The sequence below is a fragment of the Candidatus Ornithobacterium hominis genome (assembly GCF_900538215.1).
Classification (GTDB): Bacteria; Bacteroidota; Bacteroidia; order Flavobacteriales; family Weeksellaceae; genus Ornithobacterium; species Ornithobacterium hominis.
In genome coordinates, this window is sequence record NZ_UNSD01000005.1 from 1 (window position 1) to 57671 (window position 57671).

43 protein-coding genes and 1 tRNA gene (1 of these 44 running past the window's edge) are annotated in these 57671 nt (G+C 36.4%); 28 read left to right on the forward strand and 16 right to left on the reverse strand.

Going from position 1 to position 57671, the window contains the following annotated elements; translation table 11 throughout:
• The 4 genes from D5J18_RS05120 to D5J18_RS05135 form a co-directional block, all read left to right on the forward strand.
• Positions 1 to 196, forward strand: a 196-nt coding sequence (locus tag D5J18_RS05120) for an FKBP-type peptidyl-prolyl cis-trans isomerase (RefSeq protein WP_133298105.1), incomplete at its 5' end; no start/stop codon positions are given.
• 496 nt (positions 197 to 692) lie between these two features.
• On the forward strand, positions 693 to 1661 hold the full coding sequence (locus tag D5J18_RS05125; protein WP_119057948.1) for a hypothetical protein: 969 nt from the start codon (positions 693 to 695) through the stop codon (positions 1659 to 1661).
• 534 nt (positions 1662 to 2195) lie between these two features.
• Positions 2196 to 3254 (forward strand): FISUMP domain-containing protein, encoded by a 1059-nt coding sequence (locus tag D5J18_RS05130; RefSeq protein WP_119057949.1) that lies wholly within the window; start codon positions 2196 to 2198, stop codon positions 3252 to 3254.
• Between the two features lie 304 nt (positions 3255 to 3558).
• A complete protein-coding gene (locus tag D5J18_RS05135; protein WP_133298106.1) occupies positions 3559 to 6237 on the forward strand; it encodes a 4-alpha-glucanotransferase in 2679 nt (892 codons plus the stop codon).
• Positions 6238 to 6333: 96 nt separating this feature from the next.
• On the opposite strand, the gene fabG is transcribed toward D5J18_RS05135, so the two are convergent.
• On the reverse strand, positions 6334 to 7071 hold the full coding sequence (fabG, locus tag D5J18_RS05140; protein WP_119057951.1) for a 3-oxoacyl-[acyl-carrier-protein] reductase: 738 nt from the start codon (positions 7069 to 7071) through the stop codon (positions 6334 to 6336).
• 106 nt (positions 7072 to 7177) lie between these two features.
• Between fabG and D5J18_RS05145 the strand changes: the two genes are divergently transcribed.
• The 10 genes from D5J18_RS05145 (at position 7178) to dnaB (ending at position 21349) form a co-directional block, all read left to right on the forward strand.
• The gene (locus D5J18_RS05145; protein ID WP_119057952.1) at positions 7178 to 7825 is read left to right on the forward strand and encodes a nitroreductase family protein; all 648 of its coding nucleotides are present in this window, start codon (positions 7178 to 7180) and stop codon (positions 7823 to 7825) included.
• The gene (locus D5J18_RS05150; RefSeq protein ID WP_119057953.1) at positions 7826 to 9142 is read left to right on the forward strand and encodes a dicarboxylate/amino acid:cation symporter; all 1317 of its coding nucleotides are present in this window, start codon (positions 7826 to 7828) and stop codon (positions 9140 to 9142) included.
• Positions 9143 to 9475: 333 nt separating this feature from the next.
• A tRNA-Pro gene (locus D5J18_RS05155) sits at positions 9476 to 9550 on the forward strand.
• 174 nt (positions 9551 to 9724) lie between these two features.
• Complete coding sequence (locus tag D5J18_RS08810) at positions 9725 to 9877, forward strand: glycoside hydrolase family 125 protein (RefSeq protein WP_165844964.1); 153 nt, start codon at positions 9725 to 9727, stop codon at positions 9875 to 9877.
• Between the two features lie 19 nt (positions 9878 to 9896).
• Positions 9897 to 12347 carry a glycoside hydrolase family 95 protein gene (locus tag D5J18_RS05160; protein ID WP_260377541.1) on the forward strand — a complete coding sequence of 817 codons (2451 nt, stop codon included), beginning with the start codon at positions 9897 to 9899 and terminating at the stop codon, positions 12345 to 12347.
• A gap of 423 nt (positions 12348 to 12770) precedes the next feature.
• Positions 12771 to 14531 (forward strand): FISUMP domain-containing protein, encoded by a 1761-nt coding sequence (locus D5J18_RS05165; RefSeq protein ID WP_119057954.1) that lies wholly within the window; start codon positions 12771 to 12773, stop codon positions 14529 to 14531.
• Between the two features lie 363 nt (positions 14532 to 14894).
• Positions 14895 to 15989, forward strand: a complete 1095-nt coding sequence (locus tag D5J18_RS05170) for a DUF6263 family protein (RefSeq protein ID WP_133298107.1) — start codon at positions 14895 to 14897, stop codon at positions 15987 to 15989.
• Positions 15990 to 16169: 180 nt separating this feature from the next.
• On the forward strand, positions 16170 to 18734 hold the full coding sequence (locus D5J18_RS05180) for a YfhO family protein (protein ID WP_119057957.1): 2565 nt from the start codon (positions 16170 to 16172) through the stop codon (positions 18732 to 18734).
• A 29-nt stretch (positions 18735 to 18763) separates the two neighbouring features.
• Complete coding sequence (locus tag D5J18_RS05185) at positions 18764 to 19717, forward strand: acetyl-CoA carboxylase carboxyltransferase subunit alpha (RefSeq protein WP_119057958.1); 954 nt, start codon at positions 18764 to 18766, stop codon at positions 19715 to 19717.
• An 87-nt stretch (positions 19718 to 19804) separates the two neighbouring features.
• Positions 19805 to 21349, forward strand: a complete 1545-nt coding sequence (dnaB, locus tag D5J18_RS05190) for a replicative DNA helicase (RefSeq protein ID WP_119057959.1) — start codon at positions 19805 to 19807, stop codon at positions 21347 to 21349.
• A gap of 35 nt (positions 21350 to 21384) precedes the next feature.
• Here dnaB and D5J18_RS05195 read toward each other — a convergent pair whose 3' ends face one another.
• Positions 21385 to 21957, reverse strand: coding sequence for a sugar transferase (locus tag D5J18_RS05195; RefSeq protein ID WP_119057960.1), 573 nt, complete (start codon positions 21955 to 21957; stop codon positions 21385 to 21387).
• 168 nt (positions 21958 to 22125) lie between these two features.
• On the opposite strand from D5J18_RS05195, the gene D5J18_RS05200 reads away from it, so the two are divergent.
• Positions 22126 to 23718, forward strand: a complete 1593-nt coding sequence (locus D5J18_RS05200; protein WP_119057961.1) for a peptide chain release factor 3 — start codon at positions 22126 to 22128, stop codon at positions 23716 to 23718.
• A gap of 53 nt (positions 23719 to 23771) precedes the next feature.
• Here D5J18_RS05200 and D5J18_RS05205 read toward each other — a convergent pair whose 3' ends face one another.
• Positions 23772 to 24806, reverse strand: a complete 1035-nt coding sequence (locus D5J18_RS05205; RefSeq protein WP_119058136.1) for a GDP-mannose 4,6-dehydratase — start codon at positions 24804 to 24806, stop codon at positions 23772 to 23774.
• Position 24807: 1 nt separating this feature from the next.
• Positions 24808 to 25698, reverse strand: coding sequence for a diacylglycerol/lipid kinase family protein (locus tag D5J18_RS05210; protein ID WP_119057962.1), 891 nt, complete (start codon positions 25696 to 25698; stop codon positions 24808 to 24810).
• 55 nt (positions 25699 to 25753) lie between these two features.
• On the opposite strand from D5J18_RS05210, the gene D5J18_RS05215 reads away from it, so the two are divergent.
• Together D5J18_RS05215 and upp are read left to right on the forward strand one after the other, a co-directional pair.
• Entirely contained in the window at positions 25754 to 26740 is a 987-nt protein-coding gene (locus D5J18_RS05215) for a phosphatase domain-containing protein (RefSeq protein ID WP_119057963.1), read from the forward strand.
• 12 nt (positions 26741 to 26752) lie between these two features.
• Positions 26753 to 27406, forward strand: a complete 654-nt coding sequence (upp, locus tag D5J18_RS05220) for a uracil phosphoribosyltransferase (protein WP_119057964.1) — start codon at positions 26753 to 26755, stop codon at positions 27404 to 27406.
• Positions 27407 to 27425: 19 nt separating this feature from the next.
• Here upp and D5J18_RS05225 read toward each other — a convergent pair whose 3' ends face one another.
• The 10 genes from D5J18_RS05225 to D5J18_RS05270 all read right to left on the reverse strand — a co-directional run bounded on the left by D5J18_RS05225 (position 27426) and on the right by D5J18_RS05270 (position 39882).
• A complete protein-coding gene (locus D5J18_RS05225; protein WP_119057965.1) occupies positions 27426 to 28274 on the reverse strand; it encodes a nucleoside phosphorylase in 849 nt (282 codons plus the stop codon).
• On the reverse strand, positions 28271 to 28600 hold the full coding sequence (locus D5J18_RS05230) for a translation initiation factor (RefSeq protein ID WP_119057966.1): 330 nt from the start codon (positions 28598 to 28600) through the stop codon (positions 28271 to 28273). Before D5J18_RS05230 ends, D5J18_RS05225 begins: the two co-directional genes overlap by 4 nt.
• Before the next feature lie 2 nt (positions 28601 to 28602).
• On the reverse strand, positions 28603 to 30759 hold the full coding sequence (locus tag D5J18_RS05235; RefSeq protein WP_119057967.1) for a TonB-dependent receptor plug domain-containing protein: 2157 nt from the start codon (positions 30757 to 30759) through the stop codon (positions 28603 to 28605).
• Position 30760: 1 nt separating this feature from the next.
• Positions 30761 to 32428, reverse strand: coding sequence for a M23 family metallopeptidase (locus D5J18_RS05240; RefSeq protein WP_119057968.1), 1668 nt, complete (start codon positions 32426 to 32428; stop codon positions 30761 to 30763).
• A gap of 4 nt (positions 32429 to 32432) precedes the next feature.
• The gene (gene holA / locus D5J18_RS05245; RefSeq protein ID WP_119057969.1) at positions 32433 to 33440 is read right to left on the reverse strand and encodes a DNA polymerase III subunit delta; all 1008 of its coding nucleotides are present in this window, start codon (positions 33438 to 33440) and stop codon (positions 32433 to 32435) included.
• A gap of 233 nt (positions 33441 to 33673) precedes the next feature.
• Entirely contained in the window at positions 33674 to 34558 is an 885-nt protein-coding gene (locus tag D5J18_RS05250; protein ID WP_119057970.1) for a hypothetical protein, read from the reverse strand.
• Between the two features lie 29 nt (positions 34559 to 34587).
• Positions 34588 to 36657 carry a TonB-dependent receptor gene (locus tag D5J18_RS05255; RefSeq protein ID WP_119057971.1) on the reverse strand — a complete coding sequence of 690 codons (2070 nt, stop codon included), beginning with the start codon at positions 36655 to 36657 and terminating at the stop codon, positions 34588 to 34590.
• Between the two features lie 77 nt (positions 36658 to 36734).
• Positions 36735 to 37097: a hypothetical protein gene (locus tag D5J18_RS05260; protein ID WP_119057972.1), complete on the reverse strand. Its 363-nt coding sequence runs from the start codon at positions 37095 to 37097 to the stop codon at positions 36735 to 36737.
• A gap of 97 nt (positions 37098 to 37194) precedes the next feature.
• Positions 37195 to 38814, reverse strand: coding sequence for an acyl-CoA carboxylase subunit beta (locus tag D5J18_RS05265; protein ID WP_119057973.1), 1620 nt, complete (start codon positions 38812 to 38814; stop codon positions 37195 to 37197).
• A 3-nt stretch (positions 38815 to 38817) separates the two neighbouring features.
• Positions 38818 to 39882, reverse strand: a complete 1065-nt coding sequence (locus D5J18_RS05270; RefSeq protein WP_119057974.1) for an AI-2E family transporter — start codon at positions 39880 to 39882, stop codon at positions 38818 to 38820.
• A 162-nt stretch (positions 39883 to 40044) separates the two neighbouring features.
• On the opposite strand from D5J18_RS05270, the gene dnaK reads away from it, so the two are divergent.
• The 10 genes from dnaK (at position 40045) to D5J18_RS05320 (ending at position 53885) form a co-directional block, all read left to right on the forward strand.
• Entirely contained in the window at positions 40045 to 41946 is a 1902-nt protein-coding gene (gene dnaK / locus D5J18_RS05275) for a molecular chaperone DnaK (protein ID WP_119057975.1), read from the forward strand.
• A gap of 220 nt (positions 41947 to 42166) precedes the next feature.
• On the forward strand, positions 42167 to 42871 hold the full coding sequence (locus tag D5J18_RS05280; RefSeq protein WP_119057976.1) for a hypothetical protein: 705 nt from the start codon (positions 42167 to 42169) through the stop codon (positions 42869 to 42871).
• A 96-nt stretch (positions 42872 to 42967) separates the two neighbouring features.
• Positions 42968 to 43273, forward strand: coding sequence for a hypothetical protein (locus D5J18_RS05285; RefSeq protein ID WP_119057977.1), 306 nt, complete (start codon positions 42968 to 42970; stop codon positions 43271 to 43273).
• Positions 43274 to 43525: 252 nt separating this feature from the next.
• Positions 43526 to 45085, forward strand: coding sequence for a type I restriction-modification system subunit M (locus tag D5J18_RS05290; protein ID WP_119057978.1), 1560 nt, complete (start codon positions 43526 to 43528; stop codon positions 45083 to 45085).
• On the forward strand, positions 45075 to 46145 hold the full coding sequence (locus tag D5J18_RS05295) for a restriction endonuclease subunit S (protein WP_119057979.1): 1071 nt from the start codon (positions 45075 to 45077) through the stop codon (positions 46143 to 46145). Before D5J18_RS05290 ends, D5J18_RS05295 begins: the two co-directional genes overlap by 11 nt.
• A gap of 25 nt (positions 46146 to 46170) precedes the next feature.
• Entirely contained in the window at positions 46171 to 46923 is a 753-nt protein-coding gene (locus tag D5J18_RS05300) for an abortive infection family protein (RefSeq protein ID WP_119057980.1), read from the forward strand.
• A 22-nt stretch (positions 46924 to 46945) separates the two neighbouring features.
• The gene (locus D5J18_RS05305) at positions 46946 to 47899 is read left to right on the forward strand and encodes an SIR2 family protein (RefSeq protein ID WP_119057981.1); all 954 of its coding nucleotides are present in this window, start codon (positions 46946 to 46948) and stop codon (positions 47897 to 47899) included.
• A 9-nt stretch (positions 47900 to 47908) separates the two neighbouring features.
• The gene (locus D5J18_RS05310; RefSeq protein ID WP_119057982.1) at positions 47909 to 49585 is read left to right on the forward strand and encodes an ATP-binding protein; all 1677 of its coding nucleotides are present in this window, start codon (positions 47909 to 47911) and stop codon (positions 49583 to 49585) included.
• A 110-nt stretch (positions 49586 to 49695) separates the two neighbouring features.
• Positions 49696 to 50733, forward strand: coding sequence for a virulence RhuM family protein (locus D5J18_RS05315; protein ID WP_119057983.1), 1038 nt, complete (start codon positions 49696 to 49698; stop codon positions 50731 to 50733).
• 14 nt (positions 50734 to 50747) lie between these two features.
• A complete protein-coding gene (locus D5J18_RS05320; protein ID WP_119057984.1) occupies positions 50748 to 53885 on the forward strand; it encodes a type I restriction endonuclease subunit R in 3138 nt (1045 codons plus the stop codon).
• 505 nt (positions 53886 to 54390) lie between these two features.
• Here D5J18_RS05320 and D5J18_RS05325 read toward each other — a convergent pair.
• Entirely contained in the window at positions 54391 to 54735 is a 345-nt protein-coding gene (locus D5J18_RS05325) for a MerR family transcriptional regulator (RefSeq protein WP_119057985.1), read from the reverse strand.
• The gene (locus tag D5J18_RS05330) at positions 54735 to 55706 is read right to left on the reverse strand and encodes a M23 family metallopeptidase (RefSeq protein ID WP_119057986.1); all 972 of its coding nucleotides are present in this window, start codon (positions 55704 to 55706) and stop codon (positions 54735 to 54737) included. The genes D5J18_RS05325 and D5J18_RS05330 overlap by 1 nt, the downstream gene beginning before the upstream one ends.
• Positions 55707 to 55830: 124 nt before the next feature.
• Between D5J18_RS05330 and alaS the strand changes: the two genes are divergently transcribed.
• A protein-coding gene (gene alaS, locus D5J18_RS05335; protein WP_119057987.1) for an alanine--tRNA ligase crosses the window boundary here: on the forward strand, positions 55831 to 57671 show its 5' portion. The gene runs 772 nt beyond the window's last position; only the first 1841 of its 2613 coding nucleotides appear in the window; its start codon is at positions 55831 to 55833; its stop codon lies off the right edge, out of view.

The following is a 57671-nucleotide window of genomic DNA, read 5'->3' on the forward strand; positions in this document are numbered from 1 at the left end:
TCAGCGAAATTCACCATTGAATGTAAAAGTAGGGCAGACTTCCCTGATTCAAGGTTGGATGGAAGCACTAACGATGTTTGAGAAAGGCTCAAAAGTTTTTCTCATCGTTCCGTCAACATTGGGCTATGGGACACAGGGTGCTGGGCCAATTCCAGCGAATTCTACGCTTTACTTTGAATACGAGCCATTGAAATAGATGATAAAAAATCCCGAAAATTTTCGGGATTTTTTTTAGCCTTTAAAAAAAATCCTCTGCCTCAAAAAAAACAAATTTGCATAATTCAAAAACGTAAAATACATTTGCGGGCAGATTGAGAGAAGAGGAAAATCTCAACGAAAATTTTTAACAAAAAAATAACAAAATTTTAACAAATGAAATTTGTGAGTTTCAAAATAAAGTGTAAACACACACACACACACACACAAATAATGATCTAAACAACTCATTATCAGTAACTTATAATAATTTTTTGCTTCCCCGCGGGAGCGAACCGCAAAACCGTGCAAGAAAATCTTGTGCGGTTTTTCTATTTTCACCTGTGTGGAAGTAGTAATTTCTTCAAAAAAAGAAGAGCCTCACGGGTTGGGGCTCTTTCTAAAAGAAGAAGCAAAAACAAAGTTGAAAAAACAGCAAAAATTTAATTAAGAAAAGTATTAAATCAATAAAATATTAACCAAAAAAATTAAAACAAATGAAGAAATTATTACTTTCTTTCGTTGTATTGCCAGGGGCTTTAGCCACTGCCCAAGTAGGCATTAACACAGATGCTCCAAGTGCTACCCTTAATGTAAAAACGAAGGATGATGCCCAATCTCCTAAAAACTTGGAATTAGAGAACCAAGCAGGAACCAAGTTAGTCACAGTGTTGAATAATGGAAATGTAGGGATAGGCATTACTACACCTGTAACTCCCTTAGTTGTTAAAGGTGAAATATGGGGTTATTCTAACAATTTTGCTAATTTCACAGCATCAGGAAGAGAAGGGACTTCCTTTCCTGGTACAGCTTATGGTGGTGACATAGAACATTTTTTGGAACAATGGTCAAAAGGAATTAATGACCATAGCAAATTAGATTATATTAAAAAAGACCAATATATAGTAGGTTATATGGGGTATGACTACAAGGGCACAAGAGATCATTTACTTCCAGGAGAGTGGTCTGCTCCTCTTGGCGGAACAGGAATGCGTATCTGTGCAGATGGAGACCACTCCCTAAATAGCAAGCCTGGGCGTATAGAGCTTCTGACCACGCCTACGGATGGTATTTATACCCAGACCAGAATGATTATTAATAACGCAGGTAATGTAGGGGTGGGTACAGCAGAGCCTTCCCATAGAGTTCATATCAAAGCAGATGCAGACCCACTTAAATTAGAAGGCTTACAAGCTGGTACAGGAGAGACTTTGGTAGTAGATGCTAATGGTGTTATTAAGAAAGGAGTAGCAGCATCTACAGAAGCAAGTAAAGTAGCTTCTACTACCGCTATGGAATGTAACGCAGACAACAGAGGTAAGATGAACTTTATCCAAGGAGCGGATGGTAAGAGTGATGTCTTCGGTATTTGTATGAAGAATGCAAATGGTAGCTACTATTGGGGCTATATGGTAGGCGGCAATACCCCTACTAACGGAACTGGAGCTTTCGGTAGCGGATTATAATCAATTATCCTTGTCAAAGTGAGAGCTTTGGCAAGGATTTTAATTTTTTAATTATTCAACCCGTAGTGCATTATAAAAAAGGTTGCCCATGAGCCTCAAAAAAAACAAATTTGCATAATTCAAAAACGTAAAATACATTTGCGGGCAGGTTGAGAAGAGAAAAATCTCAACGAAAATTTTTAATAAAAAAAAAATAACGAAATTTTAACAAATGAAATTTGTGAGTTTCAAAATAAAGTGTAAACACACACACACACACACACACACACAAACAATGAGCTAAACAACTCATTATCAGTAACTTATAATAATTTATCGCTTCCCCGCGGGAGCGAACCGCAAAGCCGTGCAAGAAGATCTTGTGCGGTTTTTCTATTTTCACCTGTGTGAGAGTAGTAATTTCTTCAAAAAGAAGAGCCTCACGGGTTGGGGCTCTTTCTAAATGAAGAAGCAAAAAAAGTTGAATAAAAAACAGCAAAAATTTAATTAAGAAAAGAATAAATCAATAAAATATTAACCAAAAAAATGAAATAAATGAAGAAATTATTACTTTCTTTAGCCGTATTATCAGCGGTTGCGGTCACCGCTCAGGTGGGCATTAACACAGATGAGCCAAAAGCCATGCTAGACATCAGCGCAAAAGACGACCAAAAAGGTGACTTGCGCATACAAGATGTTGATAGATTATACGGAGTTGATTGGATTCTGACTTGGGATGAAAAAGACAAAAAGGTAAGAAAAATGTCGATTAAAGACATAGAGTGGGATATAAAAAATAAAGAGATAATTGATTACATTAAGGGTGCGGTAAAAAATCCAAATGAGGTCATAGAAAAGATAAGAAAATGCCCTGAAGATAGATTAGTATATGATAAATTATTTAGGAAAGATAATGGCAAGCATGATTTTGTGTATTGCGCTACAACTGCAACTGGTGTAACTGGTGTAACTGGTACTAGTTACATATGGCTCAACCTCAACCTTGGAGCAGAATACGCCAACATCCATAGTCCTCATTTTGAACCTACCGTTAGTAAAACAGGCACAGATGCCCATGAAGATGCTAAAACCTACGGTTCATTATACCAATGGCAGCGAGCGAGTGATGGGCATGAGTTTAGGGGTTCAGAAACTACCATAGATAAAGCCGATACTTGGACAGACACAGGCAAAGCAGCAGAGAAGTTTATTCTTTCTGACGATGGTCATTGGGTAAGTAATCCTTCACCAGACCTTAACTTGTGGCAAGGAGGAGCAGACAGAGTTAATAACCCTTGCCCGTCAGGTTACCATGTTCCGACTATAGAGGAGTGGCAGGAATTTCATCAGGCTGTAACGGGTAACTCTGATGATTCTAGTGGTCAAATGTGGAGTCAGACTAAGTTATCAAACCTTGCAGCTGCTGGCTACCATCCCTATGGCTATGATTCACTGATAGAAGTGGATTCTTACGGGGGCTACTGGACTAGCTCTGCTAAAGACGACCACGCTTATGGCTACTACTTCAACAGTGGCAACAACGGTACGTTCGCCGGAGTCCCATCTGACGGGTACAGCGTGCGTTGCCTCAAGGGTAGTAAAGTGGGAGATTAATGGCTTGAGACATGGGATGGTTTAATCTTAAAAAAAAACATAAGCATGAAAGTAAATCGTGCTTATGTTTTTTCATTTTATAGTGTTTTTTTTATTTCTTTCGCTTCGGAGTAAAAGTAAGAAGATTAACATTTAAAACTTGCCCCAGTAAGACTTTATTTGTATTTTTATAAGGCTAGAACGAAGCCATATTTTGAAGAAATTAGTTGATTTTTCTATATAAGCAATTGCTTAGGTAATTTCATTGACTGAAGATTCAGGGAGTTGTGAAAATAACTATATTGCCAATTCAAAAATTAGCCTTATGAAGATTAAATTTCATCTAAAATATTCAACGCATTTGGGCGAAAATATATTTGTCGTAGGAGATATACCAGAGCTTGGTAATGGTGATAAAAGTAAGGCTTTGCCCATGCAATTCTTTAACGAATCGGAATGGTATGTGGAGTTTGAAACGAAAAAGAAAAAATTTGAATACACTTATTTTGTCAGGAATTTAAAAGATTCAAGCATAAGAGAAGAATGGGCGCCGCATCATTTTGAGCGTCATATTCTGAGTAAAAACCTGATTGTGCGTGATTTTTGGAATATCCCCGTTTTGCCACAGTATAATTTAGGCACTACACTTTTTGATGAAATTTCATCACAATTTAAATCTCAGAATCTTAGAGCTTTAAAAAAGAATACGCATCGGTTTAAAATTCACTTCCCTGTTTTTAACCCACATCAAGTTTTATTGCTTACGGGCAATACACCAAAATTAGGTGAATGGAATCCCGAAAGAGGCATTGAAATGAAACCCGCAGGCAAAAATTTTTGGTATATTGATGTAGCAATGCCTGCGCTTCTTTGTGATTTTGAGTACAAATATGCTCTTTATGACAAAAGGGAGAAGAGCGTGAAATTTTTTGAGACGGGCGCCAATCGAATTGGGCACCCTGTGGGGGCGGAGGATGTGCAAATTTATAATGATGTTTGTTTTCGAGTCCCGGAATTAGACCGATGGCGACTCAGCGGGTTAGCAATACCAGTTTTTTCTATCCGAACGAAAGAAAGCTGTGGTGTAGGAGAGTTTTCTGACTTAAAAGCTTTAGGAAAATGGGCGAAAAATGCAGGTTTCTCATTAATTCAAATTTTACCAATCAATGACACCACGGCGCATTATTCTTGGCTAGATTGCTATCCGTATGCAGCGATTTCTGTTTTCGCATTGCATCCTATGTATTTGAGTTTAAAGGAATTACCTTATTCGCTCAACAAAAAAGAAATTTTAAGCCTTGAGAAAAAATCTAAAATTCTAAATCAATCTTCTGGAGTTGAATATGAAGCGGTCAATCAGTATAAACGAGATTTCACACAAAAATATTTCAAAAGAAATTGGCGAAAAATAGCACGTGATAAAGATTTTTTAAGCTTTAAAAAAAATAATAAAAACTGGTTGATACCTTACGCTGTTTTTTCTTCTCTGAGAGATGAATACGGAACGACTAATTTTGAGCAATGGCCAGCGTACCAGCAACCGAGCGAGGAGCTAATGAATTGCATCAATGATGAGCAACATTTGCTGCATGCAGCGGTGAATTATTACTGTTTTATTCAATGGATTTTGGATATGCAGTTGAGAGATGCGGTAGACTTTTTGCACCGAGAAGGTGTCGGGCTGAAAGGAGATTTGCCCATCGGGATTAGTCGCCATAGTGTTGATGCGTGGGAGCATCGGGAACTATTTCATATGAATCAACAGGCTGGCGCTCCGCCTGATGACTTTGCAGTTTTGGGGCAAAATTGGGAATTCCCAACCTATAACTGGGAGAAAATGAAAGATGATGACTACACGTGGTGGAAGAGCCGATTTCAGTTCATGGCAAGGTATTTTGATGCTTTCAGGATAGACCACATTCTTGGATTTTTTAGAATTTGGCAAATCCCGATGCATGCCACACAAGGGATTTTAGGTTATTTTGAGCCAGCTCTAGCATTCAGTGATGAAGAGTTGAGAGAAAGAGGAGTTAGCCTCAGTATCAAGCGTTTGACTCAACCTTTCGTCACTAAAGAAATTTTGAAACAAATTTTTGATAAAGAATTTGAAACAGCTGAAAATAAATATTTTAAAACTCTTGAAGATGAAATTTCTTTGAAAGAAGAATTCTCTACCCAAAGAAAAATTCAGCAAAATCTGGATTCCAATCATCCTCATTTTGAAATTTTAATGAATTTGGTAGCGAATGTTTTGTTCATAGAAGATGAAAATCGGGCAGAGCATTTCCACCCAAGATTTAATTTGATAGAAACTCTATCGTATCAAGATTTAGACGAGCATCACAAGCACGTTTTATATCTTTTGTACACCGATTATTTTTATCACCGCAATGAGAACTTCTGGAAAATAAAAGGTTTGGAGAAATTACCGATGCTGAAAAAAGCAACAAATATGCTCACGTGTGGCGAAGATTTAGGCATGATACCAAAAGTTGTTCCCGAGGTGATGCAAGAATTAGCCGTTTTAAATCTTGAAATTCAGCGGATGCCTGGGCGTGTTGATAAACTTTTTACACACCCAGCAGATTCGCCTTATCTTTGCGTGGTGTCTCCTTCTTCGCACGATACCAGTACGTTACGGCAATGGTGGAAAGAAAATCGAGCGGGGATAAAGTTTTTTTATAACCAATGGATGGGGCATGAAGGCGAGCCACCACAGGAGCTTAGCGAGCCGCTGCAAGAGGAGATTCTGCACCAGCATTTATTTTCACCAGCGATGCTAAGCATTATTCCGATACAGGAATTTTTAGGAATTGACTCAAGTACTAGAAATCTAAAAGAAGATGATGAGCGGATAAACATCCCGTCAGTTTTTCCGCATAAATGGGATTACCGAATGCACATCAGCGTAGAAGATTTAATTGAAAATAAAAAATTTACACAAAAACTAAATGCACTGAATCAGAAATGTGGTAGAATAAAAGGAGATATAATACAGTTTTGAAAATGATATTTTTTTTAAGGCTTAAAAAATATTTAAAAAAAAAGCCGTTTCTTGGTAGATGAGACGGCTTTTCTATTTCATTAAACTCAAAGGAAATTAAGTATGCATACCTCCGTCCACGCTTAGCACTTGGCCAGTGACGTAAGATGAAAGGTCAGAGGCTAAAAACAAACAAGCATTAGCGATGTCTTGTGGTTCCCCTCCTCGTTTCAGAGGGATATTTTGCACCCATTCCTCCACTATTTTTTCATCTAACTTTTCAGTCATTTCTGTTTTTATAAACCCAGGAGCAATGGCATTGCAGCGGATATTTCTAGAGCCTAATTCCAAAGCAACCGATTTTGTAAACCCAATCAGTCCCGCTTTGGACGCTGCATAATTAGCCTGCCCAGCATTTCCTTGAACGCCAACCACAGAACTTATGTTGATGATAGAACCACTCTTTTGTTTCAGCATTGGGCGAATTAAAGCTTTCGTTAAATTAAAAGCGCTGTCTAAATTCACCTGAATTACTTTTTGCCAATCCTCAAAACTCATGCGCATCAATAAATTATCTTTAGTAATTCCAGCATTGTTAATTAAAATATCGACTTGCCCGAAAACTCCTAAAACTTCCTCAATCAACTTTTGTGCAGCATCAAAATCCGATGCATCTGATTGGAAACCTTTGACTTTGTCGCCATATTTTTCTTCAATTTCGTCTGCCGCTTTTTTAGATGAAGCATACGTAAAAGCTACGCGGCAGCCATTTTCTACAAAAACTTCTAAAATTCCCTTCCCGATTCCGCGGGTAGCACCAGTAATGACGGCTGTTTTTCCTTCCAATAATTTCATTTTCTTGTTTTTATTTTTAAATTTTAAAATAGATGAATAAAGTTAAAAATTAAAAGTATAAATTTTTCACTTTTTTTAAAGCTTCAAAAATATTAATTTTACACTTATGCTAAATCACGAATGTATAAAAAATGCTTTGCACTGGCGTTACGCTGCAAAACAATTTGATTCGGAGCAAAAGATTGCTGAAGAAAAAATTTATCAATTGATGGAAATGGCTAATCTCACGGCCACATCTATGGGCTTGCAGCCGTTTCGTGTATTATGGATTAAAAATCCAAGAAATTTAAAAGATTTGGGAAATGCTACGTTTTATCAAAAGCAAATTTCAACCTGTAGTGATTTGATTGTTTTAGCTGCTAGGACTGATTTGGATGAAGATTTTGTGAAAGAAATGATTCAATTGATGGAGGAGGAGCGAGGTTTGCAAAAAGGTGATTTGCAGGATTATGAGCAGACGTGTATAAAATTTTTTAAAGGCTTAAAAAATTCAAATGAATTGCAACATTGGGTTGATAAGCAAATTTATATCGTTTTGGGGACTTTGCTTACAGCATGTGCTTTGATGCAAATTGATTCGTGCCCGATGGAGGGTTTTAAAAAACATGATTTAGATGAAATTTTAAATTTAGAAAAGAAAAATTTACGCTCTGTATTGTTGCTTCCTGTGGGAATTCGGACAGAAAAGGATTTTCTTTTGCATGAGAAAAAAGTACGAATCCCTTTAGATGAAATGTTAATTGAATTAAATTAAATGAGAAAATTAGAATTGCACTGGCAGATATTGCTGGGAATGGCATCGGGAGTCGTTTTTGGCTATTTAGTAACTTCATGGTCTGGGGGCAAAGATTTTGTGTCTGACTGGGTAGCCCCTGTAGGGACTATTTTCATTAATTTACTAAAATTGATTGCTATTCCGCTGATTTTGGCAAGTTTAGTCAAAGGAATTTCTGATTTAAAAGACATTTCGAAGTTCAAAAACATTGGGTTCCGTACGATTGGCATGTATATTTTTACAACAATCATAGCCATATCCGTTGGTTTAGGATTGGTCAACTTGATTGAGCCAGGTAAAGGTTTACCGCAAGAAACCATAAATCAGATGGTTTCTACGTATACCGATAATAGTGAGATTTCAGGGAAGATTTCAGAAGCACATCATCAGAAAGAGTCAGGCCCGTTGGACTTTGTTGTAGATATAGTGCCTGATAATATTTTTGCTGCGATGAGTGATAATGGCTCGATGTTGCAAGTCATTTTTTTCGCAATTTTATTGGGAATTTGTCTACTTTTAATTTCAGAAGAAAAAGCCAAGCCGCTCAAGATTTTTTTTGATTCTTTGAATGAAGTGATTCTAAAGATGGTAGATGTTATTATGTTGACAGCACCTTTTGCTGTTTTTGCACTTTTGGCGAACGTAGTTGCTTCTGCAGATAATCCTGAAATTTTAGAGAAATTACTTTTTTATACGCTTACAGTCATTTTAGGCTTAATTTTGATGATAGCTGTTTATCTTTTAATTTTATACATCGTTACCAAAAGGAGTCCATTTAGTTTTATACCCAAAATTGCACCAGCACAGCTATTAGCTTTTTCCACCAGTTCTAGTGCAGCAACTTTACCCGTCACCATGGAACGTGTCAGTGAACACGTGGGCGTAGATGAAGAGGTAAGTAGTTTCGTACTACCAGTAGGAGCAACCATAAATATGGACGGGACAAGTCTTTACCAAGCAGTTGCCGCCGTTTTTATAGCACAAGCATTGAAGTTTCCATTAGATTTTACGCAGCAATTGACCATCGTTTTCACAGCACTTTTAGCGTCCATCGGTTCAGCAGCAGTGCCAGGAGCGGGAATGGTGATGCTAGTGATTGTTTTAGAATCTATAGGATTCCCCTCAGATAGGCTAGCAGTTGGCTTAGCATTGATTTTTGCCGTTGATCGCCCGTTAGATATGTGCCGCACCGTTGTGAATGTAACTGGAGATGCTGTTGTGGCGACAGTCGTAGGGAAATCAGTTGGTTTGTTGCATCCGCCGATAGAGAAAAGATTAAAAAAAACTTATCGGTAGAAAAAATCTCTCGAATTCAAAATGAAAAAAATCATTATAATCCCTTAAAATTCCATCAAGTTTTTGAAATAAGCAAAAATCATATTTTTACATTCTGATTTAAATGCAGAATCAATTTTTTATTAACTAATTTTGTCCTAAATTTTTTAAGCCTTAAAAAATTTTTAAATAACGAATACCGAGAATCGATGCAAAGCAAAATTGGAAATCAAAAAAAGCACGTAATTCATTGAATTTCAAATATTTAATTATTTTCAAGAAAGGCGATTTAGAGCTAAACGATAGATTTTTGCTAAAAAATTAAAAAAGTGTAAATTTGCCTTCACTTTCTCACGGGATGTAGCTCAGTTCGGTTAGAGTGCGCGTCTGGGGGGCGCGAGGTCGCTGGTTCGAATCCAGTCATCCCGACTTTTTGATAAATAACGAACTATTATTTAAGTTAAAAATTAGTGAAAAACACAGAATTAAACCACCTATAAAAACTCAGCAATCAAGATTCAGCAGTTATTCACAATTTATCGCTTACCAAATTAATTGGATTTCAATAAAAATTTGTAAATTGTAGTGGTTAAATACAATTTCATGAATCGTAAAAATTTCATCGAAACCAATTTGCTCAGCAAGAACAATGCTCAGGTTTTTTCAAGATCTTGGTTTGCTTGTGCATATACACTTTTTGGCGAATTAATTTATAAATTATCACAAGAGCGTTTTTCATTTATTAAATTAGATTAAATAATAAAAAGATATAAACATGAATAAGCAAAATTACATCATACTTTTTATACTTCTTTTCGGAATTTCACAAGCTCAAAACTCAAGCAGTCAAGAACTCATTTTTAAATCACCAGCAGAAAAGTTCACGCAAGCTTTACCCTTGGGTAATGGCCGAATTGGAGCCTTGGTTTTCGGTGGAACACAGCAAGATAGAATTGCCTTGAACGAAATTTCACTGTGGTCGGGATGTCCCAAAGATGCAGATTTACCAGGCGCTTCTCAGTATTTAAAACCCATTCAAAAACTGCTGTTGGAGGGCAAAAATAAAGAAGCACAGAAGCTTCTTAATAAGCATTTTGTTTCCAAAAGATCTAAATTACCCGATGGGAGAGTGGAGTTCGATGCCTACGGAAACTATCAAACCTTTGGAGACCTGAAGATTAGTTATAAAGATTCATCGGATGTAAAAAATTATCACCGCCGATTGAATTTAGATTCAGCTTTAGCCGAAACAAAATTTTCTAAAGGCTTAAATAAAATTCAACAAAAAGTTTTTACAGACTTTCAAAACGATGTCGTTTGGGTAGAGCTGCTCGGAACCCAGCCCATGAGTTTCTCTTTAGCTTTATCTCGGGAAGAGAATGCATCTTTCAGCGTGCCAAATACTACAGAGATTCAAATGACAGGCCAGCTCAGCTGTGCAGAAGAAAAATACATGAAGTTTGCGGCTGTAGCACAAATTATGGAAAACGACGGAACGGCTAAAGTGAATCAAAATCAGCTAGAAATAGAAAATGCAACACAAGTTATCTTAGCCATCGCAATGCGTACCAATTATGATTATAAAAATGGTGGAGTAGTAGCAAATTACAGCCCTTTAGCTAACGCTAAAACAGATATTTATAAGCTAAAAAACACTAAATTTTCTCAAGCCTTAAAAAATTCTGCACAGCAATTCCAGCAACTTTATCATCGGGTACAATGGAAAACAAAATCAGAAAGTAAATTGCTTGAGAAATTAAGCACACAAGAACGCCTAGAGCGGTATGCAGCTGGAGAGAACGACCCAACATTAGCGATGCTCTATTTCAACTTTGGGCGTTATCTGTTGATTAGCAGTAGTCGTCCTGGCCTATTGCCAGCAAATTTACAAGGACTTTGGGCCGTGGAATATCTTACTCCATGGAATGGCGATTATCACACCAATATCAATCTGCAAATGAATTATTGGCCAGCAGCGGTGACTAATCTAGCTGAATTGGAGCAGCCACTTTTTCAGTTGACTGAAAATTTGGTAGAAAATGGTAAAAAAACAGCTCAAAATTATTACAATGCTCGTGGTTGGGTCAATCATATGAAGACCAATCCGTGGTTTGTAACGGCACCAGGCGAGTTTGCCTCTTGGGGCAGTTCTTTGACGGGTGGCGCTTGGCTTACAACGCATATTTGGGAGAACTACCGCTTCACCCGAAACAAAGAACTTTTGGAGCAGTATTATCCCGTAATCAAAGGTGCAGCGCAGTTTTTGCAAGATATTTTGATTGAAGAACCTCAAAACCAATGGCTGGTCACAGCACCCTCTAATTCCCCAGAAAATACTTACATTCAGCCTAATGGCTACCGAGGAGAAACGGTAATGGGGCCGACGATGGATATGCAAATTGCAAGAAATGTTTTTCAAGCAGTTATAGAATCTTCTAAAATTTTGGGTAAAGATCAGGCTTACGCTGATTCTTTAACAATAGTGAGTCAGAGATTAGCTCCCAACCAAATTAGCCCAAGCGATGGAGGTGTTCAAGAATGGCTAGAAGATTGGCCCGCCGCAGACCCGCACCACAGGCACGTGAGTCATCTGTTTGGTTTACACCCGTTTGATGAAATCAATCGCCAAACGCCAGCGCTTTATAAAGCAGCAAGAAAAACCCTCGAGATGCGTGGAGATGAGGCTACGGGCTGGTCTAAAGCATGGAAGATTAACTTTTGGGCACGCATGGGCGATGGTGACCACGCCTTAGTGCTTCTAAAGAATTTACTGCACCCGATTGAATATCCTAAAAATGGAAATAAACACAGCAGTGGCAGTGGTTCTTATGCCAATTTATTTGATGCACATCCGCCATTTCAGATTGATGGGAATTTTGGTGCAACAGCAGGTATTGCAGAAATGCTATTGCAAAGCCATGGCCCGATGGAGTGTATTCGGTTTTTACCAGCTTTGCCACATTCGCCCGATTGGGAAAATGGTGAAATCATGGGTTTGAGAGCCCGTGGAAATGCTGAAACCTCTTTTGCTTGGGAGGATTTTAAATTAAAATCAGCCACTATCACAACAGGTGAAAATCAAAAATATTTTGTTGAAATTCCTGAAGGTTTGAATCTATATTTAAATGATAAAAAAGTAAAGGTTGAAAAAGTAAATGTAGATTTTGAAAGTCACCCCATTATTAGCTTTTGGGCAGAAAAAGGGAAAACATATACGATTAAGTAAAACAAATTTGCATAATTCAAAAACGTAAAATACATTTGCGGGCAGGTTGAGAAAAGAGAAAAATCTCAACGGAAAAATTTTAACAAAAAAATAACGAAATTTTAACAAATGAAATTTGTGAGTTTCAAAATAAAGTGTAAACACACACACACACACACAAGTAATGAGCTAAACAACTCATTATCAATAACTTATAATAAATTTTTGCTTCCCCGCGGGAGCGAACCGCAAAGCCGTGCAAGAAAATCTTGTGCGGTTTTTCTATTTTCACCTGTGTGAAAGTAGTAATTTCTTCAAAAAGAAGAGCCTCACGGGTTGGGGCTCTTTCTAAATGAAGAAGCAAAAAAAGTTGAAAAAAAACAGCGAAAATTTAATTAAGAAAAGAATAAATCAATAAAATATTAACCAAAAAAATTAAAACAAATGAAGAAATTATTACTTTCTTTAACCGTATTATCAGCGGTTGCGGTCACTGCTCAGGTGGGTGTTAACACAGACCAGCCAAGTGGCACTCTTGATGCTGCTTATATAAATCCTCAGGAAGCCCCTGCGGGTACAAAATGGGCAAACCCAGCAACTCCTCAGGGACTTCATTTACCAAATGTTAGCACAGCTCAGCGCTCACAATTTGAAGATGTGAGAGAAGGAATGATGATTTATAATACCGATAAGCAGTGCCTTGAGGTGTACCTTGGGGTAAGAAGCGGTGCCCACCAGTGGGAATGCATCCCCAATGTAGGGAACAAATCATCACAAGGCGTATCAGTATCGCCAGCAGGTTTCAGGGGGAAATTTATGAGAGGCGAGAAATTATCAGGCGCCAGCGTAAGTTTTACCATTACCAACAATGGATTCTCTCCCATTACCGATATTGACTTCTCTGATGCCGTTGGGGTAGAACATGAAGGGATAATAATAGAAGCAGATGGCTCAGCCAACAGCAACGTTAGCCTAAAAGGACACGAAAGCAAAACTTTGACGTATACGCTTAGCGGGACGCCGCGGGCAGGTCAGCTTACGGCTATCTTCAACAAATTTGGATTAAGTGCAGAGCAGCAATTAACGGTAGGCAAAGGAAATGCAAACCTGCAAAACCAAGAGCAGTATATCGTGTCGTTTGCCCATGATGGCAAGACCATACAAGGTAATATAGACAATGCAAGTAATCAAATTAGCCTCAAAATTCCTTACACCAATGGAAAAGGAAGTTATGAAGCTGTAAACATTGAGAAAACCACCGCCCCAGGGCAAGGAGGAGATTCCAAGAAAATCACGCTTAGAATCCCCGCAGGGAACTTTGCAGTGCAAGGCGAGTTGACTGCGACGCTAGAGGTAGAAAAAAATGAGAGTTACCAAGTTAAGCAGATGGCACCAGAGAAAAGTTACGACATTGTGACTTATGATATTGATATAAACGGGAGCAAATCCAAAGTTATCATCAAAGGAACAGGTGGTATCCCAGACAAGAATTTTGGCAAAGAAACCAACGGAGCGTTGCGCCACCAGTTTGTTTACGTGCCCGTTACCGTTACAGGAGCGAATGGTTATAATAAGACATGGCTCAACCTCAACCTTGGAGCGGCGTATGCAGACATAAATAATCCTAATTTTAACCCGAACGTTAAAAAAACAGGCGAAGCTATCCACAGCGACGAAAATCTCTACGGTTCATTATATCAATGGCAGAGAGCGAATGATGGGCATGAGTTTAGGAATAAACTCACTGCCCCTAAAAGAGCCCCAGATTGGAAAGACGCGGGCAGTTCAGCAGGGAAGTTTATTGCTGGAGGCCATAATTGGGTAGCGAATGGTGAAAATGCATCAGGTTCAGATTTAGAGTTGTGGAGAGCAGGAAGAGATAATAACCCTTGCCCGTCTGGTTACCATGTTCCGACTGTGGAGGAGTGGCAGGAATTTCATCAGGCTGTAACGGGTAGCCGTTCTGGTGTTAAAACTAATCAAATGTGGACACAGGATAAGTTGCCAAACCTTGCAGCTGCTGCCTACCGTTTCTTTTACCTTGGTCAGCTGAACGGCACCAAGGATTCTAGCGGGTTCTACTGGAGTAGCTCTTCTAGCTACGGGCGCAGCGCTCACCGCATGAGCTTCAAAAGTAACCTCAGCGGTGTGCGCAGCAGCAGCGCCCGAGCTAACGGGTTCAGCGTGCGTTGTATTAAAGATTAATCCTGCGCTAAACTAGCAAGGGTATTCAATAGAGAGAGAAGTATGATATCGCAAATTAAAACCAAATTTAGCCGTAGTTTGGGCAATAGATTATGGAGTCATCTACCTAAAAATAGATTGGTAAAAATGATTTACATTCCATCATCATCTCTGTTCAGCTATGCTTAGGCTTGTCCTATTTTAGCAACTGAATTTTAAACCAAAAAACACCTCAACTTGGGGTGTTTTTTTCTTTATGAATAAAAATTATCGGCATGAAATTTAATTTTTAATCACCCATAGTGCATTTACTAGGCGAGGTATTTTTTTCACACTTTCACGCAATGCCAGCATAAATTTGTAACTTGCACAAAATTTTGATGAATGAAGAAGATCGTTTTAATCTGTACCGTTATAATGGCGGTAGTAGCGTGCAAAAAAGAAAAATTTGAAGGAAAAATAGTTGGCAAAAATGAAAATGGAGAGGAACTCACCGTAAATGCCCAGGGAGATACCATTACATTGAAGGAGGCGGAAGCGCTGCAAAAAACTGATACAACAGAAGAAACAATGACTACTGCCGAAACAGAAAAAGTCGAGAAAAAGACGGCTTTTCAGAAGAATGAAGACGGGACTTATTCTTTCCAATTTAATTTAGAAAAAGGGCAAACCTACCCATTCAAAGTTTCGACTAACACCACGAGTACACAATCAGACGGTAAAAACAGTCAACAAATCTCCCAGATTTCTACCAACGAACTCTCGTATGAAGTAATAGAGGAGAAGTTGCAAAGTTATGTACTGAAAGTAACTTTCAAAAGATTTCAGGAAAAATCAAGTATGCAAGGAGAGTCCATCGGGTTTGATACCAATGCAGGGAAACCAACGAATGAAATGGCTGCGCAGCAATACGAATTCTTCAAAACAATCGTAGGGAATTCTTACACGATGGAGATTTCAAAAAACGGTAAAGTACTGGACATTGATGGTTTGGCTCCGATTCGAGAAAAAGTGAAATCGAAATTAGCAAAAGGCTTAAGCGAAGAAGAGAAAAAAGGCCTAGACCAAATGTTGCAAGTTTCTCTCAGCAAGCAAGCGATGGAAGCCATGTTCTTAGAATCCATTGGTTACTACCCTACTAAATCAGTGAAAATCGGGGAAAGTTGGGAGATGAATAATTCAACAGATAATGCTAAAGCTCAAATGAAATATACGCTTAAAAATGTAGCTGATGATCAGGTTGATATACAAATTTCTGGCTCGAGTAGCGGTAGAGATTCCAATACTTTGGAGCAAGGGGTGAAAATCTCCAGAAGCATTGAAGGGAATGTTACTGGAACAGCAAAAATTGATGCCCGATCTGGTTGGCTTAACCAAGCGACTATTGAGAAAAAAGAGGTTTTGAAAATCACTCAAGAATACCAAGGGCAAAAACAAAATATGTCTTCCACTACTAAATCTACCACTAAGGTTAATTAAAGATGGGCTCATTTTTTAAAATATTAATCCTATTTTTAGTCCTGTATTTGATTTATTCTTGGATTTTAAAAATTTTTAAGCCTTTAAAAAAAGAGAAAAAATCTGGTAAAGAGGTGCGAATTTTTAAAACCAAAAATGTAGAAGATTCTAAATATGAAGTCGAGGCGGAAACCGTAGAATATGAAGAAATTATTACAGAAAAACCAAAAGAATAATTTAATTTATGCTGCAATCATGCTCATCGTTTTTGCAGTATTTTCTTTGGCATACAATGCGCCAGTCATCACGGGGGGTATGGCTTTGTCTCAGCCAGATATTATCAATTACAAAGGTAGCGCAGAAGAAATGCTCCAATATCAGAAACAAACAGGTGAAAACATTTACTGGTCTGATGCCATGTTTGGCGGAATGCCCACCTACCAAACGGGCGCTAGCTATGATGGCTACTGGGTAAAAAAAGTAGACGAAATTTTTCGCTTTTTGCCACGCCCTGCAGATTATCTTTTTATTCTCTTAGGTGGATTTTTCTTTCTAGGTTTCGTACTTTTCAGAAACTGGAAGTATGCTGCATTGAGTGCTTTTTTATTCGCTTTAGGGACTTATTTTTTCATCGTTATTGAAGCTGGGCACAATGCTAAAGTCCATGCCATCGCCTACTTTGCACCGTTTATGGCTGCGTTGATACTCATTTTTAGAAAAAAATACATTATAGGATTTCTTCTTGCCACGCTATTCATGGCGCTAGAGCTCTTGGCAAGTCATCCGCAGATGACCTACTATTTTGGTTTTGTAGTACTTTTTTATTTCATTGCTGAATTTTTTGAAGCCTTAAAAAATCATTCCATCAGAGATTATTTTATCAAAAGTTTATTAGCCATTTCAGCAGTGGTGCTAGCATTTGGAATGAACAGTAGCCCGTTGATGGCAACGCAAGAATACACGCAATTTTCTACCCGAGGAGAAAATGACGTTACTTTGTTTGAAGATTCCAACCCGAGTGGTCTAGATAAATCTTACATCACCCATTGGAGCTACGGGAAACTAGAAACCTTAAATTTATGGATTCCAAACCTCATGGGTGGCGGCTCAGTGGCTGATGAGGAAAGTAAACCGAATTTGAAGAAAGCTCTAGAAAATAATGTTCGTTCGCCAGAAGAATATGATTATTACCAGCAATATTTATATTATCTGCCAACCTATTGGGGCGACCAACCCTTCACGAGTGGCCCAGCGTACCAAGGAGCTATCGTCGTTTTTCTTTTTTTGTTAGGCTGCATCATTGTGCCAGGCAAATGGAAGTGGTGGCTACTAAGCTCAACGCTTTTCTCGATTTTTCTATCGTGGGGGAAAAACATGATGTGGCTCACTGATATATTCATCGACTACGTACCTTTGTATGATAAATTTAGAGCCGTTTCTTCGATATTAGTCATTGCTGAATTTACGATGCCACTCTTGGCCGCCTTTGCAATTTATTATATATTCAAAAAAGAATTTTTAAAGCCTTTAGAAATTTATAAAAAAACACTATATGTATCTTTAGGAACTTTAGGAATTTTATTAATTCTCTATTTCGTTGGGCCAAATTTATTCAGTTTTGCAACACCAGTAGAAGCGCAATTACCCACATTTGTAGCCAATGGAATCAGAGCTGACCGCGTAGCTTTATTTCAAGCCGATACGCTGAGGACTTTCATTTTCGTAGCCTTAGCTGCGGGATTGATTTTAGCATATTTTAAAAAACATATCAAATCCAAAGAAATCGTCATCGCAGGAATCGCTGTTTTGACGATTATAGACCTGTGGGGAGTGAATAAAAGATACCTAAATAATGAAGATTTTATACCTAAGCAATGGGTTGAAAATCCATTTCCTACAGAAGTTTCTCAGCGACTCCTGAATGAAGCGCAAAAAGGCTCACCAGCACTGATGCAAATTGCGCATAAGATTCCAGTCAATCATTTACTTAATGAGTTGAAAAAGCAAAATCCTGGGCATTACAGGGTTTTTAATACGATTTCTAGTACATTCAACGAAACTCAAACTTCCTATTTTCTGCCTTCGTTGGGCGGATACCACGGAGCGAAACTCCAGAATTACCAAAATGTGATTGATCTATATTTCTCTAACGACAGCATACAAATGAAAAAACTTGGGATTTTGAGCGGGAGAGAAAACATTTTAAACCTATTGAACACCAAATTTGTAGTGGTAGGAGGAGCTCAAAAACCTCAGTTGATTCAAAATCCAGCCGTGGCTGGGAATGCGTGGTTTGTTTCTCAAGTTTTGCCACAAGAATCAGCAGATTCAGCCTTGGTGAAAATTGGTAAAATTGATATAAAAAACGTAGCTGTAGCTGGAGCAAAAGCGCTGAAATTCTCCAATGAAAATGCTGAAATTAACTTAAAATCTTACCACCCGATGAAGTTGAGCTATGAAAGTAAAAACGAACAATCGGGCTATGCCGTTTTTTCAGAAATTTATTACCCCAAAGGATGGAAAGCATATATTAATGGAGAAGAAGTTGAAATTTTACAGACAAATTATTTTCTGAGAGGATTAGAAATCCCAGCAGGAACGAATCAGATTGATTTTGTATTTGAACCACAAGTGATTCAACGAGGCAAAACAATGATGCTAGCTTCCAATATCATTTTTATTCTTTTGGTTTTGGGCGGAATTTTTTATCATTGGAAAAAAAATCGCTCTAAAAAAGAAGATGAGATTGAAATTTCTAAAAATTAATTATCTTTAAACCCACTAAAATTTTAATTATGGATTATTTGCCATTTGAGGAGCCGATAAAAAGCCTATATGAGAGTTATGAATCTTGCAGACTAGAAGGTGAGCAGAAGGGCGTGGATACCAGAGCGAAATGTATAGCAATAGAGGATAAAATTTTAGCTAAAAAAAAGCAGATTTACAGTAAATTAACGCCATGGCAACGGGTGCAGTTGTCTCGTCACCCCAATCGACCATATGCCTTGGATTTCATCTATGGATTGACCAAAAATACCTTTATAGAACTACATGGTGACCGAAATTTTGCCGATGATAAAGCTATGGTGGGAGGTTTTGGTAAAATTGATGAGCAGACATTTATGTTCATCGGCCAGCAGAAAGGGAAAAACACCAAACAACGCCAGTATCGTCGCTTTGGGATGTCAAACCCCGAGGGTTACCGCAAAGCAATGCGTCTGATGAAATTGGCTGAAAAATTTGGAAAGCCCATAGTCACTTTTATTGATACACCAGGTGCGTATCCAGGCTTAGAGGCAGAGGAAAGAGGGCAAGGACAAGCCATCGCTCAGAGCATTTATGAGATGATGAAACTAAGTGTTCCCGTGATTTGTATCGTAATTGGTGAAGGTGCATCAGGAGGAGCCTTAGGCATCGGTATAGGGAATCGAGTCTATATGCTAGAAAACACTTGGTATTCTGTCATATCACCAGAGAGCTGTTCCTCTATTCTGTGGCGAAGCTGGGATTATAAAGAAACAGCTGCAGAAGTACTGAAGTTGACACCGCAAGACATGAAAAAACAAGGAATCATTGACGGAATAATTCCTGAACCATTGGGCGGAGCGCATTATGATTACTATGAAACCTTTGATAATGTAAAAAAGGTCATTAAAAAAGAATTTCTAGACCTTCAAAAATTAAGTCCAGAAAAATTGGCAGAAGAAAGGCAGAGTAAATTTCTTGATTTCGGAATTTTTAAAGGCTAAATAGAATTTAAAAAAAATCTATTGCGGATAAAATGAATGTTTAGAAAGTGGGTTTAGTAATCCACTTTTTTTTAATTTTGCTCTCCCATGAACGAAACACAAAGTAAAACTCAGGCATCTTTTTCCATTCCCAAAAAAACTTCATCTTCAGCAGAACGAGGCAAAATGCCACCGCAAGCCATTGATTTAGAAGAAGCAGTTTTGGGCGCTATGATGATTGACAAAAAAGGTTTGAATGAAACCATCGAAATCTTACAAGAAGATTTTTTCTACCGTCCTCAGCATCAGAAAATCTTTAAAGCGATAGCGACTTTATTCAATGAATCTGAACCGATTGACCTTTTGACGGTTTCTAATCAGTTGAGAAAAAACGGAGATTATGATAGCATAGGAGGAAATTACTATTTGGTTGGCTTGACCCAAAAGGTAGCTTCCTCTGCCCATATTGAGTTTCACGCACGGGTGATTCAAGAAAAATATGTACTACGGAAATTGATTGAAATTTCATCAAGCATCATTGATAAAGCTTATGATGAAACGACAGATATTTTTGAACTTTTGGATGAATCAGAATCAGAAATCTTTAAAATTACAGATGGAAGTTTAAAGTCAGAGTACAAAGATTCAAAATCTTTGGTATACCAAGCAATTGAGCAGATTAAAGCCATGTCTGAGAAAGAGGGCCTAAGTGGTGTGCCATCTGGGTTTAGAGATGTTGATAAAATTACGAGTGGTTTTCATCCATCAGATTTGGTGATTTTAGCAGCTCGCCCAGGTATGGGTAAAACGGCATTTGTACTTTCGATGGCAAAAAATATTACCGTTGATTATAAAATACCAGTGGCAGTGTTTTCATTAGAAATGTCAAGTATTCAGTTGATTACGAGGCTTATTGTTGGCGAAACAGGTATTGATAACGAAAAAATAAAAAAAGGAAATTTAACGGATGCCGAGTGGAAGCAACTCTATACCAAGGTAAAAAAATTAGAAAACGCACCGCTTTTCATTGATGATACACCAGCGCTGAATGTTTTTGATTTACGAGCAAAATGCCGAAGATTGGTTTCGCAACACGGCGTGAAAATGATAATTATTGATTACCTCCAGTTGATGACAACCAAAGATAAATCTAGTGGAAATCGAGAGCAGGAGATTTCGACAATTTCTCGAAGTTTGAAAGCGATTGCTAAAGAATTGGAAGTTCCAGTGATTGCACTTTCTCAGTTATCTCGAGCAGTAGAAACACGAGGAGGAAGCAAACGCCCTTTATTATCTGATTTGAGGGAATCTGGAGCGATAGAGCAAGATGCAGATATTGTGTCGTTTATTTACAGACCTGAGTATTACAAAATCCCAACTTGGGACGATGAAGAACAGAGCCCAACGGAAGGTCAAGCGGAATTGATTATCGCAAAACACAGAAATGGAGCTTTAGAAAACATCCGTTTACGATTCATCGCAGAGCAAGCAAAATTCATGGACTTAGCGGAGTCTACCAGCTTCAGCAGTGGCCCCATGGAATTACAGAGCAGTATGAATAATGATGATTTTGAATTACCAAACATTAATCCGTTAGATTCCTTTGGGATAGATGATTACTCTAATGATGATGATAACGAAGTTCCTTTTTAAAATTTTTTAAGGCTTGAGAAAATTTAAACAAAAAATTAAAAAACCGTATCCCAAAGAATTTTTAAATCTTTCATGAAATTTTGATTTCTCACATAAGCCTTGTTGATTTCCACTTTATCACGCCACAAAACTTCATCATTGAATTTTTTAGGATCGCTTTGCTTATTGAGAATTTCACGCTCATTTCTATACTTTAGTTGTGTAGGGCCTGTGATGCCAGGCTTCACAGAGAGAATTATTCTGTCTTCGCCCTCCAATTCATCAGCATAACCAGCAACATCAGGTCTAGGGCCTACAAAACTCATCGTTCCGTTCAAAATGTTTAGAAGCTGGGGCAATTCATCCAATTTATAGCGCGTAAAGAAACGACCTGATTTCGTCAGTTGATGTGTTTTTTCGGTAGTGATAGGATCCGTGTAATGTCCTTTTAAAGTCCTTATTTTAAACATTTTAAAAGGCTTAGCGTTTTTCCCGATTCGAGTGTGAATAAAAAAGCCATTTTGCCCCGTGTCCCAGCTCGCAATCAGCCACATCAGGAGCATCGGGAAAGCAAAGACGGCCAACAGGATGGAAGCCAATGTGTAATCAAAAATCGGTTTTAGTCCCATATCTTAAGACAAAGATAAAAACACATATTTTCTAAGGCTTAAAAAATTTAAAATAAATTTTCTTAAATATTTTTTTTAATTCATCATAAAGTTAACAAAGAATTGGGCTCGCCATTCACCCATTACTTGTTCAAAAAAACTTATCTTTGCCATCCTTGAATTTGAGGTATGTCTAAATTATTACAAAAAGAAATTCAGAAAAGAAAAACCTTCGGGATAGTCTCTCACCCTGATGCTGGCAAGACTACACTTACCGAGAAACTTCTGCTTTTTGGTGGAGCGATACAAGAAGCAGGAGCAGTGAAATCCAACAAAATCAAAAAATCAGCAACTTCTGATTTTATGGAAATCGAGCGACAGCGTGGGATATCGGTAGCGACTTCTGTTTTAGCATTTGAATATAAGGGTAAGAAAATCAATATTTTAGACACACCTGGGCACAAAGATTTTGCTGAGGATACTTACCGAACTTTGACGGCGGTAGATAGTGTGATTGTTGTGATTGATGTTGCCAAAGGAGTTGAAGAACAGACGGAAAAATTGGTAGAAGTTTGCCGAATGCGTAACATTCCCATGCTTGTTTTCATCAATAAATTAGACCGTGAAGGGAAAGATGCCTTTGATTTGCTTGATGAAGTAGAGCAGAAGCTCAACCTGACTGTTACGCCGCTTTCTTGGCCCATTGGCATGGGCGATCGCTTCAAAGGTATTTATAATATCTGGGAAAAAAACATTCAACTTTTTTCTTCCCAAAACAAGCAAAAAATAAGTGAAGGGATTGAGTTTGAAGATCTTGCTACCCCAGAACTGAATCAAATCTTAGGCGATGAGGCGGCAGAAACTTTACGCGAAGAAGTTGACTTAGTTACAGGAGTCTACCCTAATTTCAGCAAAGAAGAATACCTCAAAGGGCAACTGCAACCCGTATTTTTTGGCTCAGCACTCAATAATTTTGGGGTGCGTGAGTTGCTCAATGCCTTTATAGATATAGCACCAAATCCGCTGCCCAAAGAGAGTGATGTGCGAATCGTGGAACCGACTGAAGAGAACTTCACAGGTTTTGTCTTTAAAATTCATGCAAATATGGACCCCAAACACCGAGACCGATTAGCCTTTGTGAAAGTGGTTTCGGGAAAATTTGAAAGAAACACACCATATTTACACGTTCGCAACGGTAAAAACCTGAAATTTAGTAGCCCAAATGCTTTTTTTGCCGATAAAAAAGAAATTATAGATGAGAGCTTCCCAGGCGATATTGTAGGTTTGCATGACACGGGCAACTTCCGCATTGGGGATACGCTAACGCAAGGTGAGGAATTGCAATTCAAGGGAATACCAAGTTTCTCTCCTGAGCACTTCCGCTACGTGAATAATGCTGACCCGATGAAAGCCAAGCAATTTGAGAAAGGAGTAGACCAGCTGATGGATGAAGGCGTTGCCCAGCTTTTTACGCTAGAATACAACAACAGAAAAATCATCGGGACCGTTGGGGCACTGCAGTTTGAAGTTATAGAATATCGGCTAGAGCACGAGTATAATGCCAAAGTGAGCTACGAAAATATCAATATACACAAAGCATGTTGGGTAGAGCCACAAGATGAGAATTCAGAAGAGTTTAAAGAGTTCTTGCGTGTGAAACAAAAATACCTAGCTCGAGATAAATACAATCAGCTAGTCTTTTTGGCTGATTCAGCATTCACGATTCAAATGACAGAACAAAAGTACCCAAGCGTGAAATTACACACCGTCAGTGAGTTTTAAGAGAAAAAAATTTTAAGCCTTAAAAAATTTTAAGAAAAACAGAACTTTATTTTTTAAGGCTTAAAAAAAATATTGTTTTTCCTGTACCAATCTACAAATTTTTGAATTCCAGTAGAGAAATCTGTAGTTGGCGCATAGCCGATTAGTTTTTTAGCTTTTCTGATGTCAGCATTGGTCAAATTCACATCGCCAGGTTGCATTGGCAGATGATTCAGCAGCGCTTTTTTGCCCAAAGTTGCTTCAATGCTAGCTAGCATTTCGCTTAATTTCACCACTTGGTTTTCACCTAAATTCAGCGTTTCGTACACGTTTTCGTTTTTCTCTATATAATCCAAGGCTTTTAAAATTCCTTGAATAATGTCATCAATATACGTGTAATCTCTAGCCGTAGAACCATCACCATAGAATGGAATTTGCTCGCCATTTTCAATCAAATTAGTAAATTTATGAATTGCTAAATCTGGGCGTTGGCGGGGTCCGTAGACGGTGAAAAAGCGCAATAATAGCATGTCTATTTCATGTAAATGATGATATACATGGGCTAGAATTTCTCCTGACTTCTTGGTCGCAGCATAGGGCGAAATAGAAAAATCTACTGGGTCGCTTTCTGCAAAGGGAGTTTTAGCATTATTGCCATAAACTGAGGAGGAAGAAGCAAATAATAATTTTTTAACCTTAAAATTTTTTAAGGCTTCAAAAATATTTAGACTTCCCTTTACATTAACTTCTTCGTAGCGCAAAGGCTGCTGAATTGATGGCCGAACGCCAGCTAAAGCGGCTAAATGAATTACCGCATCTATGTGATGATTTTCAAAAATTTTAAAAATAGAATCTCTGTCAACGATATTGGCCGTGTAGAGTTTAAAGTTTGGAATATCTTTCTGAGCAAAGCATTCAATATCCTCCCATTTATCTCCTTTGATTTCAGCTGAAACTCCCGTTGCGGCCTGTAAATTTTTTAATTTAATGGAATAATCATAAAAATCATCAAAATTATCTACCACAATAACTTGATGTTTTTGAATTAAATTCTCGACCAAATGTGAGCCAATAAATCCAGCTCCGCCAGTGACTAAATAAATTTTCATTTTAATTTTGAATAAAAGATTTAGGAACAATCATTTTGATGAATTTATCATTGAATAAAACCTTGATAGTTTTTGTTTTACCTTGGTATTCGCCATCTACTTGTAGGTGCACAGGTTTTTTCGTTTTTACAATCAGATTACGGCAAGGCATAATGCGAACGATTTCGGGGCTGGGCTTATCTTTACCGAGATATAGGCGCAGGGCTTCCATCAGAGAAAATTTCTCGACTTGCACCAATTCAAATTGATTGTCATCCAATTTTCCGTTGGGGTTGATAGCAAGACCAGTGCCATAGCCCGTTGCGTTGCAAAATACCAACATATAAAATTTCATTTGGTACTCTTCATTATCTATGTAAATTACTGCTTTAGAGGCTGTTTGATTGAATGATACACTCACGAAAGCTTTTAAGTAACCTAAGAAACCACGGCGTTTTTGTTTCTCAAATCGCCGCACAATTGAGGCATTCAAGCCAATATCTGCCAAATGTATGCAGAAGGCACCATTGACTGTCAAAGAAGAAACACGGTGTGTTTGGTTTTCCTTTATCGTCTCCAAAGCGTGGAAAATACCTTTATCTAATTCTAAATTTTTAGCCAAGCCATTTGCTGAACCCGTAGGCAAAATACCCATGTGTGTAGAGCTGCCATACAAAATTTCTGCAACGAAACGCACCGTACCATCTCCGCCAGAAGCTACTACGGTATCGTAGTGATTTTGCTTGATTTCTTTTTGGAGTTCTATTGAAGCGTTGGCAGACCAGTTGGGCGTGTGGTAAGCGACAGAAATTTCTGGAAATTGTGAAAAATAAGCTTCAATTTCCTCTTTATAATCTTTATCTTTAGGGCCGGAAGCCGGATTCAGTACAAATAAAATTTTTCGACTGTCCATAACAGAAATTAGATTTCTCCAAATGTAATTAAGTAATCAATATTTATCAAAATAAATGTTTATTAAAGTTTATCACAGCTTTTGCGGCGAAGAAAAATTAATCATCAATGGGCATGTCTTCCAGCATGAGCCGATTCATTTTGATGTGAAAGATTCTTGGTTGGGGTCAAATATCAAATCTCTTTTGACTTTATTTCGAGTAAAGCCATTGACAGAAGTGAAATTAAAAATTCATTTTTTTAATCAAATTATAGATTCTAAAAGTGATGAAAACGGTTACTTCATGTTTGAATGTAAACCTGCAAATTTGATTCCCCATGGTTGGCATTCGTGTCAAGTAAAGGCTATAGACAACGACGGAAATGAAATTACCCACAGCGAGGGGAAATTTTTTAAGCCTTATAAAACTTCTCATGGAATTATTTCTGATATTGATGATACGGTATTAAAGTCTTATAGTGCAAGCATTTTTCGTCGGTTGTATGAAATGATAAGTAAAAATCCTGAGGAGCGAAAGCTTTTTGACCACACGGTAGAATGGTACAGGAAATTGGCAGAAACAGAAGTTCCTGGCGAGGAAAGCAATCCCTTTTTCTATGTGAGCAGCAGCGAATGGAATTTGTATGATTACTTGAATACTATTTTCAAAAAACATCAGTTGCCTGAAGGTATTTTTTTGCTGAATGATTTAAAAAAGCTCAAAAATTTCTTCCAAACAGGGAAGACAGGACACCAAGGCAAATATGACCGCATAAAATCACTGCTGGAAGCTTTTCCGAACCAAAATTATATTCTAATTGGGGACAATACACAGCAAGACCCGTATATTTACAAAAAAATTTCTTTGGATTTTCCAGGGAGAATTATTGCTGTTTTTTTACGAAATAAATCGAAAAATAATGCCGTAAAAACACAAAAATTACTAAGCGAAATGTGTGTAGAAGAACAAAGAGTCCTTCTGTTTGATACGACTTTGCAAGCCTTAAAGAAATCTAAAGAATGGGGGTTAATCGATTATAAAATAGATGAGTACATTTTTTAAACCAAAAAAAACATGAGCAATATACATTTAATTTCAGAGCAAAATTCGCTAGTAACAGAGTGGATGAATGAAATCAGTAATGTTCATTCACAAAATCATCGCATGACTTTTCGGCGAAATCTAGAACGAATTGGTGAAATTGCAGCCTATGAAATCAGCAAAAAATTAGAATATAAAACGATTCAAATTCACACGCCTTTAGCACAGAAAGATTCTTCTGCGCTAAAAACGCAACCCATTGTTATGACAATTTTGAGGGCTGGAGTACCTTTATTCAACGGAGTGATGAATTATTTTGACAAAGCTGACGCTGGATTCATAGCCGCTTACCGTAAAGAGAATGGAGAAGAGATCAGCGTTCAGCAAGATTATGTAACTTGTCCTGATATCAATGGCCGCCCGTTGATTTTGGCAGACCCCATGCTGGCAACTGGCTCTTCGCTGGTAAAAGCACTAGAGGAGATTTTAGCCTACGGCCAGCCGAGCGTGTTGCATGTTGTTTGCGCTATAGCTTCAGAGCAAGGGGTTGCAAAGTTTTCTAAGCATTTCCCGAATGCTCACCTGTGGTGTGGCAGCATCGACCCGCGACTTAATGATAGGAATTACATCGTTCCTGGGCTGGGAGACGCTGGAGATTTATCTTACGGTAGTAAATTGCAGAATTGATGATTTTTTTTCTAAGCCTTTAAAAATTTTGCAATAAATAAAGACTTTTTTGAATCATTTCTTTCACTTTGGGTTGATAGTTCTCTAGGAATTTACCAGTCGTTCGGTTGGCTATGATGCAGTTGATAGAGAGTGCCTGATGCCCCAAGAGTTTTGAAAGAGCATAAATGGCAGAGGTTTCCATTTCAAAATTATCAATGCCAACTTTATTTAAATCTGCTAAGAAATCACCCTCAATGCGTTTCAACCGCACTTGTCGACCTTGTGGGCCATAGAATCCTGATAGAGAACCTGTTACTCCGACTCTCCCCACAGATTTAAAATGCTGTAATAAAGCATCATCTGCATCGGCAGCATACATTAAATTCCGAATGACTGGATTTTCTAAGCCTTTAGAAATTTTTTCTTTTATAGCTGAGTCTTGATGTTGTGGGTAAAAATTCATCATCCCGTCAAAACCGATTCCACTTTGGCTTAATATAAAATCACCAACCTTTATTTCTGGATTTAGTGAGCCAGAAGTACCTAAGCGTATCAACTTTAGTGATTTGGTTTCTTTTTTTATACTTCTTTCTTTTAAATCGATATTCACCAGGGCATCCAATTCATTGAGGACTATATCAATATTATCGGTACCGATACCCGTACTTAAAACGCTAACTTTCTTGTTTTGCAGCCAACCAGTATGGGTTATAAATTCCCGTTTTTGTTTGGTAACTAAAATTTCATCAAAAAATTGGCTCACGAGCGGTACTCGCCCTGGGTCACCGACCAAAAAAATGGTTTCGCCGATGTCTTGTGGCAGTAAGTTTAGATGATAAACGCTGCCATCGGCATTCAATGGTAATTCTGAACTTTGTATTTTCATCCGCCTACTCTTTTTACTTTCATTCCTTGTTTTTTCAAATAATCCATGATTTTTTTTCGCAAATCACCTTGAATGATAATTTCTTCATTTTTAAAAGAGCCACCAACGCCCAGCATTTTTTTGATTTCTTTTGCCAATTGCTTGAAATCATCTTGATGCCCAGTATAGCCTTTGATGATGGTGTGTGGTTTGCCATTTCTTTTTTCGTAATGGCATTCGACTACCTCATCAGGTATCCACAAGCCATCATTTTCTGAATCATCTGCTTCATTGGCTTCAAATTCATGCTCAGGAAAAGCTTTTTTCAGTTGTTCTTTCAAATCCATGTTTAAAATTTAATATAGAAGTTAGCATTAAAAAATCTACCCGTTAATCGATGAGGAACGCCATAAATATTCCTAGATTGTACATCTCTTAGCCACTGGTTGGATATTACATTTTGAATATTAAAAATATTAAAAATATCGACCCCAACTTCCATTTGTTTTACTAATTTATGATTCTTTTTTCTATTTTGAATAATAATTTTCTTTAACCCCACATCTACGCGTTTATAGTCGGGCAGGCGACGCTGAAAATCATAAGGATTTGTGAGAGGCGGAGCACCATTGGGTAATCCTGTGGCATAGATTAAATTCATATTTACCTTAAAACTAGGGAATAAAGGCATCGAGTCTTGGAAGAATAGGGAAATTTTAAACCTAGGGTCGGTGGGGCGGTCAATCCAAGTTTGTTGATTCCATTTTTCTCGGGTTCGGCCATAAGACAAGCTGAGCCACGAATCTGCTCCGGGAATCAACTCGCCGTAAAGACGGGTATCGACACCATAGGCGAAGCCCTTGCTTTCGTTCTCACCAGTGTACCTGATGCGCACGTTGTCTAGATAATAAGGGACTAAGTCTTGTAATTTCTTGTAATACAAATCAGTAGAGAGTTTAAAAGGGCGGTCCCCTATAAAGAATTCAAAATCATGCCCGGCCAAGAAATGATAAGATTTTTGAGCTTTAATTTTTGAATTTAAACTTCCATCTAATTTTCTCATTTCTTTGTAGAATGCTGGCTGCACATATTTGCCTACCGCTAGGCGGAAAAGCTGACTCGTTACCCAATCGGGTTTGATGGCCATTTGAAACCTTGGGCTGATATTTATTTCTTGATTGAAGTCCCAATATCCAGTCCTCACACCAGCATTAAGAAGGACTTTAGCATTATGCCAGAAGAATTTAGTATTGTATTGCAAAAAACTTGTGTAGCGTATTGATTGAATTTGATTTGTCCCCTGCATAGCGTAATTTACTTCTAAATGAGGATTTTGGGCTTGAATTTGAAAAGAGCTATAATCTCCAAAGCCTTTTAGGCTATAGCCTGCGGAGTCTATCATTTGCCATTCATTGAGGCGATCTTTTAAATCCTCTTTTTGAATTTTAAACCCCCAAGTTAATTTTTGATTTTTATTGATTTCAAAATTACCCTTGTGTTGAACCCCAAAGATGAAAGCATCTAAATCATTACGCCCGTAGTCAATTTGTCCGCCAATATCGCGCGTAGCCGTTGCGTTACTCTCTTCATCCGTTGTGCGAATGTAATAGGCAGACAACACATCATAATATTCTTTTTCTTGGGTATGAGTCATAGTCAAGCCTAAATTTAGATTCCAACGGGGAGTGAGCTGAAAGTTTAAATTTAAATGACTGAATCTGCTTTTGAATTGCTCTTGCTCTCGCCCTCGGTAGTAGGTATAGACATTGATTGGGTGCTGCAAAGTCCCAAATTGGGTTTGGCGAGATTTTGGAATGGATTGAAATTCATTAAAATTATAATTTCCCAACCAAAAAATTTTAAGCCTTTTAGAAATTTTATAATTTAATAAGGCTTGAAAATCATAGGCTAAAGGATTAAAATCAGTATTCTCATCCAAAGTGTTTAGAATTAAATTCCTGTTCAAGTAGCGTCCGCTTACCAAAAGCGAACCTCCCTTGAATGGCAGCCCTGCCGTTATGTCGCCGCCCAAAAGTCCACCTGAAATTTCTGCAAATTTTTGATTAGGATTTTTATAAATTACATCTAAAACGCTACTCAATTTATCTCCCCACTGTGCTTCCCAGCCGCCAGGCATGAAGTTAATCAGTGCTACCATTTTTGGATGAATCAAACTTAAGCCTTCCTGTTGCCCAGAACGTACTAATTGGGGTTTAAAGATTTCAACGCCATTGATGTAAATCAAATTTTCATCATAATTCCCGCCGCGTACCATGTACTGCGAGCTGAGCTCAGTATTCACACTTACGTAAGGCAAAGTTTTCAAGACATCGGTAATGCTCCCCGTTAGCGTAGGTGCTTGGCGAGCTACTCTGGCGTTGATTTCTTCCTGATAGATTTTTTCTTCTTCTGTGGCCTGAAAAATAACTTCATTTAAATCTATTTCTTCTTGAGAAAAAGTGCTGATACTGATAAGAAAGAAAAAACAAAAAATGAATTTTTGCATTTTATTTTAAATTAATGCTATAATTTTTTTTAGCTAAATTACCTCCCAAATCTTGAATTTGAATGCTCAACTCTGCTTTTCCAGTGAAGGGAATATCTTCTCGGTCTATCCACATAAGGTGATTCTTTTTATCATAACGTAAAATCACCCATTCATTATTAGCGAAAGCATTGTAGGATTTTATACCTGACGAAGAATCTTTTACCTTGAATTTTAATTTACTACCTTTAATAAAAGAAGTATTGGGAGAGACATTGATGGGGGAAATTATGGGTTTTTCTCTATCAAATTCAATGGTAAATTGCCCAAAATCTCTTACCTGTGCAATGAGTTTCCCATCTTGGTAAGTTGTTTCAAAATAATCTTTTACTTTTTTGTTACCATAGTTATAAGTTACCGCAATCACAGCATTTTGTAGCTGAGCTGGCGATAAATTTTTAGGTTTTATAGCTAAAGTATAGAATTTATGAAGAGGAACTCGGTCGTTTTGGATGAAATAATTTTCACCAATTTTATCCACTTTTAGATACAAATCTTGGTAAAAACTTTTAGCAGGAAAATACAAAGAAACATTCTCATCATCGTAATGATTTTCTTCGTTCCATTTGAGGAATTTCCCATTTTTATTTAGAATTTGCGGTTGGCTGTTTTCTTTGCCTCGCACGGTAAAGCTCCCTTTCGTTTGATTGCCAGCAAAATCTTTTAGCACGACTTTGATTTGGTAATCTTGATTGGGAATTAAATCAATATAGCCATTATTTTCAGCTTTTTTGACCATTGTAAGCGAATTACCTTCTTCTAGGAAAAGTTTATAGATAAAACTTTTGTTGTTCATATACTGCTCATAGTCAGTTTGGCAATTAATCATTCGGGTTTGCGAAAAGCTAAATCGGTCAACTTCGTAAGTAAAATATTTCTGATTATTTACCCACATTTCAATACTATAAATCCCATCTAAATTCTCTGCAAAATCCATCTTGTCATAAGCTTTGACGCCAACCCCAATGGTGCCAGAGGCCAGTACAGGGGATTTAAAATCTTTTGCGCCAGTAAGGTCATATCTTTTTTTGCCTTCCACATCACCAGTAATGGCGTAAATATACATTCCGTTCAGCAAAGGATTTTTGTGATCTGGTGTCGTCAACCCAAACAAAAAAGGATTGATGGTTTCTTCCGTTTCGGTATCTCGAATTTCAAAATGCAAATGTGGCCCGCCAGAACTCCCAGAATTTCCTGTGAGTGCAATGAATTCGCCTTTATTTACTGGTAACGCCTCTGCTGGAGGGAAAATATTGATTTCAAAGGATTTCTGCTGATTTTGCTGAGCCGTTACATATTTTCCGATTTCATTTTGGAATTTTTGTAAATGCGCATATACCGATGTATAGCCGTTGGGGTGTGTGATGTACAAAGCATTTCCGTAGCCCGATGGTGAAACGCTGATTCTAGAAATATAGCCTTCTGCCACCGCAAAAACTTTTTGCCCTTCTCGCTGCTGTGTTTTGATGTCTATACCCGAATGGAAATGAAATCCACGTAATTCTGCAAAACTTCCTGCTAAAATTTGGTCTATTTCTAGTGGATAGCGAAAGTAATTTTGTGGATAATTTTGTGCAAAAGCAATGGGAAGTATTAAAAATTTTATAAGGCTTAAAAAATTTTTTTTCATTTCTTTAATGAAGGATTTTAAATAGAAGTTCGTTGTACAAATCTTTTTCAGTCGTGTTTGAGCCTACGCCTAAGCCTTTGGACTTCATGTCAGTATCGCGTAAAAGTGAAATAATAGCCGTGACCTTTTTGAGCGGGTAATTTTGTGCGGCTATTTCATATTCTTTCACAAAGAAAGGTGAAACACCCAGAATTTTGGCTACGCTTGTCCGTGACTTATCGGGCAAGGCGTGGTAAAGCATCAGTTTGTGAAAAAAAGAAAAAATTAAGCCTAAATAAAATACAAAATTATGGTCTTTGGGGTTTTGAGTAAAATGATGTGCAATGAGGTATGCCTTCTTTTTGTTTTTGACACCGATGGCCTTTGTCAGCTCAAAAATATTGTAATCTTTGCTGATGCCGATGTGTTTCTCTACCAATTCAAGCGTTAATTCTTCGCCAGGATTCAAAACCATAGCTAATTTCTTTACCTCATTAGAAATGCGAGATAAATCATCACCGATGGATTCTGCCAGAAGTTGTATGACATTGGGCTGAGCTTTTAATTTTCTTTTTTTCAGTAAGTTATAAATCCATTCAGGGATTTGATTCTCATACAATTTATTAGATTCCAGCAAGAGCCCGTTGGCTTTTACCGCCTTGGCATAAGCGGTGCGGCCGTCAGGTTTTTTGTATTTGTAATTAATGACCAAAATGGTGGACGGCACTGGATTTTTGAAATAAGCTTCAAAGGCGTTCAATTGCTTGTCGTAGGCTTGAGCTTCTTTCACGATGATGAGCTGGCGTTCTGCCATCATCGGGTATTGGCGAGCTTGTAGTATAACGTCCTCAGCATCTATTTCATTGGCGTAAAAGATATGTTGATTGAAGGCTTTTTCTTCTTCAGTCAAGACGTTTTCTTGCAGTGCTGCAGTGATTTCATCAATGAAAAAGGTCTCGTCCCCATATAGAAAATAGATAGGTGCGAACTCTTTGTTTTTGATTTGGCTGATGTATTTGGTAAAATCTTTCACGGCTTAGATGTTTTACAAATATAGTTTTTTTCTAAAAGTTTTTTTGAATTTTATAAGTCTACTTTTGAGAAGAATCATAATTTTTGATAAAAAAAAGCAGCTGTCTCACAACTGAAACGGCTACCTTTTCTATTCTATTTACGTAAAAATTTTTTAAGGCTTAAAAAAAATCGCCATCCTAAAAAAAGAAAGGCGATTTTCTAAAATTAACTGGGAAGTTAAAATTTATAGAATTACATCCAGTATTTTCCGCTTTCAAAATCAGCGTCGTATAATAATTTATAATCAGCTATTGCTTCTTCTACAGTAATATTAAACTCATTGGCAGCATCTTCAAAGAATTTATCACTATAATCCTCAGGGCGCTCAGCATAAACACGAATAGGTATTTTTACATTCAAATCCTGTGAAGATAAAAAGATTAAATTAGGTTCGTTATAAGGATATGGATTCCCATTTCTATCTAATTTAGTTCCTTTGCCGATGTGCACTAAAATAACGTTTAAATTAAATTTAGCATACTTCTCACTTACTTTGAAATATCCTTTCAAACCAATTGGATCTTTTTTTCCACGTAATTTCACAGTTTCATCATATCTAGTATACATTTTATTTTCTGGGTCTGTATCGCGGTAAGTATATCCAGTAATGATATTACCTGCATTTTCAAAAGGTTTATCTGAATTTAAATCCTTAGCATCTTTAGTCAAAAAGAAATGTTGATGAATAGGAGCCATTTCAGGTGTAGTGAAGGTGCTGTTCATTCTTTCTCCTTTTTTATTATAATAAGTGATTTCCAATGCATAATATTCATCTTTTATTAATCTTACAGGATCAGTTGGAGTTTGTAAATTTCCTTTACTATCATATTCAAAAGTTACTTCTTGCAGATTTCTGAAATATTTAGCGTTCTCGTTGATAGGGTTTCCATGAAAATTGCTCCCGTGCAAATGCCCCAAACGGAATGTAAATGTAACTTTGGCCCAATCTTCATGCCCTTTGTCCTCGGTTTCATTTGTTGGTTTCACAGGGTCATCATCATTACAAGAAGTGATGCCCACAAAAATCAAAGCCATTATGGCAAACATTAAGGTTCTTAATAAATTGTTTGTTTTCATAATAAAAAAATATTTAGTTATTAAATTTTTTAAAAATTAAATTTTAAGTTGATAAAAATGTTTCTCCCGCTATCATGCACAAAATAGCGGTGAAGATTCAAGTAATCTTTATAAAGCAGGTTGAATATATTCTCTGCCCCAAAAGTTATATCTGCATTGAATTTTTCGTTAATCTTGTAATTGGTGTGCAAAGCAAAATCAAACAAATGATAAGCATCAGGAGTTTGATTAGACAGCTCATAGTCAGGGTTATAGTTAGTTTTTTTTGCCTTCCATAAATGACTGATTTGAATCGTATTCATATTAAATTTACCCCAATCTTTGGCTTGAAATCTGATTTGATTTTGAACCTTCAGCGGAGAAATATTTGGTAAATAATTTTTGGAATGAATTTCTTTCCCTTCAATCCAAGAAATTTGATTTTTGATTTGAAAATTTTCTGTAACATTCCAATCTTGAATCAAATCCAAACCATAAATCAAAGCCGCTTGTTGCTTGAACTGAAAAATTGCCGCTGGACCAGCAAATAATTGCTTATACTGATGCGTCGGCACACCGTAAATATAATCCTCAAACCAATGCACAAAACCAGAAATTTGCGTATCAAACCATGAATTGTGATAATGAACATGATTCACCCATTTGGTAGCTTTTTCGGGCTTCAAATCCTTATCACCTACATAGAAAATAGGAATTCCATGTTCCTTCCCATTGGCGAATAATTCATACGATTCAGGAATCCGCCAACCATAACTTACTGATGAATTAAAATGCCATTCATCCACATCTAAATCTACAGCCAACTGAGATGAAAAAGCAGAATAATCCTTTTTATCACCATAGTTATTCCCCAAGAAATCAATGCCTAGAGCATTCATTTTTGCCTTATCATACCTTAGCCCAACATTGAATTTAAAGGGGCTAAGTTTAATGTCATGATAAGTGAAAACAGAAGCTTCCTTGAAGATATAATTAGGCAACGCAGGAGTAACACCCGTCCCAGGCTGATTGAAATTCTCTTTATCTCTGATTTGGAAACCCAATGTGGAATTAAATCTATAATGATTGAATTGAAGACTTGAGTTCCAGTTTTGAGTCGTTAAAATCATATCTTGCACAGGAACAGAATTGCTGTTCGCTCGTCTTAAATCATATTCTCTTCTGTGATTTTGCTGATAATTATAGCCCAAATTCCATTTCCATCGGCGATTAAACTTCCATTGAATTTTACCCGAAGCAATTTGATGTCTTGTCTCCTGCAAAGGATAATTGATAGCAAATTCATACGGGAAAACAGCCAAAGGTCTTCCGTTTTTTATTCGTTCCTCAAATTCCTCAATATTCCCCGTCAAAGCACCAAAATAGTTACCCTGCTTGGCAGAATAATCATTGTAAAAAACTTCGGCATTCAATTTTTTTCCTTCATACAAAAGCTCTCCATACAAACTGTTAAGTCTTGTTCCTGAGTTAGTTACGTTATATTCAGCCGTTTGGTAATCACCGTTTTGAATCACGTTGGTAGCCAATTTCCATTTCAAGTTAGGAATAGCTTTTAGCTTCTGCTGGAGCTTGATAAATCCGCCCCAACCTCGGGTATTAGATTTATAATTCATTCCCGCTTTTCCGTTGAGAAGCGTGTCATTCGGGATTTTTTCTTGCTCCGCAAACACAACGCCACCCAAAGCATTTGCACCATATTTCACCGTTTCAGCACCACGTATTATTGATAAATTCCCCGCCAAATCAGCATCAATTTCGGGGGAATGAGCATCAGCCCAATCTTGATTTTCAAGCCGAACACCATTCATCATATAAATCAATCGGCTACTGGAAAGCCCATCTATCACAGGTTTTGTGATATTGGTTCCCGATTTTCTCACGTTCACGCCTGGTAAAATTTCGATTTGCTTTGCCAAATCATTTCCAGCACTGATTTCACGCTGTAGCACATCAATTTTCTCTTTTTTGTAAACAGATTCTTGAGCAGAAACTCCTTTGATTTCAATCTTTTCTAATTGGATTGAAGTGCTATCTTCTTGTGCATTTACGGCAAAAACCGCCCATAAACAAACAAATGATAGCATACTTTTTCTATGCATATATTTCTCTTAAATTCAAATAGTAAAAACAAGTTTGCAGGAAATTGCAAACATTCGCCATCAAAAAGCTAAAAAAATTAAACTAAAAAGGGCGGAGGACGAGAAGTGAATAAATGTTTATAGCTACTGCTATATTGCTTCACGAGTGAAAAAATCATTTCAGAATAAGGGGTTTCTAAAAAAATAGAAGCCTTAAAAAATATTTTCTGAACAGAAACTTGCGGCATGAAATTAAAAAAATGCCCGTGACATGTTTTTTCTGCTTTTTTAGTAAAATGAGCACAATCTTTTACGCAGTCGCTATGGTCTATACAGGTTTCAGCGTGCCCATGCTCATGCGAATAATAGTGACCGAACGTAGCACCAGCCTCCACGAGATAAATCAAAGCAATGATTCCCGTGAGTAAAAAAGAAATAAAAGGCTGATACTTGCTCCGCAAACGATTAAATTTTCACAAACTTAAATAATTTTTTTTAAGCCTTAAAAAAATCTTTTAAAATTAATTTTTTTAACGCTCGTTAACTTCATCAATCTCATCAAACTTGAATCACGCCCAAATTGAATTTTTCTGTAATAGGAGCGTTATTGGCAGCCTCAATCCCCATAGAAATCCATTTTCTGGTATCTGTCGGGTCGATGATTTCATCTACCCAAAGTCTTGCAGCAGCGTATTCAGGCGTTGTAGCATTATCGTATTTGGTTTTGATGCGATTAAGTAATTCTTCTTTTTGTTCTTGAGATAATTCCTCTTTGGCAGAAGATTCTTCAATTTGTAATAAAACTTTTGCAGCTTGCTCGCCACCCATTACGGCAATTTTAGCCGAAGGCCAAGCAAAAATCAACCGAGGGTCATAGGCTTTTCCGCACATGGCATAATTTCCTGCACCATAGGAATTTCCCACAATTACAGAAAATTTTGGCACGACTGAATTTGCCACAGCATTCACCATTTTTGCTCCGTCTTTGATGATTCCTCCGTGTTCTGATTTAGAACCCACCATGAATCCCGTAACATCTGTCAAGAAAACCAATGGAATTTTCTTTTGATTGCAATTCGCAATAAATCTTGTGGCTTTATCTGCTGAATCTGAATAAATAACACCTCCAAACTGCATCTCGCCTTGAGCTGATTTCACGATTTTTCGCTGGTTGGCAACGATGCCAACTGCCCAGCCTTCAATACGGGCATACCCGCAAATGATGGTTTTTCCGTAATCTTTTTTGTATTCATCAAAGGAGTTTCTATCAATCAAAGTATCAATCAATTCATGCATATCATATTGTTCGGCACGGCTTTCGGGCAAAATCCCGTAAATGTCTTCTGGATTACGCGTAGGATTTTGAGCCTGAATTCTATTGAACCCAGCTTTTTTATTTTCGCCAATTTTGCTCACAATGGATTTAATTTTATCCAAAGCATCTTGGTCGTTTTCGGCTTTGTAATCTGTGACGCCAGAAATATCAGATTGCGTAGTGGCTCCACCAAGTGTTTGGGCATCAATATTTTCGCCAATAGCAGCTTTTACCAAATACGGTCCTGCTAGGAAAATCGTACCGGTTTCTTTCACAATGAGAGCTTCATCGCTCATAATTGGTAAGTAAGCACCACCAGCAACACAGCTTCCCATGATGGCAGCTATTTGCGTAATGCCTTTAGCACTCATTTGGGCATTATTTCTGAAAATTCGCCCGAAATGTTCTTTGTCAGGGAAAATTTCATCTTGTAGTGGAAGATAAACACCTGCTGAATCTACTAAGTAGATTATTGGCAAGTGGTTTTCCATAGCTATTTCTTGTGCTCTCAAATTTTTCTTTCCTGTAATCGGAAACCAAGCTCCAGCTTTTACAGTGGCATCATTGGCTACTACAATGCATTGTTTGCCAGATATATACCCAATTTTCACAACTACGCCACCAGCTGGGCAACCACCGTGTTCTTTGTACATTTCATATCCGGCAAAAGAGCCGATTTCTATGCTTTGGCTCTCTTTATCTAATAGATAATCAATTCTCTCACGAGCAGTCATTTTCCCTTTTGCTTTATGCTTGGCTATTCTCTTTTCACCGCCACCTTTTTTGATTTCTTTGATTTTTTTGAAAATGGCACTATACGCCAATTTATTTGAATCCTCTCTTTTGTTGAATTGAATGTCCATAAATTATTCTTTAAACTGAACTGTTTTAGGTAAATCTTTTTTGTTATGAAATAAGCTTTGTTTAGGGTAATATTCCTCTTTGTAAATCTTTAGTAATAGCAGGAAAAGACTGACTAAAAGTGGCCCAAAGACCAATCCTAAAAATCCAAACATGGGAATTCCGATGATAACACCAAATAAAGTGATGAGCGGGTGGATTTCAGCTAATTTTTTCTGAACAATAATCCTGAAAACATTATCGGTAGAGCCTACAATAGCCATTCCATAAATCGCAAGTGCTATTGCGTCAAACGTTTGCCCCTGTGTGTACATAATCAGTATCAAAGGAATCATGCCAACGGCAGTTCCTACAAAAGGAATCATGGACCCAATTGTTGTCAGGGCAAACCAAAATAACGGATTGGGAGCATCAAATATAAAATAACCGATGAGTGCAACCAAACCCTGCAAAAGGGCAACTAAAGGAATTGCAATAGCATTGGATTTTACGATATCATAAGTATCAACGCTGATGCGATTAAAATTTTCATCCGAAATAGGGATGTATTCGTTGATTTTACTATTTAAAATATCATAATTGATGAGTAAATAGTACAAAACAAAATATAAAATACCAAGGCTGATGAAAACATCTAAAGTCCCCTCGGTCCAAGATTGAATAGAAGAGGTGAGAAGCTCCCTTGGGTTTCCAATTTCGGTCGTTAAATCAATTTCCAAATAATCTTCTAGCGAAGCAATATTAGATTCAATTAAAAAAATGTATTTCTCTGAATTGTTGATAAAATCTTGAACACGCGTCCCCAGCATAAATGCTAAACCAGCTAAAGGTAAAATAATAATGAAAATAGAAAATAGAATCAATAAAGTTGCCGATATCCAGCGTTTCCAGCCATTGTTGGTTAATATCCTCATCCAATCTTTTGTGATGACAAACATGATGATTGCTCCAAAAATACCTGAGAGATAAGGTGTAAAATATTTGAAAATAAAATACCCCAAAAAGAGAATGGCGCCTAAAATAAAAGCTTGGCGAATAAAACTATGTGGTATAGGATGTCTTTTTTGCATTTAAAATGAACTTAATGGCGTAAAATTAAAGTTAAATAAGACAAAATGTCAGCAATTTATAAAAAAATACATGAAATAAAATAAATTTTTGCGATGGTATATTGTTTGTCTTAGTAAGAGCAAATTAAAAACAAATTTTAGAATAATAAAAAAATAGAAATTATGAGTAAAATAATAGGCATTGATTTAGGTACGACTAATTCTTGTGTAGCTGTGATGGAAGGAAATGACCCAAGCGTGATACCAAATGCTGAAGGGAAGAGAACTACACCATCTGTTGTGGCTTTTGTAGAAAATGGTGAACGAAAAGTAGGTGACCCAGCTAAAAGACAGGCGGTTACCAACCCAGAGAAAACAATCTTCTCCATCAAAAGATTTATAGGCGATAAGTATGATGAAAAAGAAGCATCAAAAGTTCCATATAAGCTAATTAAAGGAGCTAATGATTCGCCTCGAGTTAAAATTGATGACAGAGATTACACACCACAAGAAATTTCAGCCATGATTCTTCAGAAAATGAAGAAAACGGCAGAAGATTACTTGGGGCAAGAGGTAAGCCGTGCGGTGATTACAGTACCTGCCTACTTTAATGATGAACAACGCCAAGCGACCAAAGATGCTGGTGAAATTGCTGGGCTAAAGGTGGAAAGGATTATCAATGAGCCAACGGCTGCGGCTCTAGCTTATGGTCTAGATAAAAAAGAGAGTGATGAGAAGGTGGCCGTTTACGACCTTGGTGGAGGTACGTTTGATATTTCTATCTTAGAATTAGGTGATGGCGTTTTTGAGGTGCTGTCTACCAATGGAGACACTCATTTAGGAGGAGATGATTTTGATGATGCCATTATTGATTGGTTAATCACAGAATTTAAATCAGCAGAAGATGTAGACTTGAGTAAAGATCCAATTGCACTTCAGCGCCTGAAAGAAGCTGCGGAGAAAGCAAAAATTGAATTATCTTCATCTAATCAAACGGAGATAAACTTACCGTACATTACAGCGACTAACACTGGGCCAAAACACTTGGTGCAGACTTTATCTCGTGCGAAATTTGAGTCGATGACTGAAGATTTAGTAAGACGCTCGATGGAACCTTGTAAAAAAGCATTGAGTGATGCAGGTTTATCAGCCTCAGACATTGATGAAGTGATTCTAGTAGGAGGGTCAACTCGTATTCCAAAAATTCAAGAAGAAGTAGAAAAATTCTTTGGGAAAAAACCATCTAAAGGTGTGAATCCAGATGAAGTTGTAGCCATAGGAGCTGCAATTCAAGGTGGTGTTTTAACAGGAGATGTGAAAGACGTTTTATTATTAGATGTAACGCCACTTTCTTTAGGGATTGAAACCATGGGGGGCGTGTTTACAAAACTAATTGAAGCTAATACAACAATTCCGACCAAAAAATCTGAAACATTCTCTACAGCAGCAGACAATCAACCCGCTGTGACGATTCGGGTAGGGCAAGGAGAAAGATCTTTGTTTGCTGATAATAAAGAAATTGGAAGATTTGACTTAGTAGATATTCCACCAGCACCAAGAGGCGTTCCGCAAATTGAAGTAACTTTTGATATTGATGCAAACGGAATCATGCAAGTTTCAGCCAAAGATAAAGGAACGGGGAAAGAACAGTCAATTAAAATCGAATCTTCATCTGGATTGACCGAAGCTGAAATTGAAAAAATGAAGAAAGAGGCAGAAGAAAATGCGACCAAAGATAAAGAAGCTAAAGAAAAAATTGACAAATTGAATGCTGCAGATAGTACTATTTTTCAAACTGAAAAGCAGTTGAAAGAATACGGTGATAAAATCAGTGAGGATAAGAAAAAGAGCATCGAAGATACTTTAGAAGAACTTAAAAAAGCACATGAAGAAAAAGATGTAGCAAAAATTGATGAAGCTTTAGGAAAACATACTGAAGCTTGGACTGCTGCTTCTCAAGAGCTTTATGCAGCGATGAATGAAGCAGGAGCTCAGCCAAGTACTGAAGCTACGGCTCAACCAAACGCTGATTCAAATGATTCATCAGATGATGTAGAAGATGTGGATTTCGAAGAAGTGAAATGATTCACAATTCCATAAGCCAACAAAATCCCTGCTGGAAAGTAGGGATTTTTTTAAGGCTTAAAAAATTTACTCACTTTCAAATTTGCGTTATTTTAATCGTTTTTTTGTTATATATCTGACCATATATTGTGCCGGAACTTAAAGGGGGATGAAATGGCTCTTATGGATACTTATGATACCTTAATTGATAAATATGGGGGATAAAACGAATAAATAAACAATGTCTCGTGTATGGCGAACAATTTGTACCCAAAAGAATAGCTTCTGTTTAATTCAAAAAATCGAAACTTATTGCAAAGAAAAATCAGGGCGAAAGTTGCAGAAAAATGCGATGCCTGTTCGTGAGGCTGTAGTGGTAATCAAAGAAAATACCACGATGCAAGATTTGCACAATCTTTCAAAACAACTGGAAGAAGAATTGAAAATAAGAGTTTTTCAGATTGCCATTCACAAAGACGAAGGGCATTATGATAAAGATACCAACGAATGGAAACCAAACTATCACGCTCATTTAGTAGCAGATTGGCAGGATTTGGAAACGGGAAAAACATTAAAACATCAATCTTTTCATTATTCCAAAATGCAGGATATAACGGCGGAATGTTTGGGAATGGAAAGAGGAATTTCGGGTTCAAAAGCAAGATTAGAAACCATACAATTCAAAATCAAGAAAGAGGAAGAATATCTGAAAATTCTGGAAGAACACAAGAAGGAAATAAAAAAGGAATTAAGTTCGAATAAATTTGAGGAATTGATTATTAAAGAGCCGGACTTTTTAGGATTTCAAAGAATGAAAACCGAGAAAACACTGATGAATATGGAGAAAATATTTAAAGTTCAGAAAGCTCAACTATTAAAAAACAAAACCGATTCAGAAACCAAAACGAAACAGATTGCTGAAATATTGACAAAAAAGGAAAGTTAAAAAAAAGAAGTACAGTTTTACAAAAGCAAAAACACCACTCTGCTTACTAATGAAAGTGTTTTTGCTGTTGAAAAGAAAAAATATCTGGATTCGGTAATGAATACTTTGGAGAAAGCAATCAAATTTGAAAGACTAAAACAACCTTATTTAAAGGTAGATGACAAAAAGCAATTGATAGATAGCTTAAGTAAAATAAGTGAAAAAGTATCAAAAGACAACAATATTCCTTTCTCTGCATTCGACGAAATCTTTAAAGATCCCAATAATGTAGCTCAGCTTTTTACATTATTACGTTTTGGTAACAAACAAAACAGAAATTCGTTAATAAAAGATACTTCGTTAAAAACGGATAATCAAACGGAACAGAACGAGCCTGAGAAAAGAAGAGGATTGAGGAGGTGATTTTAGAAATATAGTTTAGAGCAAAAGTTCATTATAAGTAAGAATCAGTTTTTTCTTTTCCCAAGCTTTATTTTACTTTGTTGTCACAACGACTTAATATGTCGCTATGAAGTCTTTTCTTTGAAAACAAGAGTTACGTAATAAACGAAATTAAATAACGGTATTTACGGGTTTCCTCATCGCTTTTTCATTTATTTTCGTTTCTTTTACATTTTAACATTTCATATATTTACATCAAACATAATTGTAACTATGGCCAAAAAAGTACAAATCAAAAGTACAGAAGAAATCCTATGGGATGCAGCAAATAAACTACGTGGTTCGATCGAACCGTCAGAATATAAACACGTGGTATTGAGTTTAATCTTCTTGAAATTTGCAAGTGATAAATTCATCAAACGTAGAGAAGAATTGATTGCAGAAGGTAAAGAAGCCTTCTTGGAAATACCAGAATTTTATCAGGCGGAAAATGTATTCTATTTACCAGAGGAATCGCGTTGGGATTACATTATTGAAAACGCTAAACAAGAAGATATTACCTTAAAAGTAGATACTGCGCTTAAAACCATAGAACGTACCAATAAATCATTAGAAGGTGCGTTACCTGATAATTATTTCTCTCGATTGGGATTAGATCAATCTAAGTTTTCAGCTTTATTGGATACCATCAACAACATCGATACGCTTCGTGATGAAGCACAAGATATTGTAGGACGTGTGTACGAATATTTCTTGAGCAAATTTGCTATTGCCGAAGGAAAAGGGAAAGGAGAATTCTATACGCCGAAGTCGATTGTAAACTTGATTGCCGAAATGATTGAACCCTACAAAGGAAAAATCTATGACCCTTCTTGTGGATCGGGTGGTATGTTTGTACAGTCGTTGAAGTTTATTGAGAAACACCAAGGAAACAAAAAAGACATTTCCATTTACGGACAAGAGTTAACAAATACCACGTTTAAACTGGCTAAAATGAACTTAGCCATTCGTGGGATTTCTGCCAATTTAGGAAACAAAGCCGCCGATACGTTTGGTGACGATCAGCACGCAGCATTGAAAGCGGATTACATCATGGCGAATCCTCCTTTTAACTTAAAAGATTGGAGAGCTGAAAACGAATTAACAGACGATCCACGTTGGACAGGTTACGAGGATCCTCCAAAGTCCAATGCCAATTATGCGTGGATTTTGAACATGATTTCTAAACTTTCGCAAAACGGTGTCGCTGGTTTTATCTTAGCCAATGGAGCGCTTTCGGGTGGTGGTGAAGAATACAAAATCCGTAAACAAATTATAGAAAACGATTTGGTGGAAGCGATTGTTATTTTACCAAGAGCGATGTTCTATTCTACAGATATTTCGGTAACACTTTGGATTTTGAACCGTAATAAAAAAGAACGTTCCGTTGAAGTAAACGATGGGGTAAAAAACTATCGCAACCGCGAAGGTGAAATATTGTTTATGGACTTACGACAAAAAGGTGAACCGTTTGAAAAGAAATTCATTCAGTTTGCTGAACAAGATATTGAGCAGATTGCTGCGACGTATCACAACTGGCAACAAAAAGATTTTGCAACGACATATACGAATGAACCCGAATATTGTTACGCTGCCACTTTAGAAGAAATATGTAAAAAAGATTATTCGTTGGTACCAAGTAAATACATTGAATTTGTCAATCGTGACGAAAACATCGACTACGATGCCCAAATGCAAGCATTGCAAACCGAATTGAAAGAGTTATTTCAGCAAGAAGAAGCTTTGAAACAAGAAGTAACAAACGTGTTTAAATCGTTGGGATATGAGTTATAAAAAGTTGGGTAATTATATTCAACAAGTAAATAATCGTAATAGAGATTTACAAGTTGATACATTGCTTGGTGTAAGTATTACAAAAAAACTGATTCCATCCATTGCAAATACGGTTGGAACGGATATGTCTACATATAAAATTATTGAAAAGGGACAATTCGCATACGGAACCATTACATCAAGAAATGGAGATAAAATATCTATTGCATTAGCTGATGAATATGATAAAGCTTTGGTTTCTCAAATCTATATTGTTTTTGAAGTTATTGATACAAACGAATTGCTACCTGAATATTTGATGATGTGGTTTTCTCGACCAGAATTTGATCGTTATGCTCGTTATCATTCGCATGGAAGCACAAGAGAATCTTTTGATTGGGAAGATATGTGCAATGTTGAATTACCTGTTCCATCCATCGAAAAACAACGCGAAATTGTAGCCCAATACCAAGCAGTAGAAAACAAAATAAAAGTCAACGAACAAATCTGCGAGAAGTTAGAAGCTACTGCTCAAACCTTGTACAAGCAATGGTTTAATAAAGATTTGGGTGAATGTATCTTAGTAGAAAGTTTATTTATTCCTAGAAAAGGTAAAAATATAACACGCGAAAATGCAATATTAGGTGAATTTCCAGTAGTTGCTGGAGGGCTAGAACCTTCTTGTTATCATAATGAATATAATACTAATACACCCGTTATTACCATTAGTGCTTCAGGGGCCAACGCTGGATTTACAAGATTATATCAAAGTAAAGTTTGGGCTGCAGATTGCTCATTCATAGATCTTTCAATATATGAATATGTATATTTCGCTTATGTAGCATTAAAAGTTAATCAAGATTTATTAATGAGTAAACAAGAAGGTACGGGACAGCCTCATATATATCCTGAACATATTGTTTCTATTCCAATTTTTAATTATAGTGAGGAAATGGCATCAAAATATAATTCAATTTTTGAAAAAGATTTTAATTTAATACGTGTTTTGAATTCTCAAAACCAAAAACTCACTCAACTTCAATCGTTGTTGCTAAGCCGCTTGGCAACGTTGGAGGGGTAACTAAAAAACTACTAGAAAACTTAGAATGAATGAAGAATTACAAAATATAAATAAATTAAGCGATAGTCAGCTTGTTGAATATTTTCAAGATGGTGTAATTGCTCGTGCTACGGGAAGTGATTTTAATAATCAATTGTATATTGAAGTAAGAAAAAAACTACTTGAAAACAAAAACATTGATGAGCTATTGCCAGAATGGATAAAAACGAAAAGAACCATCGATCAATTCTGGACTTTCATAAAAGGAGGATACAGTACTTACCAAGAGCGCAGAGATTTTTTGTGGAATGAATTCGCACCGTTATTAAATTATCTAGAAACAAAAACGACATCACCTTTAGATGAAAGTATTGTATTTGATGAAGTGCATATTCATAATCAATGGCAAAAAGCTCTTGATCGAAAACAAACTGAACCTGAAGGAGCAATTACGTTAGCACGAACATTAATTGAAAGTATTCTAAAACATATTTTGGATGAACAAAATATTGAATACAATGATGCAGCGGATCTTCCTGAATTATATAAAGAAGTAGCAAAGTCTTTAAACTTAGCACCTGAAAATCATCAAGAACAAATATTTAAACAGATTTTGGGTGGTTCAAGCAGTATCGTCAGCGGATTAGGAGCTTTAAGAAATAAATTGGGAGACGCTCATGGAAAGAGTAAAAAGAGTATTAAACCATCAGAAAGACATAGTGAATTAGCTGTCAATTTAGCCGGTACAATGGCAATTTTTTTATTTAAAACTTTTAAAGAAGCCGCTAAAAATAATTAACCAAAGAAACTACTATATACTTATGGAAGATGAAAAAGAGAAAATATTTACTATCATACAAAATTATTTAAAGAATCCACCTGTCGTTATTTGGGGATCTGGAGCAACTGTACCATTTGGATTACCAAGTATGTGGTCACTAAATGAAAGTATCAAAAAGGAAATACCTGAATTTGATCAAACTAATGAGAACTTAGAAATTGAGCTTGGAAAAGACGAGTATAGAGAGTTAATGCCACAGATTAGAAAAATAATTTGGAAGGAGGTATCCAAAGCCGATAAAAAAGTTTTAAAAGATTTTTTAGTTTCTGAAAACAATATTTTTGATGGTGTAAGGAAATTAGTGGAAAAAATTAGTGATACACATCCTAAAGTTATAAATATTATTACAACAAATTATGATAGGATAATTGAGTACGCTCTTTCATTTCACAATATTCCATTTACTGATGGTTTTTTAGGAAAAGACCTTTCAGTTTTTGATGAGAATTTATTTTCATCAAAAAACATCGTTAATCTAGTTAAGGTACATGGTTCCCTTAACTGGTTTGATTTAGCAGGTGAATCACGTTATTTAAATAATAATTTTGAAGGTTCTTTACCTCAAATTATATGTCCAGGAAAGAATAAATATCAAGAGACATATAAAAGTCCATATAGAGAGCTAATTCAAAAGTCAGATTCATACATTAATTCAGCAGATAGTTTTTTAGTTGTTGGTTTTGGTTTTAACGATGAACATCTCACACCAAAAATTAAAGTCAAAGTCAAAAAAGGAATTCCAATTGTAGTAATCACTAAAGTGATTTCTGAAACTTGTTTGCAAGAAATTCAAGAAGCTGAGAAATATGTCCTTATTGAAGAATCTAGTGAGGATAAAACTAAATTTACATTTAAAGAAAAAGGATTAGAAAAACAAGAAATTATTCTTGATGGTAATTATTGGTCTTTAAATACTTTTATTGATATAATATAAACTAAAATTATGCAATTAGGAAAAGTTCAAAGTGTTGATACGGGAAACATAACTGTTAAGGTAGATAGCGAAGATTTATTAAATAGTGTACAGGTAAACCAGATTATTCAAATACGCTCTACAAAAATAGGAGAAAAGATTATAGGTTTAATTTCTAAAATTCTTAGAAAAGCTTTGTCAGATAAAATAGAAGATGATGAAGATGCTGATTTTGTTATTGAAAATGTAATTAAGGTAAATTTAGTTGGAACATTTATAGAGAAAGATGGTACAATGAAAAATGTTTTTAAAAGAACATTAAATACTGTTCCAAGTATCAATGCTGATTGTTTTCTCCTCACTGGATCCGAATTAACAGAATTCATGAAAACTATTTCTTCAAGTAGCGAAAATCCGTTAAAAGTAGGGAAATATACTATTGCAGAAGAATCAGAGGTGAATCTTGATGGGAATAAGTTTTTTCAAAGGCATGCTGTGATTGTTGGAGGAACAGGATCTGGTAAGTCTTGGACGGTTGCTAATGTTCTAGAAAGTGCATCTAAGCTACAATCTGTGAATAGCATTGTACTTGATTTACACGGAGAGTATATCCCTTTAAGTGAATTAGCTAATGTTTCTCTTTTAAAAATTGCGGGACCTTCAGATGACTGTTCAAATCCTGATAATATTTTCCTTCCTTATTGGCTTTTATCATATGAAGAAATAGAGTCTTTGTTGCTAGATCGAAGTGATAGTAATGCTCCAAATCAGTCAAGAGCACTTTTTGATTTGATTATCAAACTGAAAAAAGAAAAATTAGAAGCCGAAAGCAAGCATGATGTTTTGAATAATTTTACAGTTGAAAGCCCTATTCCTTTTTCAATTTCTACATTACTCCGAGAATTAGATGATGAAGATCAAAAAATGGTTGAAGGAGCTAGGTCAGGAACAGAAAAGCAAGGTCCATTATTTGGTAAATTGACAAGATTTGTTCAACGATTATCAAGTAAAAAAGAAGACAAAAGATTAAACTTTTTATTTAACGAAGATCCAAGTTTATTGGAATATGATTGGTTTAGCATTTTAATTAAAAAACTATTAGATTTTGGTAAAGGGAGTGGTATCAAGATTATTGATTTTTCAGAAGTTCCATCTGATATTTTGCCTTTAATAACAGGTCTATTAGCAAGATTGATTTTTTCTATTCAACAATGGACTGATGAAAGTAATAGACATCCAATCTCTATTTTTTGTGATGAAGCACATTTATACTTACCCGCTAATACTAAAGGTTCAATTGAGGAAAAGGGCTTACAAAGTTTTGAAAGAATTAGTAAGGAAGGACGAAAATATGGTGTTTCATTAGTTGTTATAAGTCAACGACCATCTGATGTAAGTAAAACTATTTTGAGTCAATGTGGCAATTTTATAGCAATGCGCCTTACAAACCCTGATGATCAAAATGTAATTAAACGATTGTTTCCAGATAATTTAGGAGATTTTGCTAATTTATTACCTATCTTAGATATTGGAGAAGCGTTAATCGTTGGAGATGCATCATTATTACCTAGTAGAGTTCAAATAGATAAACCTACTGTAAAACCAAAAAGTGCAACAATTGATTTTTGGGATGAATGGTCGAAACAAAAAGATAATGTAAATCTAGATTTTGCTGTTGAAGCTTTAAGAAAGCAATCTAAAGTATAATCACCATTAACATGAAATCCACCAAAACTAAATTAGAACAAGCATTTATAAGCCTTTTGGAAACAGAAGCTTAACGTTTTTTTAATACTGAATTTAAAACCATCAACAAAATGAAAGATACAAACAATAAAAAGTCCTTAGTTCGCTCTTCATCGGCAGAGTACTTAACTTTTATTGCAGCAACAGGCGACGGTGGAGTGGATGCGATTTATGCAGATGAAAATATTTGGTTGTCGCAAAAAATGATGGCTACACTTTACAATGTAGATGTAAGAACCATAAATGAACACCTAAAAAATATCTTTAAAGACAACGAATTAGAAGAAAGTTCAGTTATCCGGAAATACCGGATAACTGCCACCGATGGCAAAAATTATAACACACAACACTACAATCTTTCAGCAATTATTGCGGTTGGTTACAAGGTAAATTCCGAACGCGCGGTACAATTTCGTAAATGGGCAACGCAAATTGTACAAGAATTTACGATTAAAGGTTTCGCTATGGATGATGAACGTCTTAAAAATGATGGAACGATTCTCGGAAAAAAATACTTTGAAGAGCAATTGCAACGCATCCGTGAAATCCGATTAAGTGAACGAAAATTCTATCAAAAAATAACAGATATTTATGCAACTGCTATTGATTATGATGTAAACGCACAAGCAACGAAACGCTTTTTTGCTACGATTCAAAACAAATTGCATTGGGCAATTCACGGACAAACGGCAGCAGAAGTCATTGTAAACCGAGCCGATCATCAAAAGAAAAATATGGGATTAACCACTTGGCAAGATGCCCCAAAAGGTAAAATTCAAAAATTTGATGTTAATGTAGCTAAAAATTATTTGTCGGATAATGAAATGCAACAATTACAACGGTTGGTTTCGGCTTATTTAGATATTGCAGAAGACATGGCGCTGAGACAAATTCCGATGACAATGGAAGATTGGGAAAGTCGTTTGAACAGATTTATAGAGGCTACAGACAGAGAAGTGTTACAAAACGCAGGCAAAGTAACTGCGGAAATAGCCAAAGCACATGCAGAAACTGAGTTTGAGAAATATAGAATTATACAAGACCAATTGTTTGAAAGCGATTTTGATCGAATCGTTAAATTAACTCCACCTGAAAAAGATGTGGAGTAAAGCAACTATTGAATATGAAATACACCGAATCACAATTAGAACAAGCTTTTATTAGCCTTTTGGAAACAGAAGGCTATATCTATATTGATGGAAAACAGTTGCAAAGAAGTTCAAATCAAGAAGTATTGATTAAAGAGGATTTGCGTGCGTTTTTGCAAGATCGTTATGAAGATTTAGAAGAAATAGAATTGGAAAGCATTACCAATGAGTTGGCTTTTCAATCGACCTCTAATTTGTACGAGTCTAATAAATACATTTGCAAATTATTGGCGGATGGATTTATTTTTAAACGTAACAATCCACACAAAAAGGATTTACATATACGATATATCGATTGTGATTCGGTAGCCAATAACACGTTTAAAATTGTCAATCAACTCGAGATACAAGGAAGCGAATTGCGCATTCCTGATTTGATCTTGTACATCAATGGAATTCCTGTCGTGGTTTTTGAATTTAAAACAGCCATTGAAGAAGAAATTACCATTCATGATGCGTACAAGCAATTAACGACACGTTACAAAAGAGGGATTCCCGAATTACTAAAATACAATGTGTTTTGTGTGATTAGTGATGGGGTGAATAACAAAGCCGGAACAGTATTTTCTCCTTACGAATTTTACTACGGTTGGAATAAAATTACTGGAGCAGAAAAGAAAGCCTTAACAGGAATTGAAACTACAACTTCTTTGGTGCAAGGAATGTTGAATGAAACACGATTGGTTGATATTATTCATCATTTTGTATTGTTTCCGGACAATTCTAAAAGAGAAGATAAAATTCTGTGTCGCTATCCTCAATATTATGCGGCCAATAAGTTGTATCAAAACATCAAAGCTCACCGTAAACCTAAAGGTGACGGTAAAGGTGGAACATACTTTGGAGCTACTGGTTGTGGTAAAAGTTTTACGATGCTGTATCTAACGCGTTTGTTGATGCGTTCCACCGATTTTGCAAGTCCAACGATTATTATCATTTCCGACCGTACCGATTTAGACGATCAATTATCGAAGGATTTTACGAATGCCAAGAAATTCATTGGAGATGAAAATATCATCAATATCGAATCGAGAGCCGATTTACGATCTCGATTAAGAGGAATTGAAAGTGGTGGTGTGTATCTGACTACTGTTCAGAAATTTGCTGAAGATGCTAAAATTTTATCCGATCGTACCAATATCATTTGTATATCGGATGAGGCCCACCGCTCACAAGTGAATCTTGATTTAAAAGTGAAAATTGACGAAGAAAAAGGAGTGACAAAATCGTATGGTTTTGCCAAATATTTACACGATTCTTTATCTAATGCAACTTATGTTGGATTTACAGGAACACCTATCGACAAAACCTTAGAAGTGTTTGGAGATGTAGTGGATCAATACACGATGTTTGAATCGGTAAATGATGAAATTACCGTTCGTTTGGTCTATGAAGGTAGAGCTGCTAAAGTCAATCTAGATTACAATAAAGTTCAAGAAATTGAAAATTATTACGAAAATGCAGTTGCAGAAGGAGCATCTGAATATCATGTAGAAGCCAGTCAAAAAGCAATCGCTAAAATGGAAGTTGTTTTAGGAGATACCGACCGAATCAAAGCTATTGCACAAGATTTTATTAATCATTACGAAAAACGTATCGCAGAAAAAGCTACCGTAGCAGGAAAAGTGATGTTTGTTTGTGCTTCTCGTACCATTGCTTATAAATTGTACCAAGAAATTTTGGCGTTACGTCCGGAATGGGGTGAATTGCAATTGGCAGAAGATTTATCAGATAAAGAACGTAAGGAAATCAAACCTATTGAACGTGTGAAAATGGTGATGACACGTAATAAGGATGATGAAGAAAAGTTATGGAATTTATTAGGCAATAAAGATGATCGAAAAGAATTGGATAGACAATTCAAGCAAATCAAATCCAACTTTAAAATTGCGATTGTAGTGGATATGTGGTTAACAGGATTTGATGTTCCCTTCTTAGATACCATTTATATTGATAAACCTTTACAAACGCATAATTTAATACAAACTATTTCTCGTGTCAATCGTAAATACGAAGGTAAAGATCGCGGTTTAGTTGTTGATTATATAGGAATCAAAAAGAATCTAAATAAGGCATTAGGAATGTTCAATAACCAAACTGCCGATGATGATTTTGAAGACTTAAATCAAGCTGAAATCATCGTTAGAGATCAAATGGATTTGTTACGTCAGTTTTTCCATCAGTTTGATAACGCTTTGTATTATCAAGGTAATCCTGTAGAACGTTTGCAATGTTTGAATAAAGCATCAGAATTGGTTTTAAAAACAGAAGAATCAGAAAAGTTTTTTGTGAATGTTACCAAAAAATTGAAATCGTCTTACAACTTGGTGAGTGGTTCGGAATTGTTTACTCCGAAAGAAGTCGATGAAATTCATTTTTATTTTGCCGTGAAATCAATTGTAGTAAAATTGACCAAGGGTGAAGCTCCAGATACCGAACAAATGAACGCTAAAGTAGCCAAAATGGTAGAAGAAGCGATTGTTTCTGAAGGTGTGGAAGAGATCTTTAAGTTAGACGATAATAAAGCGAATGCGATTGATTTGTTTAATGATAAGTTTATAGAGAAAATCTCCAATTTAGAATTACCCAATACCAAGATTAAGATATTAGAACGCTTGTTAAAACAGACGATAAACGATTTTAAAAAGATTAATAAAGTTAAAGGTCAAGACTTCTCAGAGCTTTTGCAAGGCATTGTCAATAGATACAACGAAAGAAGTGAGAATGATTTGTTGGATTATGAAGGGATTCAGTCTGATACAGCCGAACAAATGTTAGATTTGATTATCAAACTTCGTACGGAAATGGCTTCATTTGAAGATTTAGGTATTGATTATGAAGAAAAAGCCTTCTACGATATTTTAGATGTAATCTGCAAACAATACGGTTTTGAGTTTGATAAAGACAAGCTTTTAGAGTTGGCAAAGGAAATCAAAAAGATTGTTGATAATACAGCGAAATATCCGGACTGGAGCGATCGCGATGATATTAAAGCTCAATTGAAAATGGATATTATTGTAAAATTGCATCAATATGGTTATCCTCCAATTACTCAAGATGATGTGTACAAGAATGTATTGGAACAGGCAGAGAATTTTAAGAAGAATAGGTAATGAATAATTTACAAGATTTTAAAACCTTTTATTTAGATATTGCATTGCCAAATTTGCCAAGTTTTACTTCTTGGTTTAGTGAAAGTAATTTTTAAAATTAATATCTTCTCTCGTCTTAATTGGAAACTTTTTCGGGGGAGCTTACAAATCATTAACTCAAGCATAGAAGTTGTCGCAAACTGAAAAATGTATGCTGAAATGTATCAAGTTGATGAGAAAAAAACACATGCAATCGATCGATTATTATTAAAGGAATTGAAATGATTGAAATTCATACTATTATCGGCAAAAAACGATTATTTAAAACTTAAAATCTATCAAATATTTGCCGATAACGGCATATTTGTTATCAAGTTATAATCTTAATTTTGTACCTTATTTGTACCATAAAGTTATAAATAACTGATAATCAGATGTGGATTTCGAAGAAGTGAAATAATTCACAATTCCATAAGCCAACAAAATCCCTGCTGGAAAGTAGGGATTTTTTTAAGGCTTAAAAAATTTACTCACTTTCAAAGTCGTTTAAAGAGGATTTTAGTAGCAGTAATTCCTCTTTAATTTTCTCTAAACGAAACACCAATTGAACTTCATTTTTAAGATTTTTATTTTCGTCTAAAGCTGTTCGAGCCCCTTCCAAGGTATAACCTCTTTCTTTGACCAAGTGATAAATCAGTTTAAAATTCTGAATGTCTTGTGGTGTAAAAAAGCGATTTCCTTTTTTATTTTTCTTTGGTTGAATTTGTGGGAATTCCTTTTCCCAAAAGCGGATGAGTGAGGCGTTGACATCAAAAGCTTTAGCCACCTCACCGATGGAATAATAGAGTTTCTCAGGTAATTCAATCTTCATCAATCCAAAGATACTGTCATTTTTTGAGAATCCTCATAGAGTTTTCTAAACTCATCAGGACTTACATCTTGATGGAAAAAATTGATGGGATTTACTTTTTCACCATTTTTATGAACTTCGTAATGCAAATGAGCTCCCGTCGATAATCCGCTAGAACCCACATAGCCAATAACATCACCTCTCTTCACCTTTTGCCCACGTTGAGTTTTGATTTTATTCAAGTGAGCATACAAGGTTTTGTAGCCATAGCCGTGGTTCAAAACCACCACATTTCCAAAACCGCCCATATTTTCTGCCTGTGCTACGGTGGCGTCTCCTGTGGCATACACGGGCGTTCCCGTAGGTGCAGAAAAATCAATGCCAGCGTGTAGTTTCCCGATTTTCAAGATTGGATGTAATCGCATGCCGAAGCCTGAGGCTATTTTTTTCAAATCTTTATTGGCGATGGGTTGAATGGCTGGGAGGTGACGAAACATTTCGTCTTTTTTCTTTGCTGATTCTATGATTTCATCCAAAGATTTTGATTGAATAATGAGCCGTTTGCTTAGAATATCTAAACTTTTTGACGTTTCTTTGATGAGTTCAGCATTTTGCAGACGTGAAAACTTTTCGTAGCGGTCAATCCCGCCAAATCCTGCTTTTCTAGCATCTTTAGAAATCGGTTCTAATTCAAAAAATGAACGGTAGATAAATTCATCTCTTTCTTCTAAATTATCTAAAACTTCTTGCGTTTTTTTGAATTTTTTGTTCAAAACCGCATATTGAAGTTCCATTTCCTCCAATTCATGCTCTAGCTGTACTTGAGAAATATTTTTAGGCTTAATAAAATAATGGTAGCCTAAAAGAGTGCCCAAGGCAGAAAAAAATAGGCTTAAAAAGATAATATAAAAAATAAGTTGCGTATTATTTTGAGGTGTCCCGAAAGATTTTTTTTGAATTTTTCGGAAATATTGAGTTCCTTTCTTCATCATAAGCGAATCATTTCAATTACACTTTTATTATATTTGCTCTTTATTGCATTGCAAATTAAAAAGATTTATAAAGCTTTGTGCGTTAATAAACTCTTAAATCCATTCTAAAGAAAATTAAAGAAGCATGAATTCCAATACTATACGTCAGAAATTTTTATCTTTTTTTGAAGAAAAACAGCACGAAATTGTTTCAAGTGCACCCATCGTTTTGAAGGATGACCCGACACTAATGTTTACCAATAGTGGAATGAATCAATTCAAAGATTATTTCTTGGGCTATACCGAGCCTAAATTTAAGCGAGCCGCAGACACACAGAAATGCTTGCGTGTATCGGGTAAACACAATGATTTAGACGATGTGGGTAAAGATACCTACCATCATACCATGTTTGAAATGTTGGGGAATTGGTCTTTTGGAGATTACTTCAAAAAAGAAGCCATTGCTTGGGCGTGGGAGCTTCTGACAGAGGTTTTTAAGATTTCTAAAGAAAATTTATACGTCACTATTTTTGAGGGAAATGAAGAGGAAAATTTGCCAGAGGATACAGAAGCGGCCACTTTTTGGAAAGAACATATTGCTGAAAATCGAATTTTAAAAGGCGATAAAAAAGATAATTTTTGGGAAATGGGAGCGAGTGGCCCCTGCGGGCCTTGTTCAGAAATTCATGTGGATTTACGCTCGGAAGAAGAAAAAAAGAAAAAATCAGGCGCAGAATTAGTAAATAAAGATCACCCACAAGTGGTAGAAATTTGGAATTTGGTCTTTATGCAATTTAACCGAAAGGCTGATGGGAGCTTAGAGAATTTACCGCATTACCACATAGATACAGGGATGGGCTTTGAGCGGCTATGCATGGTTTTGCAAAATAAAACATCTAATTATGATACCGATGTTTTTTCTAGTTTGATTCAAAAAGTGGAAGAGTTAACTCAGCATCAATACAATAAAAACACAGCTACAGATGTTGCTATACGCGTGGTTGTGGACCATTTGCGTGCGGTTTCTTTTGCTATTGCAGATGGGCAATTACCATCAAATACTGGCGCAGGCTATGTCATCAGGCGGATTTTACGAAGAGCCATCAGTTATGCTTACCGATTTTTAAATCAGAAGGATACGTTCATTTATCGGTTGGTCGATGGATTTGTTCATCAATACGGTGACGCCTTCCCTGAACTGAAACGAAATCAAGATTTGATAACCAAAGTCATAGAGCAAGAAGAAGAAAGCTTCTTGAAAACCATTCACCAAGGTTTGAATCTTTTGAATGATTTAATAGAAAAGACAGATGGTAGAGTCTTGGAAGGGAAAGCAGTTTTTGAGCTTTATGATACTTATGGTTTCCCGCTAGATTTATCTCAACTCATTGCTGCCGAGAAGGGTTTTTCCATCGATGAAAAAGCTTATGAAGCAGAGATGGAAAAACAAAAACAGCGCTCAAAAGCAGCTGCAACTTCTAGCAAAGGAGATTGGGAAATTTTACTCGAAGGGGCAGAAGAAAACTTCATAGGCTATGATGCTTGCCAAGCCAATGTTGAAATTTCAAGATATCGAGCAGTGGAAGATAAAAAAGGTCAATTTTATCAATTGGTATTCAACCAAACACCCTTTTATGCAGAAGGCGGCGGGCAAGTGGGCGACAAAGGCTATTTGCTGACAGAAGAAGGAGATAAAATTGAAATACTAGATACCAAAAAGGAAAATAATTTAATTTATCATTTAGCTCAAAAATTACCACAAAATTTCAAAAATTTAAAAGCAGTGGTGAATGAGTCTCGACGGAAAAATATCATGAGAAATCATACGGCTACACATTTGTTGCATCAAGCTTTGAGAACGATTCTCGGGACTCACGTTGAGCAAAAAGGTAGCTACGTGAGTGAGGATTATTTGCGGTTTGATTTTTCGCATTTTGAGAAATTAACCGAGGAACAGCTGAATTTAATTCAACAATTTGTTAATAA

What these genes read in the sequence shown, in the direction of transcription:
- D5J18_RS05205 (WP_119058136.1), bottom strand. Translation starts at nt 24,806, where the DNA reads ATGAAAATTTATTTAGTCACTGGCGGAGCTGGATTTATTGGCTCACAT.
- fabG (WP_119057951.1), bottom strand. Translation starts at nt 7,071, where the DNA reads ATGAAATTATTGGAAGGAAAAACAGCCGTCATTACTGGTGCTACCCGC.
- D5J18_RS05225 (WP_119057965.1), bottom strand. Translation starts at nt 28,274, where the DNA reads ATGAAAATACAAAGTTCAGAATTACCATTGAATGCCGATGGCAGCGTT.
- D5J18_RS05320 (WP_119057984.1), top strand. Translation starts at nt 50,748, where the DNA reads ATGAAATACACCGAATCACAATTAGAACAAGCTTTTATTAGCCTTTTG.
- D5J18_RS05215 (WP_119057963.1), top strand. Translation starts at nt 25,754, where the DNA reads ATGTTTATTAAAGTTTATCACAGCTTTTGCGGCGAAGAAAAATTAATC.
- D5J18_RS05195 (WP_119057960.1), bottom strand. Translation starts at nt 21,957, where the DNA reads ATGGGACTAAAACCGATTTTTGATTACACATTGGCTTCCATCCTGTTG.
- D5J18_RS05135 (WP_133298106.1), top strand. Translation starts at nt 3,559, where the DNA reads ATGAAGATTAAATTTCATCTAAAATATTCAACGCATTTGGGCGAAAAT.
- D5J18_RS05255 (WP_119057971.1), bottom strand. Translation starts at nt 36,657, where the DNA reads ATGCATAGAAAAAGTATGCTATCATTTGTTTGTTTATGGGCGGTTTTT.
- D5J18_RS05265 (WP_119057973.1), bottom strand. Translation starts at nt 38,814, where the DNA reads ATGGACATTCAATTCAACAAAAGAGAGGATTCAAATAAATTGGCGTAT.
- D5J18_RS05210 (WP_119057962.1), bottom strand. Translation starts at nt 25,698, where the DNA reads ATGGACAGTCGAAAAATTTTATTTGTACTGAATCCGGCTTCCGGCCCT.
- D5J18_RS05145 (WP_119057952.1), top strand. Translation starts at nt 7,178, where the DNA reads ATGCTAAATCACGAATGTATAAAAAATGCTTTGCACTGGCGTTACGCT.
- D5J18_RS05330 (WP_119057986.1), bottom strand. Translation starts at nt 55,706, where the DNA reads ATGATGAAGAAAGGAACTCAATATTTCCGAAAAATTCAAAAAAAATCT.
- D5J18_RS05180 (WP_119057957.1), top strand. Translation starts at nt 16,170, where the DNA reads ATGAAGAAATTATTACAGAAAAACCAAAAGAATAATTTAATTTATGCT.
- D5J18_RS05280 (WP_119057976.1), top strand. Translation starts at nt 42,167, where the DNA reads ATGTCTCGTGTATGGCGAACAATTTGTACCCAAAAGAATAGCTTCTGT.
- D5J18_RS05305 (WP_119057981.1), top strand. Translation starts at nt 46,946, where the DNA reads ATGGAAGATGAAAAAGAGAAAATATTTACTATCATACAAAATTATTTA.
- D5J18_RS05150 (WP_119057953.1), top strand. Translation starts at nt 7,826, where the DNA reads ATGAGAAAATTAGAATTGCACTGGCAGATATTGCTGGGAATGGCATCG.
- D5J18_RS05270 (WP_119057974.1), bottom strand. Translation starts at nt 39,882, where the DNA reads ATGCAAAAAAGACATCCTATACCACATAGTTTTATTCGCCAAGCTTTT.
- D5J18_RS05300 (WP_119057980.1), top strand. Translation starts at nt 46,171, where the DNA reads ATGAATGAAGAATTACAAAATATAAATAAATTAAGCGATAGTCAGCTT.
- D5J18_RS05160 (WP_260377541.1), top strand. Translation starts at nt 9,897, where the DNA reads ATGAATAAGCAAAATTACATCATACTTTTTATACTTCTTTTCGGAATT.
- D5J18_RS05310 (WP_119057982.1), top strand. Translation starts at nt 47,909, where the DNA reads ATGCAATTAGGAAAAGTTCAAAGTGTTGATACGGGAAACATAACTGTT.
- D5J18_RS05230 (WP_119057966.1), bottom strand. Translation starts at nt 28,600, where the DNA reads ATGGATTTGAAAGAACAACTGAAAAAAGCTTTTCCTGAGCATGAATTT.
- upp (WP_119057964.1), top strand. Translation starts at nt 26,753, where the DNA reads ATGAGCAATATACATTTAATTTCAGAGCAAAATTCGCTAGTAACAGAG.
- D5J18_RS05315 (WP_119057983.1), top strand. Translation starts at nt 49,696, where the DNA reads ATGAAAGATACAAACAATAAAAAGTCCTTAGTTCGCTCTTCATCGGCA.
- dnaB (WP_119057959.1), top strand. Translation starts at nt 19,805, where the DNA reads ATGAACGAAACACAAAGTAAAACTCAGGCATCTTTTTCCATTCCCAAA.
- D5J18_RS05240 (WP_119057968.1), bottom strand. Translation starts at nt 32,428, where the DNA reads ATGAAAAAAAATTTTTTAAGCCTTATAAAATTTTTAATACTTCCCATT.
- D5J18_RS05200 (WP_119057961.1), top strand. Translation starts at nt 22,126, where the DNA reads ATGTCTAAATTATTACAAAAAGAAATTCAGAAAAGAAAAACCTTCGGG.
- D5J18_RS05250 (WP_119057970.1), bottom strand. Translation starts at nt 34,558, where the DNA reads ATGAAAACAAACAATTTATTAAGAACCTTAATGTTTGCCATAATGGCT.
- D5J18_RS05165 (WP_119057954.1), top strand. Translation starts at nt 12,771, where the DNA reads ATGAAGAAATTATTACTTTCTTTAACCGTATTATCAGCGGTTGCGGTC.
- D5J18_RS05290 (WP_119057978.1), top strand. Translation starts at nt 43,526, where the DNA reads ATGGCCAAAAAAGTACAAATCAAAAGTACAGAAGAAATCCTATGGGAT.
- D5J18_RS08810 (WP_165844964.1), top strand. Translation starts at nt 9,725, where the DNA reads ATGAATCGTAAAAATTTCATCGAAACCAATTTGCTCAGCAAGAACAAT.
- D5J18_RS05325 (WP_119057985.1), bottom strand. Translation starts at nt 54,735, where the DNA reads ATGAAGATTGAATTACCTGAGAAACTCTATTATTCCATCGGTGAGGTG.
- D5J18_RS05295 (WP_119057979.1), top strand. Translation starts at nt 45,075, where the DNA reads ATGAGTTATAAAAAGTTGGGTAATTATATTCAACAAGTAAATAATCGT.
- D5J18_RS05185 (WP_119057958.1), top strand. Translation starts at nt 18,764, where the DNA reads ATGGATTATTTGCCATTTGAGGAGCCGATAAAAAGCCTATATGAGAGT.
- D5J18_RS05235 (WP_119057967.1), bottom strand. Translation starts at nt 30,759, where the DNA reads ATGCAAAAATTCATTTTTTGTTTTTTCTTTCTTATCAGTATCAGCACT.
- D5J18_RS05285 (WP_119057977.1), top strand. Translation starts at nt 42,968, where the DNA reads ATGAATACTTTGGAGAAAGCAATCAAATTTGAAAGACTAAAACAACCT.
- D5J18_RS05130 (WP_119057949.1), top strand. Translation starts at nt 2,196, where the DNA reads ATGAAGAAATTATTACTTTCTTTAGCCGTATTATCAGCGGTTGCGGTC.
- dnaK (WP_119057975.1), top strand. Translation starts at nt 40,045, where the DNA reads ATGAGTAAAATAATAGGCATTGATTTAGGTACGACTAATTCTTGTGTA.
- D5J18_RS05125 (WP_119057948.1), top strand. Translation starts at nt 693, where the DNA reads ATGAAGAAATTATTACTTTCTTTCGTTGTATTGCCAGGGGCTTTAGCC.
- D5J18_RS05170 (WP_133298107.1), top strand. Translation starts at nt 14,895, where the DNA reads ATGAAGAAGATCGTTTTAATCTGTACCGTTATAATGGCGGTAGTAGCG.